This is a genomic window from Vescimonas sp., assembly GCF_057856985.1.
In genome coordinates, this window is sequence record NZ_DBLZXX010000006.1 from 1 (window position 1) to 52,331 (window position 52,331).

Here is a 52,331-nt window from a genome sequence, read left to right on the forward strand (position 1 = left end):
AGTCTACGGAGCGTATGCAGTTTGAAACGCTGTTGGACGAGCTGACGGATGCGGAAATCAAAATCCTTACGGCAACGGCGCAAGCGCTACTGGATGCAAGAGCAGACAGCGAGGGAGAAAATTGAATACGGTGTAAGGAACGCTATGAACAGGTAGTTCATGGCGTTTTTCTTTTGCAAAATCCGCAGATGTGGCCAAAAGGCCCCATTCAGATTGTAGTATGGGTAGCGGAAGGAATACGGGGGTACGAAGTAGTCAGCAAGCACAGCAAGTGTAGCCACACTTGCGGATTTTTCTTCTTTTCAGGTCCCTTGCCCGAAAAGAGAAAACTGCTTGTTGGGATATCCCAAACCCTTATGAGAAACGGAGGTATCCGCTATGGCGAACAGGAAACGGCCCATCGTTCTTCGCTGCCCGGTGACGGCGGAGGAACGGGCTTTGATTGAACAGAAGATGGCTCAGCTCCCCACCCAGCGGATCGGTGCCTATCTCCGCAAGATGGCGATTGACGGGTATATCATCTATACAGATACCGCAGATATCAAGGCGTTCACCAAAGAGCTTTCCGCCATCGACCGGAACATCAATCAGATCGCCAAGCGGATCAACGCCGGAGGTCCTGCGTATCAGGCCGACATGGACGAGATACGGGAAAGGCTGGACGAGATAGGAGCGTATTTCTTTTCCCATTCTCTAAGAAGATGAAAATAATCCGTCAGCACCTTGTAGCAATGATTTTCTCCTTTTTGATACTTCTGTTCCGGTGTCGGCTCACGAATACGAGGGCGGACACTGGGCTTTTGTCGGCTGTCATAGTTAAGACCAAAATCTTCAGCAAGTTTGACAGCAGCTTCCCTCAGCCCGATAATCAGTCATGTGCATAACCTCCTGTGCGTCCATGTATGTGTCATTTACACTTAAAATTATGCACTCCAGCGGGCAGAGCCGTATTCAATACCCTTGCGGTATTTCTTCGCATTCTTGCCCTTGACATACACCGTCAGCCGGACGAGGACTGCGCCGAGGATGCCGACGCAGATATCCAGCGCGTGAAAGCTGGGTGCGGAGCTGGCGAAGGCCGTCTGAAAGCCCTGCCCGATATGCAGCAGCTTTTCCGAGGCGTCAAGCCCCGGCGCCAGCCGCACCGCTTGGCAGAGCTTATCGAAGAGATACACAAAGAACAGATACGGCAGGTTCGGCAGAAGATATTTCCTGAGCTTATCCTTCATCGCTCCACACTCCGTTCTCTGGTTTTGACCTTCTCGCCGCGCTCCTGCTCCCTGTGCTGCGTTTTGGACTGCTTCTGCGCCTTTTCCAGCTTGCGGCGAATGGAAGGGGACTTCTCACGGCTCAGATTTTTAGCGGAGAACTCCCGGAAGGCCGCCGTAATCACATCGGCATCCCGACCCTTGAAGAATACCAGGTACCGGGTATGCTCGCCGGAGGTGTCCTTCTTCAAAGCAAAATCCAGGCCGTACTTCTTCGCCGTGGAAGAAAAGGCCCGGATATTCTGATCCGTGATCTCGATGTTGGATACGCCGGTGTTATGCTTCATAAGCTGCCGGAGCGTCTGCTTGCCGTGCCGGAACTGGGAATTTTTCTTGTGCTTCTCCATATCCGCCAGCACCTTCTTCATGGCCTGCTGCAAGAGCTGGGCGGTCATTTTGCTGGCCTCCACACAAAGCGCGAGGGTTTTCTGCGTGATTTCTTCCTGCAAGGCGTTCACCTCCGATCTCCGCTGCCGTACAGGTCATGGCTGACAAGGGATGTGTAATAGCTGTCCATCGTGACCGGGGCGTTATACAGCGCCGCCAGCAGATATTTCTTGATGTTGCGGACATAGGTGGTGTTCTCCCGCATTCGATCAAGGACATACTCAATGTGCGAGGCGTTCAGCTTCAGGAACCGTGACCGGACGACCTCAGCCGGGTAATCGTCCCCAGCCACACGAATCATCTCCCGGTTGGAGCAGACGGTATCCACCATGAGTTCCACCAGCTCGTCCAGCCTGTCTTTATCCAACTGCACATTCTGCGAGAGAATGTCATACTCGATGTTCTCCAAGATCAATGCCCGATAGCTTTCCCGCTTTCGTATCCCGTCCTGTCCGATCCGCTCCCTGGGGGCTGGGGGACTTGATAGGATAGGACTTGATCCTTCCGTAATTGATAAATCTGTCTTTGATAGATAGTTACTTGATTCTTCTTTATTTAATTGGGCGGGGTTCTCCTGAATTGGAGCGTCCAACATTGGATTTGCCTGTACGGGATTTTCCAGTATAGGTTTTTCCTGTGTGGGTGACGGCGCTTTAGGCTGTTCCAAAATGGTGTATTCGATAGAGCCGAGCTGTCCGTTTGCGCCACGGACACGCGCACGGACGAGGTAGCCGTGCGCCTCCAGCTCCCGGATGCCGCCGCTAATGCTGTCAATGCCATCCTTGCAGATACGGGCAAGCCCTTTCATGGTGTAGTCCCAATTCTCCGGCAGGGACAGCATGAGGGATAAAAGCCCCTTCGCTTTCAGGGACAGCGACATATCCCGCAGGTGGTAGTTGGACATGACTGTGTAATCTCTGGTCTTTTCGATACGGAATACAGCCATCTTCGCACCTCCTTTCTCTGAAAATGAAAAGTGTTGATTTTTGGCGTTTTGTCTGCCTGCACGCCTCCGCCGTCTCCCGCATGGGAAAACACCCGCACCCTGTTCAGAGCGCAAGCCACGGCGAAAGAAAACACAGATTTTCCACCCTAATCACAACACTTGAATTTGGGTATAGAAAAAAGGCGGCTGTCTGAAAAACAGTCGCCCAAAAAGGGGATATATACAAGTTATTTGCTACTCGTCCGCCTTGAAAACCGTTGATATTACTGGCTTTTCAAAAAGTTCTGTATCACCACTCGCACCATATCGAGTGGATGTAACTGAAATCAGTTACATCCACTTCTTTTTTGGTCCCATAGTAAATTAAATGCAGAAAAAAGTTTAACGCTTTTTTCTGCATTATTTTTTTATCTATTTCAGGGCTTGAAATGGGAGAAACGAGGTGACGAATGGTGAAGAAGCTGACGCTTGAGGACCGCAGAAAGATTGAACAGATGTGGAAGGACAACGCTTCCCCCTTAAAGATCGCCGCCGAGCTGGGTATCAGCCAGTGCACCGTGTACACGGAATTGAAGCGCGGGCAGGAGACCGACGAGCGGACCGGCGAGATGGTCCTGGACCATAACTTCCGCCCGGAGTACAAAGCCGAGCGGGGCGAAAAGACCTACCAAAGCAATCTGCGCAAGCGTGGCCGCCGTCCGAAGGCCGCGCCGAGCATGAAAGGAGCCTAAAGGAATGACCAACTTTGAGAAGATCACGCAGTCCCCGGAAGCGCTGGGCGAGTTCCTTGCTTCGCTCCCTGTGTTGGAAGGACCGTGGGACGAGGAGTTCCAGAGAAATTATTGCGCTGGCTGCGGGCGCGTGAATTGTGATGCCGGAAGGGGCTGCCCCTACAAGAAACAGCGGAACAGCCCGGCATGGTGGCTGAGATTGGAGGCGAAGACGGATGCGGGCCAGTAAAGCGGACAAGTTCTATATGGGTATGCTGCTGGCGATCATCTGCTTCTGCTTCGGCCTGCTCCGCATCATGGACGAGGCAGACGCCCGCCGGGCGGCAGAGCGGGAGACGCTGATCATCGCCGAGCCGCCGACTATCGTGGCCCCGGCCTTTCAGCCGGTACAGACGGTCTACTTTGAGCCGGACCCGGAGCCGGAGGAACCGGCGGCGGAGGTGTTCGTGTTCAGAGAGAATGTGCCCTTGAGCGCGGAACTGCAGGAAGTCTTGTGGGACGCCTGCCAAGAACACAAGGTCGAGTACGCGCTGGCCCTGGGCCTCATTGAAACGGAGAGCAGTTTCAACCCGGAGGCGGTCAGCTATGTCGGCTGCTACGGCCTGATGCAGCTCAATCCAGACTACTTCCCCGCCGACCTATCACCGGCGGAGAACATTCAGTACGGCGTGGCTTTCATCGCTGAAAAGCTGGACCAGTACGCCGGGAACGTCGGCGCGGCCCTGACGGCCTACAACGCTGGGCACGACACGGGGAACCGCGAGTATGCCGAGAAGGTCATGGCAGCGGCGGAAAGGTGGAGAACAGAATGAAACTGCTGATCGGCGGAAGCCCGTGCACCCATTGGAGCATCGCACAGACCAAGAACCGCGAGACCGAGGCCAGCGGCATCGGCTGGGAGCTGTTCCTGAATTACCGCATCGCCCGCGATAAGTACCAGCCGGACTACTTCCTCTACGAGAATAACAAATCCATGTCTCCCGCCATCCGGGCGCAGATCACGGCGGAACTGGGCGTGGAACCCGTGCTTATCAATTCCGCGCTGGTGAGCGCGCAGAACCGCCAGCGGCTCTACTGGGCCGGAAAGCGTAACCCCGACGGTACATACAGGCAAGTGCCGGTCGAGCTGCCGGAGGACCGAGGCATCCTGCTCCGGGATATTTTGGAGACCGGCTTCCCGTTGCGCGAGAAAGGCTATGCGCTTCAAACAGGACACGGCGCTACGGCGGAAGACGCTATTGCACGCAGGCAGCGGAACGCCGTGGCGGAGCCTGTTGCCATTAAGCCGCTGACTGAAAAAGAGATGGAATACATGGTGCGCGAGACCAAGGACGGGCGCAATCATTTCGACTTCGATTATTTTCACGACGCCACCAAGGACAAGAGCGCTTGCGTGACGGCGAACACCCACAAGGGCGTCCCATATAATGTGCTGGTCGAGCCGATAATCGTCAATGGAACGAAAAACGGAAAGTCACGAACCGTTGACGCGCACATGGGAAATCTCGAAAACAACCTTGTGCCGAGGATAAACAATCCGAACCCAGCAAAGCAACAATATGACTGCATAGCCGAGCCGGTACGCATCGGCACCATCGAGAATGACGCGAAGAACCCGGACCATGACAGCCAGCAGTACCGCGTCTATTCGCCGGACGGAAAGAGCGTGACGCTCTGCGGCAACGGCGGAGGGCTGGGTGCCAAGACGGGCCTTTATGCAACGCCAATCACTCCTCCCATGCAGGTGAACGAGGCAACAAAGTTGGGATACACAGTCATTCAGCCGGGCGAATGTGTGGACCTTGCCATGCCGCAGATCAAGACGCGGCGGGGGCGGGCCATGAAGGACAAGACCAACTGCCTGACGACCTCGTGCGAGTTCTACGAATACTGCGACACCATCGACGCGCCAATCTATCAGGTGCGTGGTGGAATGATCACAGTCAAAGGACAAGAGTACCCTATCAAGCTGAGGGACGGCTGCTACATCATCCGCAAGCTGACGGTCCGCGAGTGTATGCGTCTCCAAACGGTGCCGGAGACCTATGTTTTCCCCGTAAGCCCCAGTCAAGCCTACAAGATGCTGGGCAACGGCTGGACGGTGGATGTAATCGCGCACATCATGGGCCACTTCGAGGGACTGACGGCGGGGCCGGTGGAAGTCCTGTCTATGTATGATGGCATGAGCTGTGGGCATATCGCCCTGGACAAGCTGGGCGTGGAGATCGCCAGCTACCACGCCACAGAGATCGACAAGTTCGCCATTCAGACAACGCAGGCGAACTTCCCTGATGTGGTGCAGCTCGGAGACGCCTTTCAGGTCCGGGAAGATGGCTGGACCTATGCAGGACTTACCGGCGGGACCCCGGAGGCGGCGGAATGAAGCGGACTGTGAAGGCGGACTACTCCCGCACGTGCGAGGGCTGCCGCTTCCTCATTACGGAGCCGTGGCTGAAAGATGTTCCGTCCTTCCGCTGCGGCGCAGACGGACGATGCAAGGGGTACATCGTCGGTATCGAGCGGCTTTTGCCGTATATTCCGGCCTGGTGTCCTGAGCTAAAGGAGAATTAAAGGATGAAATATGCTGTGATCGTTACCTACACCACCGGCGAGAGGACCGGCGCGACCGTGACGGCGAGCGGATGCGCTGCCGCCTGGGACAAGGTTTTTGAAATGTTCGATAAGGCTGATGTGCGCGGCGTGGAGCTGGCCGCGATCTTGACGCCGGAGAGGAGAAAGTGATGAACGTCGTTTCTTTCGGCGGCGGGACCAACAGCACCGCCATGATCATCGGAATGTACCTGCACAAAATCCCGATAGACCTGATCTTATTCGCCGACACCGGCGGAGAACAGCCGCACACGTATGAGTTCATCGAGACCTTCAACGGATGGCTGGAAAAGCATGGGCTTCCGCAGATCACCTCCGTGCAGTATCACGACAAGGACGGCAACCGCCTGACGCTGGAACAGGAGTGCATCAACAGCGGGACGCTGCCCTCCATCGCCTACGGCTTCAAGCGCTGCTCCATCAAGCACAAGATCGGGACGCAGGAGAAGTTCTGCAACAACTATCAACCGTGCAAAGAGGTGTGGGCCAGCGGCCAGCGCGTCCAAAAATACATCGGCTACGATGCCGGGGAGACGCGGCGCATCCAACACGCCGCACCAATCGACGAAGCGGACAAAAAGTACGAAAAACATTATACGCTCTATGAATGGGGATGGACACGCGAGGAGTGCGTGCGCGTGATCGAGCGGGCCGGGCTGCCGAAGCCGGGAAAAAGCTCGTGTTTCTTCTGCCCTTCCATGAAAAAGAAGGAGATACAAGCCTTGTGGGAGAATTACCCGGACCTGTTTCAGCGCGCAATCGCGCTTGAACACGGCTCGGCTGCGAGGAATGTAAACGTCAAAGGGCTGGGTCGCAACTGGTCCTGGGAGAGCTACTACAACGAGTTCATGGAGAACAAAGCGTTTGAAGACGCGCAGATCACCTTCGATGAATTATTCCCGGACAGTCCCGGCGGATGCCTCTGCGGCGCTCCATGCGGGTGCTACGACGGATAAGGAGGAGCGCATGGCGATCAAGAATTATACCTCCGGGGTGGATGTGTTCACCAGCCTGGGAGAGATACAGGGCGCGCTCGCCGGGCACGGAGCGCGTCAGATCATGGTGGAATACGACGAAAAGGGACGCCCGACGGGCGTGACCTTCTCCATTGATACGCCAACTGGGCGGCGGGGCTTCATGCTCCCGGCCAACATCGACGGCGTTTTGTTCGTATTCAAGCAGCAGAAGCTCAAGGACGACCGCGACCAGGCCGAGCGCACGGGCTGGCGCAACCTGCGGGACTGGGTGCTGGCACAAATGGCGATTATCGAGGCTGGGATGGCGAGCGTGGACGAGGTTTTCCTGCCGTATCTGACCGACGGACACGGGAACACGCTGTACACTCTGTATTCCAGCGGAACGCTGAGACTGGGGGATGGAACATGAAAAAGGCTGTGCTTATCAGCATCAGGCCGCAGTGGTGCGCAAAAATTGCGAGCGGTGAGAAAACGATAGAGTTCCGCAAGAGCAGGCCGGAGCTGAAAAAACCATTCAAATGCTATATCTACTGCACGAAAGCAGATTACTACACTTGGGATTTGCGGGTCTCCAACGTAACGATACCGTTTGCAGAGAAGTGCTGCGGCAAGGTTATTGGAGAGTTTATCTGTTCCGACTTCGTGCTGTTTAACGGTGGTAAGAAATGGCCGGATTTTAGAGAGAACCGGGCACAAGCGGAAGCTGCCACGCCGGAAGTCCTCAAAAAGGCTTGCTTGACGGCAAGGGAGCTGTGGGCCTACGAGCCAAAAGGAAACCCTATCGGCTGGTGCATCTCCGACCTGGTAATCTACGACACGCCGCATGAGCTAAACAGCTTCCGCCGTGTGTGCCCGGAAGAACTGGACTGTGAAAGCTGCGCTATGCACAGCGAAAACACCGGGCGCTGCGGGAACGAGGCGCTATACCTGCGCCGCGCCCCGCAGAGCTGGTGCTATGTGGAGGAACGCCATGACTTATGAACGAGCTGCTGAGATTTTGGACCCGGAGCACCGGGAGACATACGAGAGCCTTGATATCGTGAACAAGGCTTGCCGGATGGGCCGGGCGGCTCTGTTCCGGCGGATGCCGGAGCCGCCGCACCCGGACGGGGATGAAAGCATCCTGGCCTGCCCGACCTGCGGGAGCGGCGAATATCTCTACAACGAGGACGGGAACCGCTGCTGTTTCTGCGGCTGGTGCGGACAGGCCATCGACTGGAACGCGGAGACATTCAAGGCGGCAGGCCAGATGAAGCCCGTGCTGAAATATCCGGGGAGCAAATGGCGGCTGGCGGAATGGATCGTATCCCTCATGCCGCCGCACAAGAGCTATCTGGAACCGTTCTTCGGGAGCGGGGCAGTGTTCTTCAAAAAGCCGCCGAGCCGTATCGAGACCATCAACGACCTGGACGGCGAGATCATCAACCTGTTCCGCTGTATCCGGGAACAGCCGGAGGAGCTGATGCGGGCCGTGGCCTGCACGCCGTACAGCCGGGGCGAGTATGAACAGGCGTGGGACCATTTCAAGGCGGGAGGACAGGTCCGACCGGACGGCATCGAAGCCGCCCGGCTGACGCTGGTACGCTACTGGCAGGCCCACGGGAGCACCGTTGTTTACAAGGGCGGTTGGAAAAATGACCGTGCCGGGCGGGAGTACGCCTACGATGTGCGCTACTGGCGGCAGCTCCCGGAGCGTATCGCCGCCGTGGCGGAACGCCTGAAAGATGCGCAGATCGAGCAGTCCCCAGCGGTCGATGTGATCAGGCGCTTCCGTCACCCGGACGTGCTGATCTACGCGGACCCGCCTTATATGCTGCATACGCGCAAGGGCAAGCAATACATCGTGGAGATGGCGGAGGAGGCCCAGCACATCGAGCTTCTGGACGCATTGAAGGAACATCCGGGGCCGGTCATTTTGTCCGGCTATGACAACGACCTGTACAACGAACACCTGCAGGGGTGGAAAAAGCTGCACCGGCGGGCGCAGGCGGAAGGCGGCGCGGTAAGAACGGAAACGGTGTGGCTGAATTACGTACCGGAAACGGGAGGAAAAGCGTATGAAACTGTGTGATAGGTGCCGGGTATCCGGCTGCCTGCTGACCTACGGCGGGAAAGCCTGCCGGGAGGCCAGAAAGCAGGAGTGCCCGGACGTGGTGTTCACCCGTGCGGACAAGATCAGGGAGATGGACGACGAGGAGCTGGCCGTAGTCATTATGTGCCCGCACGACGGGGACGAGGACAGCTGTAAGGGGTCGCCGGATGCACAGACGTGCATCAAGTGCTGTCTGGAATGGCTCCGGGAACCGGCGGAGGTGCTGTGATGGACGAGAAAGTGATCTATTCATGCGTGGACCAAGAGCACAACACCTGGAACTGCCGGGGATGCGGGTACATCGAGACCTTCGAGGCGGACGGGCCGGTGGAAAACGGCTGGAACTTCTGCCCTGGCTGCGGCCATGAGATCGAGGTGGAAGCGGTCAGCCCGTGTCCCTTCGACAACGGGAACTGTATGTGCCAGTTTTGCGAGGCTCAGTGCAACAACGGTCTGAACTGCTCGGACTGCCGCTGCGAGGGAAAACCTGTGCACGACATCCACCTCTGCACGGGCTTCGTCGGAGACATCACCCAGTACATTCGGAACTGGATGCGCCATCACGGCGGGAAGGCTGATACCTGAGCGCGTGAGCGGCACATACCTATATAAATTGAAGGAGGACAAGCACATGAGCGAATTGACGCTGCGATTTGGGGAGGCCCGGCTGCACGTGGAGGGCGACGCCGATCTGGTGGCGCGCGAGCGAGCGGCGTTCCTGGAACACCTGGGCCGACTGGACCGCCAGAGCGAGAAGGCCGGTGAACTGCTGGCCGTGCTGCTCCGGGCCGGGCGCGCCCCCGAAAAGGCCGAGGAGCCTGTGAGCAAGAAGGCAGAGCCGGAGGAACCGGCGGAGGAAAAGAGTGCGACGCAGGACGACTTATGCAGGCTGCGGAGCATCCACGTCGGCTTCGCCAGCCCGTCCCAGTTGAAGCGGGCGAAGGCCGAGGGCAAGCTGGACCACCTGCTCGCCCAGCGCGACGAGATCGAGGTGCCGCTGGATACCGGCGGGACCGTCGCCGTGGTCTGCTGCTACGTGTCGCCCACTTCGGCCCGCTTCGTCTTCAAAGACTGCTGGGACGAGGGCGTGATGAACGACGAGGCGACCAACAAGACCGGGTATTTCAAGAGCAAGGGCCGCAAGCACGTTTTGGAGGACATCTATCCGCACATCGCGGCGGAATGGCGGGAGATCATCGTACCCAGGACCTTCGTGGAGACCATCGAGGGCGAGCGGGTGGAGTATTCGGACCCGCTGTGGCTGCCTTCGGCGACGGACGTGTTCGGCACGCCGGACGGGGCCTGGTGGAACGACGGAGACGACGACTTCCAGCTCCCGGTTTTCACCCGTGAGCGCGACCGCGTGAAGGAGTGCGGCGACAAAGGAACGTATTTCTGGTGGCTCCGCTCCGTGTATGCGAGCCGCACGAGCTACTTCTGCATTGTGTACACGGACGGGTCTGCGTACGGCAGCAACGCCTACTCTTCGTTTGGCTTCGCGCCGGGCTTTGACATCTGATCGGAAATCGAAAAAATCTCCGGTGCGTAAGCGCCGGAGAACAAAGGAGACAGCCATGGTCACATTCGATATTTGCAAAGGCAATCCGGGCGCGCTGACGTTCGTGATGCTGGCCTATGAGTACAATCCGTATCGCGCCGAAGCAGCGTTTCGGCGTATGCAGAACAACGGAATCGCCGGGGACAAGCTGTATATGCTCTGGAATGACTGCTGCGACCGTGATGTGGAGCAGGCATTGGTCAACATGGAGTGCATGAGCATGGAGGAGATCGTGTCCCACATCAACTACGAAGGCGGACGGGGCATCCCCATTCCGAAGAAAGAAAATCTGTGGTGGCTCCGCTCGCCGTATCCGAGCCAGATGGGCGGCGAGCAGATCGACGAGATCGTCCGCATCACAAGAAATCCATATCTGTTCTAAAAAAACATTCTCCCACGGCGCTCGCTGTGGGAAGCGAAAACCGGGGGAGAAATCTTCAAGATTTTGCTGTGCGTGGGGTCATTTCCTACTACATATTGTACCACAATGCACGGATAAAGTCAAGATAGCGGCCTCGACGCGGGATGCAGAGAGGCACGCCGCAACGCCGCCGGGAGGCGGCGGACGGGCTTGTAATGGGTATTATCCTTCTTGCGAAAAGCATCGAGGAAGGACCAGGAGACGATGCAAAGGGGTACACGGATGATAAACAGGTCTTTCATACGGGAAAAGGTCGTCCACTGTGGTAAGAACTTCCTTTCACCGGAAATCTATCCGTACAGCGGACAACAGCAACAGGCGGTCGGACGGAAGCGCGGGAAGAAAGTCAACGTCTCTGCGCCGAAGCAGAAGAACCTCAATGACCGGAGAGCCAAGCGCTATTTCATTCAGCTCGCCAACAGCAATTTCGGCGTGGGTGATCTGGTGGTCCATCTGACCTACGCCCCGGAGTTTCTGCCGGAGAGTGAGGAGGAGGCCGCGAAGATCGTCGCCAAGTATCTGCGCCGGGTGGCATACCTGCGGAAGAAGCGGGGCATGCCCCCTCTCAAGTATTTGCTTGTGACGCAGATCGGACGGAAGAAGGACGGGACCCACCGCATCCACCATCACGTTCTGATGAACGGCGGGCTGGACCGCGACGAGGTGGAAAACCTGTGGTGGGAGACCAAGGGCACAAAGGACCGGGAGCCGGTCATGTACGGATGGGCAAACGCTGACCGCCTGAGACCGAACGCAAAGGGCATCGCCAGCATGGCCGGGTACATGGTCCAGGACAGTGCCGGGAAAAAGCACTGGACGCAATCGCAAAATCTGGAAAAGCCGTGGCACCGGGCACCGAATGACCGGAAGTACACGCGCCGCCAGTTGGACAAGATCGCCAAGCTGCCGGAGGACAGCGAGGAGTTCGTGCGCTTTTGGGAAAAGCAGTATCGCGGCTGGGAGCTGGTGGAGTGCGAGAAGTCATTCAACGAGCAAACCGGATGGTATTTCTACCTGACCATGCGGCGAGCGCATAGAAAACAGAACGGAGGGCTGAAATGACAGGAGAAGAACAGTTCAAAGAGCTTTACCGGCGGTATATCCACCGGGAGGGCGCAGAGGAGCTTTTGGAATGGATGGAGCGGGAGACGGATTTTTTCACCGCGCCAGCCAGCACAAAGCATCACCTGGCCTACCCCGGCGGACTGGTGGAGCACAGCGTCAACGTGTTCCGGGAGCTGCGGAAGGTCGTGATCGACAACGAGCCGACGATGGAGGCCGTTGCAATCTGTGCGCTGCTCCATGACCTGTGCAAGGCGAATACATACGTGCGGGAGCATCACGCGGGACCGGGTGAGGTCTATTCCTACGTGAAAAAGGACCGCTTCCCCATGGGACACGGGGAAAAGTCTGTCTACCTGATCGCGCGGTTTATGAAGCTGGAAGACGAGGAGGCCCTAGCTATCCGCTGGCACATGGGCGCGTGGGACGACGCTGTGCGCGGCGGGAGCCGTGGTCTGAACGAGGCGATGAAGCTGCACCGCATCGTGTACGAGCTGCACGCGGCGGATATGCGGGCCACGCATATCGTGGAGGCTGGTATGGCATGAAGGGACGACGCGGAGCGCTGGGCCAGTATCACGCCAGCATGAGCAACAACCGGGGCCATGACTTCGAGGAGGCGATACGCCAGGCGTGCCTTCTGTACGCGAACCAGGGCCGGGCGAAGGTGGAGAAGACGCCGGAACCGTTCCGGGTGCTGGAAAAGCGGGAAGGCGGTATTTTCGTGGGCCGCTTCACCGCACACGCCCAGCCGGACTTTCAAGGCACGTTGGACGGCGGGCGCAGTATCATTTTCGAGGCGAAGTACACCACCACAGACGCCATGAAGCGGGACGTGCTGACGGAAACTCAGATGGAGACCTTGGAGCGGCACCACCGCTGCGGAGCGCTGGCGGCGGTGTGCGTGGGTATCCAGGATCGCTTTTTCTTCGTGCCGTGGCCGGTGTGGCGGGACATGAAGGAAGCCTTTGGGCACATGAGCGTTTCGGCGGCGGAGCTGGAAGACTTCCGCGTGCGCTTCACCGGGGCGGTCCTGTTCCTGGACTATGCACACAAGATCGGGGGCCGGTGGATAACCGGGGCCGACTGTGAAATCGAACGATGGAGAAGGAGTAAATAACATGAGCATTTTTGAGATTATCTTTGCGAACTTCTGGACCTGGGCGGGTACGGTCGTCCTGGTGGCGACGCTGCTGGACGGCCTGGCGAACGTGATCGCGGCCATGCGGAAGCCAGAGCGCTCCGTGCGCCGGACCAGCTATTCCGACGGCACCAGCATCGTGCAGATCGACAACGCCACGGCGGCGGATGTGGACCGGGCCGTGCGCGCCATCAACGGAGCGGAGAGCGGGAGGACTGGCCGATGAAGCTGAAAAAAGTCGCGGCGCTGTGCGGAAGCGAAAATGCGTTCTGCCTGTTCGACCGTGTGGACGGCGACGGGGTTGTGACACAGTGGCTTGGGGACGGGTGCTGCGCCTTTCCCCTCCATGGCCTGCCGGTGCTGTCGGAACCGGAGCTTTACCGGATGTTCGACGTGTCGGAGAAGAAGCAAGACAAGATATATTTCAATCACAGTGCGCTGCCGGAGGGGCTGAACGTGGAGGACTGGTGCCGCTCTGAGGTCCGCGCGGAGGATATGGACGTGACGATCTCCTCCGGCGGGAAGGTGCTGATGCCGCTGCGTTTCCCCGGCGGGCTGCTGTTCATCCAGAGCAAATACCTTGGGCCGCTGGAAGACCAGATGGATTTTCTGGAACTCTACGTGCGCCGGTCGGACAGTGGCGGGCGCTATGTGGTGGCAAAGACGGGTATGCTGGTCGCGGGCGTGATCTTCCCGGTGCAGGCCGTGAACGAGGGCTTTTGCGACAAGCTGGAAGAACTGGCGTCGCTGACGCGGCGGGAGCTGGACAGGCATTTGTCCGCGCCGCCGGTGGCTGAGGAGGAAGACAAGGACCAGGAGAACGTCTTCGGAGGCAGCGATGGGGAAACGTAAGCGGCCCATGCCGTCCTTCTACGGAAAGAACATCGCCCAGCACGCCCAGCGGCGATTTTTGGACCGGTGGGAAGCAGAGCACCGGAAGAAAAGCGACCGTATCCTGATCGCGGATGAACTGGATAAAGCGCCGGACCGCACACAGGAGGCCCGGCGGGAGGAATAAGCAACAGAAACGAGGCTGACAGATGCGCGAGAAAAACGTGAAAGAGATCGTCCGGTATTACTACGAGATACCGGAGATGGTGCGCCTGCTCAAGACGGAGCAGCGGGAGCAGGAGAGCTTGTACGACACGCTGAAAGGAACCGGCGGCGACGGGATGCCCGGCGGCGGAGGCCCTGGGAAACCGGTGGAGGCTGCCGTGATACGGCTGGACGAGCGGGGCGTGTATGAGCGCCTGCAGGAGATACACGTGCGGCTGCTGGTTTTGGAGGGCGACGCCGCTGCCGTGCGGGGCTGTTTGGACGGTCTTTCCGGTAAGTACAAAAGCATCCTTCAACTGCGGCACAAATGTCACCATAGCTGGGCGAATATCTCGGTACGCATGGGAGCGCCGGACAGCACCATGCGGAACTGGTACGACAAGGCAGTTTTGTGCCTGGGCGAGGCGCTGGACGAGGTGCCAATGGCGGAGGAGCTTTTGGAGCGTGCTTCACGCGCGCGTACATATTAAGCGCCGAAAAAATCGAGGGCTGGCGGGAGCTGCTTTTTCACCTGGCTTTTGGTGAGGGCGGCGGCCCGGCGGCCATGGGTCGAGCTGTTTCAATTTCCTGTGTTTTTCTGTCAGTGAAATCGCGTGCGCAAAGACTGTTTCCGGCGGGAACGAATGGCCCGTGGGAAAACAATTTGCGAATTGCATAAAAAGCACCCCGGCGGGCTGTTGGTCGCAGCCTGTCGGGGTGGCGTTCGTTTTATGGCGGTTTTTGTGATCAAGACCGCCGATTTTGTGATCATGGGCGGCTTATTTGTTATCAGCGGGAGGGTCAAGCGTGAGCGGCTGGCCCTCGCGGGTCATGCGCTCAGTGCAGGCTTGGAGCACATACGCCTGGATGCTCTGCCCGGTGGCCTTGGCGGCGGCGCGGATGGCATAGCCGACGGCCTTTTGTGGGCGAAGGCTGATGTAGTCGCATTTGGCGTTGTAGGCGTCATTGTTGCGGCGCTTGCTTTCACGTATGGGCACGGTCATTCCTCCTTTTCGTGGTAGTCCGTCAGGTCGATCATGTTGATCGTCGGCGGCGGGGGCGTGAGCTTGTAGAAATGGCCGTTTTCGTAGTGCTGATCGGTCACGCCGTCGTACCAGCAAATATCACCGTGGAGCGCCTGCGCGGCCTCCATGCGGGTTTGTGCCTGCTGATCGGTCAGGCCGTCGAAGGTGAGGCGCTGGCCGTCGGCGAACTGGGCCACGAGACGGTAAGCGGGGAAAATGTCGGCGTTTTGGTCCATGGGAGCCTCCTTTGGATTTGGGTGCATTATAACACGCTTGCGTGTATAAGTCTATGGGTTATTTTGCGTTGGAGCGGGCTTTGATGGCATCGCGGGCCGCGATCAGCAAGGCTAACTCCTGTCGGTTTTCTGTGCGCTGATGGTTTTGGATATAGTGCTCGGCGGTTTTGCACAGGGCCGCAAGGTTCATGCCTGGGCGGTCCGCTGCTTCCCGCAAGCAGGCCGCCAGGTGAAGAATGTGCTTGCGCTCGATCTCCTGCACGGGTTCGCTTTGATCGCCCGCGATATATGCGCGGGCCTGAGCATCGTTCAGTTTGGATTTCATAAGGCCGCTTTCTCCCCGTATGCCCGATAGGACAGGCGCATTTTGTTATCCGGCGTAGGTCAACTGTTCTTTCAGACGCTCGATCTCGTGCTGCCAGGCCGGGGCCATGGGGCTGTCGGGGAAACGGTCGAGCGCTTCGTAAAGTTCGTCGAGGCGGGTGATGATGGCGTTCTCGCTGGGGATGTTCCATTCCATTTTGTGCTCCTTCTGCCCTCGTGACCTCCGGGGCGGGATTTGGTTTGTTATTCGGTAAGGCCCAGGGCACGGCGGGCGGCGGCTTCGGCGTTGGGGGTAAGCTGGCGCTGCCATGCGCTGTACCGGGGGGACCAGCGGAAGCCGTTTTGTTTCAGCGCGGCGCGGGTGTCCTCGTCGGGCTTTTCGTCAAAGAGGATTTGGAGCCGGTCCGCTTCCAGGTTGCGGACGATCTCACCGCCGGGGAACTTTGTGCCGTCGGCGGGCTGCTCGGCCTGCTGGGCGCGCTTGTCCAGCTCGTCGAGGCGGGCCTGCACGCGCTTGATCTTGCCGCGAAGGCTGGTCAATTCGTAGTCAGGGACGGGAGACTTGACCCAGGGGCAGCGTTCCTTCGTGTCGGCAAAGCTGGCGGTGAGCTTGGCGGCGGCCTCGGCGCTCATGCCGGGGAAGCCGTCGAAGGATTTGTGCTTGCGGTAGTAGGCGTTCAGGGCCTTGCTTTCGTCGAGCTTGTTTTGGAGCTTTTGGAGCTGGTCCGCGAGCATTTCGCGGGCGTGAGGGTCGGCCAGATCGACCGGGCCGGAGCCGACGGCCTCGATCTTGTTCAAAATGGCCTTGATCTCGTCGTATTCGTTCCAGAGGGTGCCTTCACGGGACATCTGCTTTTCGTGCTTGCGCATATTGTAGCCACCTGCGCCGGAAATGAACTGGCTGGGGTAGCTGGCCTGGTTGCGGTTGTAGTCGTTCATCCACTGGGCCAGGCGGAGGGCGTAGCGGTCAAGCAGCGCGTCGAGCTTGTCGTGGTAGAAGGGGCTGACGCGGGCCTTTTTTGCCTCCACCAGGGCGGCGGCCTTGTCCACGGCGCGCCGGTATTCCGCCGTGGCGCTGCCGGGCTTGTAGTCGCTCATGTGGACGCAGTAGTGAGCATTGCGGGCCGTCTCCTCGTTGATCTCGTAGTAGCGGGCGGCGGGCGCGGGCGCTTCGGCGGTCTGCAGGCCGATCATGCTTGTTTGTTCGTACATTTTGTGTACCTCCGTTTTGTGTTTTGGGGTTTCGCTTATGGGGTCGGGTCGCTTTGTTGTCCGGTGCGGCCCGCGAAGGTGTCCGGCGGCGGGGTCAGATCGTGCCCCATGGGGCGGCGTTGTAGTCGGCGGTGTTGGAAACGAGGAAATGTGTGTAGACGCGGGAGAAGTCGATCAGGGCCAGGAGCAGCGGGTCTTTTCTGGTGGCGTCCTCGCTGGCCTGGTATATCTCGCAGTCGATCAGCTTGGCGAGCTTGTAGTGCCAGGGCAACAGCTTTTCGTGCTGGTCCTCGCGCTCCCGTTCCTGTACCAGCGGCGGGACGCTGGGCATCTCCGGCGGCGTGGTGTCGGCCTCGGTTTTGTAGCGCCCGGCATAGGCGCGGCTGTTCAGGTCACACAGGCGGCGGAAGATCAGGCCGGAGCAGTAGAAGCCGTAGCGGTCGCGGCAGTCGCTCAGGGCCTTGTAAAGGCTGTCGGGAGCGTCGAAGCCGAAGCGGTTGAAGCCGCTGTTGAGGATGTATTCCAGGGCGTTCGCGGTGGCGGCGTGGGCCTGGTCGGACATGATGAAGCAAGACATTTTGTGTACCTCCGTTTTGTGGTTTTGGGTTTTGGGTCACAGCTTGAGAAGGCGGCGGGCCGCGTCCTCGTCGATGAAGTTTGCCCAGCCGCTTTCGTGCAGCTCCTCGGCTGCCTCGTGAAGCGTGATCTTGCCGGATAAAACATCATCGCGCAGACTGTCAAGAATGTTCTTGATGGGAAGCATGGTATCGGCTCCTTTCGGTTTTGGTTTTGGTGTTACCCATGAGCGCCCGCCCCGGTGGGGGCGGCTGGACTTGCACCAGCGGCGGCGGGGTGCCGTCGGCCTTGCGGGTTTTGGGTCAGGCGACGCGGAAATAATAGGCGTTCTTCTTGCCGCTCCACTTGCCGCCTGCGGCCTCGATCTCTTTTTCGTGGGGCTTTGTGTCTCCGGCGAGCCAGACCACCGGCGCGGCGGTCGTTGCGCCCTTGATGGTGGCGGTCAGGCCGTCCACATCGGCCCAGCGGGCCGCGATGATCTCGGCGGCGGTTTTGGGTTCGGGCTTCTGCTCGGCGGGCTGTTCCGTCTTGGTTTCGTGCAGCTCGGCCAGCTTGTTTTTCAGCTCGTCGATCTCGTTGGCTGCCCGGTACAGATCGCCGCGCAGGGCGGCGGCTTCTTCCTGAGCCTGGGCCAGTTCGGCGCGGAGCTTGTCGGCCTCGCCGGTTTTGGTGTTGTCCTCGGCGGCCTCGGTGAAAAATGCCTTGATGGCGCGGGCCGCGTTCGGCTCGGCCTTAATGGGCATGACCACGGCGAACGGCTCGTCATTGGCATAGGCGACGGCGGCGGAGATCGCGGACGTGGTGCGGAGCTGGGTGGCGGGGTGAAGCGCGTCAATGAACTTTGTGTCATAGATCGCGGCGAAATCGGCGTCGGCGTTGTAGTAGCAGGCGGCGGGGGCCTTCTTCGCCTGGACCGTGAACGGGGCGCGGGCCAGCGGCGCGGCGTCGGCGGTGTCGCGGACGGTATCGGCGAACAGCTTGACCAGATCGAGCTTGTGCGCCTCGTCCTCGTGCTTGCCGTCCTTGTCGAACGTCCACGCGCCCGGCTCGCAGCAGGTCAACGGCTGGACCGTGGCGGCGTACTCCGGCGCGTTCATGGTGCAGAGAAGAAAACCGTTGCAAATGTAGATCGTGCCGTCCTCGGAGACCTGGCACAAGATACGCTCGGAGCCTTTCAGGGCCTTCGCGGTGTTGGTGGTGTAGCGTCCGGTAAACTTTTTCATGGGGTGTTCCTCCTGTTGTGTTGTTTTGGGGTTTGCTGTATGGGGCTGGGTTGCTTTGTGCGGTGCAGCCCTGCTAAAGTGTCCGCTTGTGCTGGGTCAACGCTTGGACTTCTCGACCTGCAAGGCGTGGAAAAGATGGGCCTTCGTCATGTAGAAATGCGGGTCGGTTTCGGGGGCGCCCTTGCCGTCAGCCTCGGCGGCCTCGCGGGCGGCCTTGCCGGGCTTGTCGGTGTACTTCCAAAGCTGGCAGGTCAGCGCGGCGTGCTGGCCCTTCTTCACACTGTACCCCATGCGCTTCCACTCGGCGAAGGTGTGGAACGTGTCAGCGGCCAGCATGGCGGAGAAGATGTTCTCGGCGCTCTCGTCGCTGCCCTCGTCAATGGTGATCGTGACGGCGGCGCGGCGGGCGGCGATCTGCTCGGCGGTGTAGGTGGACTGTACCAGCTCGGCGAGCTGGGCGGGGGTGAAGGTGTTGCGGACGGTCTCGAAGATGATCTCGTTGTTAGTCATGGCGTTTTTCCTTTCCGGCCTGTTCGGCCTGTACACTGTTGCGTGTCGTTTTCTGCTGCAAGCATACACTGTTGCGTGTCGCTTTGTCAAGCACTTTTTTTCGGCGGCTGGGTGTTCCCCCTATGGGGGAAAATTTTTTCAGCGGCCCCGGCGGCGTTGCTTTTTCCGTGCGGGTGTGCTATGCTTTACCCGTGGCCGGGCGGCGGCGAACTCGACGCCCGTGCCGGATTGTCAAGCGTCGGGGGATGTCGTGCGAGGACTGGCCCCCGGCGCTTTACTTGTTCAGCCGCTCGCGGAGCTTTTCGCGGAACTCCTCGATGGTCTTGCACTCGTCAGCGAGTATCAAGAGCCGGAGCCGTTCGGCCTCCTGGGCCTGCTGTACAAGCAATTCGCCTGTGTTCGGCGTGGTCATGTTCACCTCCCCTTTCTGGTCGCCGTTGTCGGCGGTTCGCTGGGCGGTGGCCGCTGGGCCATCCGCTTGCCCCGGATGATAGCGGCGATTTTTTGCGCCGTCAATAGGCCGAAATCCCTTCCCACGGCCCCCCTTTAGGGGGCCTGGGAATTATTTTTGCACAAAAATCCGTGGCGGTTTTCTGTGCAGATTGCACAGGCTGGGGGACTATAGGGGGCATATTAGCATAGCTTACCAGGAGACGAGACCGGGCGCGGTAAATACCCTCGGCGGCGGGCCGTGGCCGTTTTCGGCGGGCCGTCCGGCGATGGCGGAGCCGGGGCGCGGCGGCATGATGGGCAGGCCCTCACCGGAGCCGGGGCCAGCCGTGGCGGCGTGGGCCGTGTGTGCCTGCTGGGATAGCTGACCGGCGGCGGAGCATACCGGCCCGGCGCAGGCCGGAGCCGCCAGCCGATAAACAGCGCCAGCACCAACGCCAGCAAGCCAAGCAAACGCGCCCGCCCACCCATGCGCAAGGCATGAAGCAGACCGCCAGCACCGCCAGCCAGGCATAGGCCAGGCACCGCCCCGCCAGCGCCGCCAGCACCAGCAGAGCGCCAGCCAAGCAAACACGCCCACCCGCGAAGATACCAAACGCGCGAGACTTCTCCTCACCGCCATTGATAGCAATACACCCCCTCCTATACCCTCCCCCGGCACGGCGGCGGGTCCTCCCGGCGCAGACGAGGACCTTTGCGGGTTCGAGAGCGCAAAAATTGATTAGGTGCGATGCATTTTTTTCATTTCCGGCGGGTCCGGGCGAAAAAATGGAGGGGGGTCAAAAAATATGGAACGCGCACGCGGGCGGGGGCGCGCGAGGGAAAAGGAACGCGGGCGGGCGTGAGATCGGGACGGGTATCATTTTCGCGGCGTCACGAAAATGGTGGAAGGAGCTGGCGCGGCGGAAGCTGCTGGGGTGCACGGATGGACCGCACGCGGGCGGGGACGTTACGCCGGGGTGGTGATCTGGTACGCGGAGGGGCGTTTTGTTCCGGCGGGTTGGGCTTTTGGTACGCCTGGGAAAAATATTTTTCGGAGTTAGCAACTTTCGCAGGTTTTCCGTGTTACATTGATATTGTGCAGTAATGGCTCATGGAGAAATCCATGGGCCTTTTTCATTGGCGGGGGCCGCTGTGGTCGTGGAAAACCAGGCGGGTTTCGCATCCTTTACCGCTGAAAGGGTCAGGGTTCAAGTCCCCTCTGGCCGCAGGCGGCACCGAATGGAAAACGTCCTGCTGCCGCCGAAGGTCTGCGCTCATGCGCGGAAGTATCCACTGCGCGGCGGAGGTAGGCGGAGCGGGACACGTTGCATACCGGGACGGGAGGAGCTGCGAGGCAGCCCGCCCCGGTCCCGGAACTATTACAGGGACGCGGAGGCGAAAGGATACCGGATAGACAGGGGTGAGAGCAAATGCCGAAGCGGAGTGAGAAACGGGACGCCGCAAAGGCTGAATACCTCGCCCGGAAAGGCCGGGGCGAACTGGTAGACCTCCGGGAGCTTGCGGAGGGCCTGGGCGTCAACTATCAGACCTTGCGCAACTGGAAGTCGGCGGATGAATGGGAAAAGGCGGAGCAGAAGAAGAAACGCGGCGGCCAGCCTGGGAACCGGAACAGCGCCGGACATAAAAACGCCGCCGGGAGCCACAAGGGCGCACCGGCGGGCAATCACAACGCAGAGAAGGATGGGGCTTACAGCACCATCTTTTTTGATACGCTGAGCGAAGCCGAGCGGGAGCTGGTGATGAATACGCCGGTGGGGAGCCGGGCGGCGCTGGAACACGAGATGCAGATACTCAAGTTCCGAGAGCACCGGATACTCACCAAGATCATCGAATATGAGCAGGCCCCGGAGGACGAGCTGTATTTGAACAGCGTGCTGGATATGCGCCAGCCTGCGGGCCGGGGCGACAAGAAGACAGACGGTGCCAGACAGCAGATGGGAATGTACAGCAAGGACAGCGCCTTTGCACGGGTGCTGAAATTGCAGGATGCCCTCTACAAGGTGCAGGGCCGCATCGCAAAGATCGCGGACAGCCTGCGGGCTTTGGAGGAGAACGAGAAGCGCCTGGAACTGGAAAAGAAGCGGCTGGAAATCCTGCGTATGCGGGCGACGGGCGTGGTGGAGACACCGGACCCGGAGACCGGCGAGGACGCGGCGGAGCTTTGGCCGGATGGAACGGAGGATGCAGATGGACCCGAAACGGTTTGAAAACACATACACCTATCACGCGCCGAAGGGCGACCAGACGGCGCGCTATGAAAAGCTGAGGGCCAAGGCGCGGGAGCTGGCGGAGCTGATCGAGGCGTGCTGCCCGGACAGCCGGGAAAAGAGCCTGGCGCACACGAAGGTGGAGGAAGCGACTATGTGGGCCAACGCCGCCATCGCAAGAAACGAGTGACGCCATGCGCCTGTACACGAGCAAGGTGATCGCCGACTGGCTGGGCCTGACGGAGCGGCGGGTGCGCCAGCTCCGGGACGAGGGCATCATCGAGGAGCAGGCACCGGGCCTCTATGACCTGCGCGCCACTACGCGGCGGTACATCTCCTACCTGCGGAGCGGGAGCCTTGCCGACGAGCGGGCGGGCCTGACCCGCGCCAAGCGGGAGGCGGCGGAGATGGAAAATGCGCTGCGGCGCGGCGAGCTGCACCGGACGGAGGAGATCGAGAGCGGCATCAAGACGATGCTTTTGAATATTCGCGGGCGTTTCCTCTCCCTGCCTGCGAAGCTGTCCCCGGCTCTGGCGGCCATGGGCGGAGACCAGGCCAGCATCTTCGATGAGCTGAAACACGCCATCGACGAGACGCTTGAGGAACTGCGGGACTTCAACGTAGCCTTTGCACAAGAGGAGGACGGGGATGGAGAAAAAGAAGAATAAGGACCCATGCGCGGGCTGCGTATGGAAACTGTGGACGGGCACGAGCGAGAAGGTGCTGTGCTCCCTCCATGTATGCAAGCGCGCCGAGTATGAGCGGATGATGCGGGGTGAGAAGGAGCCGGACCATGAAGAAAAAGCGCCGGACGATTGAGCTTGCCCAGCAGACGGCGGAGATGTTCGCCAGATGTGTGGCGGTGCTGAAACCGCCGCCTGAGCTGACGCTATCCCAGTGGGCGGACACCTACCGGATGCTGAGTGCGGAGAACAGCGCCACGCCGGGCCGGTGGCATACGGACAACGCGCCGTATCAGCGGGAGATCATGGACGCCATCGGCGACCAGCACGTGCGCAAGGTCGTGGTCATGTCCGCCGCGCAGATCGGCAAGACGGCCATGCTGATGAATATGCTCGGCTACTATATGCACTACTATCCCGCGCCGGTGCTGGTGATGCAGCCGACCCTCGAAATGGGCCAGACGTTCAGTAAGGACTTCCTGGCACCCATGATACGGGACACGCCGGTGCTGCGGGTGCTGGTAGACACCAAGAGCCGCTATTCCGGCAACACGATCTTGAAGAAGAACTTTCCGGGCGGACACGTGACGATCATCGGCGCGAACAGTCCGGCGAGCCTTGCCAGCCGACCGATCAAGGTGCTGCTGTGCGACGAGGTGGACCGCTACCCGGCCAGCGCCGGAACAGAGGGCGACCCGCTGCTCCTGGCGCAGAAGCGACAAACGACCTTTTGGGACAAGAAGACCGTTATCGTATCGACACCGACCATCAAGGGAAGCAGCCGCATCGAGACGGAGTTCCAGGAGACGACGCGGGAGGAATGGAACGTACCGTGCCCGAAGTGCGGGCATTATCAGCCCCTTCGTTGGGCCAACATCGTATTCGACCGGCACGACCTGAAAAAGGGCGTGCGCCACAAGTGCGAGCGCTGCGGGCGCGAAAGCAGTGAATACGCCTGGAAGGCCCAGGAGATCAAGGGGCATTTCGTGGCGGAAAATCCGGGCGCGGCGGCGCGGGGCTTCCACCTGAACACGCTGGCCTCCACCTTCTGCGGGTGGCAGGAGGTCGTGGAGAAGTTCCTGCTTGCCAAGGAGATGCTGGACCAGGGCGACCCGGAGAAGATGAAAACGTGGGTGAACACAGAGCTGGGCGAGACCTGGGAGGAGCCGGGCGAGCGGCTGGAAGACACCGAACTGGTGAACCGCCGCGAGGTATACGACGCCCAGGTGCCGGAGGATGTGCTGGTGCTGACGGCAGGCGTGGACGTTCAGGACGACCGCTTCGAGGTGGAAGTCGTGGGCTGGGGCGTCGGCAAGGAGAGCTGGGGCATCCGCTACCAGAAGATATACGGCGATATGCTCAAGGAACAGGTGTGGCGCGATCTGGACGCCTTCCTGACAGCGACGTTCAGCAAGAAGGACGGGACGCAGCTTCCCATCCTGTGCACCTGCATCGACAGCGGCGGCCACCACACCGATCAGGTCTACCGCTTCACCAAGGAGCGCTACGAGCGGCGCATCTTTGCTATCAAGGGCAAGGGCGGCCAGGAGGTGCCATATATCCGCAACCCGTCCACGAACAACCGCGTGAAGACACCGCTGTTTGTTTTGGGCGTAGACGCGGGCAAGGCGCTGGTGTATCAGCGCCTCAAGCACGAGCCGCCGGAGCGGAAGGGGCCGAACTACTGCCACTTCCCGCTGAACGAGGAGGCCGGATACGACGAGCAATACTTCCGGGGCCTGACCAGCGAGAAGGCCGTGGTGCGGTTCCGCAAGGGGCGGAGCGTGACGGTGTGGGAGATCAAGGACGCGAGCTACAAGCGAAACGAGCCGCTTGACCTGCGCAACTACGCCACCGCTGCCTTAGAGATCGCAAACCCGGTACTGAAAGGACCGGAGGAGACGGAGACAGAGCGGCGGCAGAGGGCAACCGGAAGACGCCGCCTGAGTGGAGGTATTTAACATGGCAGTTTTCAGCAAGGAGCTGTGCTCCAAGAAACTGAATACATGGCTGGCGGCGGAGGAAGCCGTGGCGACCGGCCAGAGCTATCAGATCGGGACCCGTATGCTGACGAGAGCCGACCTGAAACAAATCCGGGCGCAAATGGAATACTGGGCGGCGAAGCTGGCAGAGGCCGAAGCCGCTGAGACGACCGGCGGCAGAAACCGCCTGTACCATTTCGTACCCCGTGATGTGTGAGGAGGGCGGCCATGGCAAGGAACTTTATTGACCGCTGCTTCGAGGCCGTGGCCCCGGTCCATGCGGTGCGCAGGAGCGCCGCGCGGACGGCGCTGCAATTTCTGAACAGCGGATACGGCAACTACGGCGCGAACCTGACAAAAAAGAGTATGCGCGGATGGGAATACCACGGCGGCAGCTCCAAGGAGGACATCGAGGACAACATCGACGTGCTGCGCCAGAGGAGCCGCGACGCCTACATGGGCGTGCCGGTGGCGGCCTCGGCCCTGAAAACGCTGCGCACGAACGTGGTGGCGGGCGGCCTGATGCCTGCGCCGCAGATCGACGGCGCATTTTTGGGCCTGTCGGCGGAGCAGACGGAGGAGCTGCAGGAGAAGATCATCCGGGAGTTCTCCTTGTGGGCGGACACGCCGGAGTGCGACATGGACGGGCTGGGCAATTTCTACAAGCTACAACAGCTCGCCTACCTGGGCTACCTGATGAATGGCGACGCATTCGCGGCGTTGCCTATGTGCGAGCAGGTCGGCCAGCCTTATGGCCTGCGGGTGCGCGTGATGGAGGCGGACCGTATTTGCAGCCCGGACGGCTACGACCGGCTGGCTCCGTGCACGGTGCGAGGCTATGAGGTCCACAACATCGTACAGGGCGTGGAGACCAATGCGGAGGGCCGCGTGGTGGCCTACTGGGTGTGCAACCGGCATCCCCTTTCCGACACCTCCATGCTGGGCAGCGGCCTGGAATGGACGCGCGTGGAGGCACGCGGCGAGCTGACCGGACGGCGGAACATCGTCCATGTGATCACACGGGAGCGAGCGGGCCAGCTACGCGGCGTGCCTGTTCTGGCCCCGGTGCTGGAAGCGCTCAAGCAGTTGGGACGGTACACGGAGGCGGAGATCAACGCGGCGGTCATTTCCGCCATGTTCACGGTGTTCGTGCAGCCAGCCACGGCGACGGATGATCGCCCGTTCGGCGAGATGCTGCCGGAGAATATGCTGATCGACGCAGAGGACCAGGGCAGTGTGGAGCTGGGCAACGGCGCTATCGTGGGATTGAACCCTGGCGAAACCGTATCCTTCGCGGACCCGAAGCACCCAAACGCCGGATACGACAAGTTCACGGAGGCCATGATCAAGCAGATCGGCGCGGCGCTGGAAATCCCGCCGGAGGTCATTTCCAAGCAGTTCTCCACCAGCTACAGCGCGGCGCGCGGTGCCCTGAATGAGTTCTGGCGCTCCTGCGATGTGCAGCGCGACGACTTTGTGGACAGTTTTTGTCAGCCAATCTATGAGGAGTGGCTGGCGGAGGCCGTGGCGCGGAACCGCATCAAGGCTCCGGGCTTCTTCCAGGACCCGGCCATCCGCAAGGCTTATAGCGGGTGCGCGTGGCCCGGCCCGGCCAGAACGAGCCTGAACCCTGTGCAGGAGATCAGCGCGGCGACGAAGCGCGTGGAGGCCGGTTTCTCCACCGCGCAGGAGGAGACCGCGCAAATGACCGGCGGAAATTATAACCGCAACATCCGCCAGAGAGTGGCGGAGGCCAAGAGAAAGCGGGAGGTGGACGAGATCATGGACCCGTCCAGCGCCGCGAGCGAAGGAGGAAATGGGAATGTCTAAACCGTTTTGGAAGTTTCAGAATGTGGCCGGAGGCAGAGCGGAGCTGCTGCTGTACGGCGACATTTCAGACAGTACATGGTGGGGCGACGAGGTAACGCCCAAGCAGTTCGCGGAGGACCTGGACAAGCTGGGAGCCGTGAGCGAGATCACGGTGCGCATCAACAGCGGCGGCGGAGACGTTTTTGCCGCGCAGACCATCGGCAATCTGCTCGAACAGCACCCTGCGAACGTGGTGGCCCGCATCGACGGGCTGTGCGCCAGTTCCGCGACCATCGTGGCCTGCCACTGTGACCGCGTTGTGGCGGCCAACGACAGCACCTACATGGTCCACCCGGTCCGGCTGGGCCTGCTGGGCTACTACGACGCCACGACCATGCAGCAGTATTTGAACGCGCTGGACACCATCAAGGAGAACATCATCAGCCTGTACGCGAAGAAGACAGGCCGGGACAAGGAAGAAGTGACCGGCTGGATGGACGCGACGAGCTGGTGGACAGGCCAGGAGGCCAAGGACAACGGCTTTGTGGACGAGCTTGTGGAGGATGTGGAAACGCCGGTGGTGGAAAACCGCGACGGCGTTTTGTTCGTGAACAGCGTGAATATGCACCTGCCTTTCGACAAGGCACCCACCTTCATGCAGAACAGTTTGGCAGCACCCACCACCGCCGGACGTTTTGTAAATAAACCCGGAGCCATGAAACCGGGAGTACAACACGAGGAGGTACAGAACATGGAAATCAAGACTGCGGACGACCTGCGCCAGGCTTATCCTGCGCTGGTTGACCAAATCGAGCAGGCGGCGGCTGATCGTGCGACCAACGAGGAGCGCGAGCGCATCCGCGACATCGAGGAGATGGCCCTGCCGGGCAGCGAGGAGATCACCGCCGAGGCGAAGTTCACCAAGCCCGTCAGCGCCAGCGACTACGCCAAGGCCGCCATGAAGCGCGCCAAGGAGCAGGGCAACGAGTATCTGAACAACGCGAAGACCGACGCCAAGAACAGCGGCGCGGGCACTGTGGAGAACACGCCCCCTGCCGGTAAGACGGACGAGTTCCTGGACGCCATCAAGAGCGTGGGCCAGAACGCGCAGAAGAAGTAAGGGAGGGCAAAAGCATGAGCATGGATTTGGCAAGAAAGACTTTTTCCTGCGAGCCTGAGTATTTCATCGCAGGCACCAACATCCGCATCGCCACGGCGGTGAAGGAAGCGGGCGCTGATCTGAGCGCCCATACCCCCGTCCTTCTGGCGGAGGGCAAGGTCACTCCCGTGGCTGAGGCTGCGAAGCTGACCGGCCTGTACGGCGTGACCGCCGAAGCCGCCAAGAGCGGCGAGGACGCCATCATCTACCTTTCCGGCGAGTTCTTCGCTGATGCGCTGGTCCTGCCTGCGGGCATGACTGCCGCTGATGTGGAGGTCCCGCTGCGCAACCTCGGCATCTACTTGAAGTAAGGAGGAAACAGAGATATGCCTAACGAAGTGAATATCTATACCCCCCGCTATCTGGCGGAGGTCGTGAGACAGGCACCGCCTATCCACACTTATTTCCGCGACACCTTTTTCACCAACATCAAGACCTTCTCCACCGAGCGCGTGGACATTGACCTGGTGAAGGGCGACCGCCGCATGGCCGCCTTCGTACATCCCCGCGTCGGCGGGCAGGTGCTCAAGGCCAACGGCTTTAGCACCGAGAGCTACAAGCCGCCCCTGATCAACCCCTACGACGTGACCACGGCAGACCAGCACATGACCCGCCTGCCCGGCGAGGACCTGTACAGCGGCATGACCCCGGCCCAGCGCGCGGCCCGCAAGCTGATGGACGAGTACAACCGCCTGAACGACGCAACCACGCGCCGCGAGGAGTGGATGTGCGTGCAGGCCATCGTCACCGGACAAATCCCCATCGTCGGCCCCGGCGTGAACGAGGTGATCGACTTCGGCTTCACCAACAAGATCAAGCTGGACGGCACGAAGCAGTGGGGCAAGACTGCTGCCAAGCCCATCGAGGACATGGAAGACTGGACCGAGAAGGTGCTGACCGGAGGCTTCACCAACGTGGACCGCGTAATCATGGGCAAGGCTGCTCTGCGCGCCTTCATCAACGACGAGAAGGTGCAGAAGCTCCTTGACAACCGCCGCATCAACATCGGCGGCTACGACCCCCGCGACCTGCCTAACGGCGTGAAGTATTACGGCCATCTGACCAGCCCGAACATCGACCTGTATACCTACGGCGAGGTGTATCTGGACGACTGGACCGACCCTGAGACCCCGGCTGTGAAGCCTCTGGTCCCGGAGAACGTGGTCATTCTGATCTCCGGCCAGTCGAACTTCATGCTGGCCTACGGCGCGTGCACCTACATCGAGGACAGCACGCAGCAGTGGGTGACGGCGGAGACCAGCCGCCTGCTGCGCAGCTATGTGGAGCATCACCCCGACCGCCGCATGGTGGAGCTGCAGGCCCATCCGCTGCCTATCCCCGACAAGGTGGATAGCTGGCTGGTGGCCGAAGTGTGCTGAGATGGCACTGTTCGAGCTGAAACAGGACTATGGGAATGAGGCGGAGGGGCTGCCCCCTCCGCCTACGTTCAAGGACTGCGCGGCGGCGGACATCGACACCGTGTTCTTCAACGGCAACGAGCACGCCGACCGGCACATCATCGACGGCAAGGACGTTCTTGTGGTGATCGTGGAAGGCGGCACGCGGGAGCATAATTCACACTGGGAGGCGGGAGCCAAGCAGAACTTCGACACCGGACTGTACAAGGCGCACACCATCCTGTACATCCGCACGGAGGACTACGGGCCGAAGCCGAAGGTGGGAAAGCCGCTGGTGATGGACGCCGGGACGGACCATAAGCGCACCTTCGACATTATGAAGTGCGAGGAGGAGTGCGGGGTCTTCCGCATGACGCTACAGAGGACGAGACAATGAGCAACGTGCGATATAACGCGGGGACCATGACCATCGAGGTCGATGGCCTGGACGATGTGAGCGCGGTGCTGGGCGACCTGCGGAAGAAGACCCCAGCGGTGGCGAAGGTAGCCATCAACGCCACGGCCCGGCAGGCCCGCAAACTGATGATCGCGGAGGCGAAGGCCAGATACGCGGTGAACAGCGCGGGCAAGCGGCACCTGAGCGACCTGGTGCAGCGTAAGAAGGCCAGCAACAGCAGCCTGAGCGCGGAGCTGCGCATCGCAAGCTACCGCAACGACCTGGGCTATTTCCAGACCAGGCCGAACCGCCCCTTCATGGGGCATGACGTGGCGCAGGCCCCGGAGTATTTCACGGCCCGCGTGCTGAAAACCTCCCCAATGAAGCCGCTGACCGGCAAGGGCCGGTTAAGCAAGGGCTTCCTGGTGGAGTTCAAGAGCGGGCACGTGGGCATGGTGCAGCGCATCGTGGGCACGGGGCGCTTCCACTACACCGTGCGCAGCGGCGCACCGAGCACCAGCGACAAGATGCAGACCATGGGCAGCCCCAGTGCGGCGGCGATGCACTCGACCATCTGGCCGGAAGTGGAGCCGGAGGTGGAGCTGTTCCTGGCGGCAAAGCTGACCGAGCGGGCCGAGCAGGTCTTAGCACGGGCAAAGAGAAAGGCGTGAGGGTATGAAAGAAACGATGAAAGTGGGCATCGGCCAAACGCCGCAGCTCTGCCAGGATGCATTGATCGAGATGCTGCGCGAGCTGTTCGCCGGAAAGAAGTACAACGGCCAAGAGGGGCGGAAGCCGCTTGAAATCTTCAAGCAGGACCTTCCCATCCCGGAGGAGAACGATGTGGACGCCGACACCGACGTGGCGCACGCGCCCTATATCGTGGTACGCATGACCGGCGGAGAGATCGCGGACGATAAAAGCCCGCAGACGGTGGAGTTCAGCCTGATCATCTGCGCCTATGACACCGGCATCGAGCGGGCGGGCTTTCAGGATGTCGCCAACATCAAGGAGGACATCGTGCAGAGAGCGTGCACCGCGCCGTACTTCGGCGGGGCTTTCACCATCCTAAAGCCTATCGCCTGGGCCTTGCAGCAGGACGACACAGCCCCGTATTACTACGGAGCTGTGACCATGAACTGTACAGCTCCGGCCATGACCCAAGACACCGAATTGGAGGAACTGCTATGAGCAAGAAAACAGAACCCCGCGCGGCGGATATGGCCGCGCCTATGAGCGAAGCCGCTGCGGCGGCGGAGGTCAAGACTGCCGTTCCTATGGAGCGGGAAGCAAAGACCGGCCCCGTAGTCTACTGCGGCCCCAGCGTGCGCGGCGTCGCCAGACAGTACACCGTGTACGCGGGCACCATTCCTACCGCGCTGGCAGACTTCATTCAGGCCCACCCGGCGGCCAAGGGGCTGCTGGTGAGCGTGGGCCGTTTCGCTCAGGTGAGAAGCAACCTGGGCCGGAGCGGGACGGCGGAGGCTATCCTGTTCCAGAAAATCAAATCCGAATTGTAAGAAGGAGGAAAGAACGTATGTATCGACATGGCATTTACGTCAGCGAGCAGGAAACCAGCATGATCGCTCCGCTGAACGGAACAGCCGGTTTGCAGGTCGTGATCGGGACTGCCCCGGTGCACCTGCTGGCGGACCCGGCTGCGGCCATCAATAAGCCTCTGCTGGTATACAGCAAGGCGGAAGCCATCGCTGCCGTTGGGTACAGCGACGACTTTGCGAGTTTCACCCTCTGCGAAGCGATCTCCGCTTCGTTCGCGGTGGTGAACGTGGCCCCCCTGGTGCTGATCAATGTGCTGGACCCGGCCAAGCACTCCGCCGAGATGGAGGAGAAGACCGTGCAGATCAACAGCGGCGTGGCCGTTGTGGAGGAGACGGGCGTGCTCCTGAGCACTCTGGTGGTGAAAAACGGCGAGGAGACGCTGACCGCCGAGGAGGATTACACCGCCGTTTATAACGCCGACGGCACCGTGAGCATCGTCCTGATCGAGGGAGGAAAGGCCGACGGCGCGACCAACCTGACCGTTTCCGGCAAGAAGGTGGACGCCAGCAAAGTGACCTCTGCCGACATCGTGGGCGGCGTGGATGCGGCCACCGGCGCGGAGACCGGCCTGGAAGTCGTGCGCCAGGTCTACCCCAAGCTGGGCATGACCCCCGGCATCCTGACGGCTCCCCGTTTCAGCACCAACGCCGCTGTGAGCGCGGCCCTGCAGGCGAAGACGAAGGAGATCAACGGCGTATTCAAGTGCGTGTGCATCGCGGACGTGGACAGCGGCGCGGACGGCGCGCGCAAGTACGCGGACGTGAAGGAGCAGAAGGAGCGCCAGGCTTTGACCGACCCGAACGCTTACGGCGTGTGGGGCTACGGCAAGGTGGGCGACGTGATGTACAGCGGCTCCGCCCTGGCCTCTGCCCTGACCGCCTACACCGACGCGGCCAGCGACGACATCCCCAGCAACCCCGGCAACAAGACCATCGCCATCAGCGCTATGTGCCTTGCCGACGGCACCGAGGTCCTGCTGGACCAGGACCAGGCCAACGTAGTCAACAGCTACGGCGTGGCGACCTGGCTGAACATGAACGGCTTCCGCCTGTGGGGCAACCGCACCTGCGCCTACCCCGGAAACACGGACCCGAAGGACAGCTTTTTCTCCTGCCGCCGCTACATGAGCTGGCGCGCCAACAGCTTTATTCTGACGTATTTCCAGAAGGTGGACAGCCCTCTGAACAAGCGCCTGATCGAAGCCATCGTAGACAGCGAGAACGTGCGCGGCAACGGGTATGTCGCCATGGGCGTCGCCGCAAGGGACGAGATCGTGTACAACGAGGACGAGAACCCCGTCACCGACCTGATGAACGGCAAGATCACCTTTCACCAGTACATGACCCCGTACACCCCGGCGGAGGACATCGAGGACATCATCGAGTTCGACCCCGACGCGCTGGTAAGCGCACTGAGCTGATAAGGGAGGTACGAAAACATGAGCATCAGCAACAACTACATCCCTGAGAAGATCAACGACTTCAACACCTATCTGGACGGTAACAAGATGATCGGCGTAGCTGCGTCTGTTACGCTGCCGGAGGTGAAGATGAAGACCAGCACCGTGTCCGGCGCTGGCATCAACGGCGAGATCGACAGCCCCACCATCGGCCAGTTCGAGAGCATGGAGCAGGAGATCGACTTCAATGTGCTGTACAGCAGCGCCATGGATATGCTTTCTCCCCTGTCCGTGGTGAACCTGACGCTGCGCGCCGCCCAGCAGGTCTACGATAAGACCGGCGGCTACGCCTTCAAGGGCCTGCGCGTGGTGGAGATGGGCCGCGTGAAGACCTTCAACCCCGGCAAGGTGGAGAAGGGCGAAGGCATGGAGGCCAAGGTGACGCTTGAGCTGACCTATCTGCTGGTGGAGAACGACGGTTCCCCACTGCTGGAAGTGGACAAGCTGAACGGCGTCTACAAGGTCAACGGTGTGGATATGCTGGCGGGCATCTCCGAGCTGACCTGATAAGGCCGGAAAGTCAAAAGCGAAACGAGCAGGCTCTACTCTCTGCACCGGCGGAGGGTAGGGCCTGCGCCATATTCAAAAATCGAAAGGAGCAGCACTATGAGCGAAGAAAAGAACATGATGGCGGAGGCCAATGAGGAAACCGCGCAGATCACGCAGAACGAGCGCGTGATCGACCTGGGCAAGCCCTACAAGTTCGAGGGCACGGAATACACTTCCATCGACCTGAGCGGACTGGATAAGCTGACGGTGAAGGACGCCATCGACGCCCAGCGCCAGCTTTTCAACGAGCGGGAGGTGGCCGCCGCTATGCTGTGCGAGACCACGACCGCGTTTGCAAGGGCCATCGCCGCGAAGGCGGCGGAGCTGCCCATCGAGTTTTTCAAGCTGATGCCGCGCGGGGCCAGCCGCAAGGTGGCCGGTGTCGTGCGCAACTACATGAACGTGGATGCCGCGACGGAGAACCACGTGATGCAGCTTGAGGAGCCGTATCACTTCAAGGGCCAGACCTACACGGAGGTGGACTTGAACGGCATCGCGGACCTGAACAGCATGAACGAGAGCGAGGCAGAGAACCGGCTGGCACGCGCTGGCTTTATGGTGACGGAGACCTCCTTCAACTACCTGTTCGCCTGCATCCTTGCGAGCATGGCGACGGGACTGCCGGAGGAGTTCTTCACGGGACTGCCGCTGTGCGAGGTGCTGAAACTGAAAAACGCGGTGAACGACAGCGGTTTTTTCGAGTAAAGGGCGGGGCGAAAGCCTTACGCCAAGCGGCCATCCGCCTGTCAGCGGTCACGAGAACGGGCGTGGACTTCTACCTGAAACTGCCAGTCGAGGAGTTTATCGCGCTGAATAACGAGGTGGCGGAGGAATGGCACAGAACAAAACATTAGAGTTAAGCATCAAGATCGCCGGTAAGGTAGACAAAAGCCTGACGACGGCGATCAACCAGACAAATACCCTGATGGGGAGCCTGACCACCACCATGAGCAAGGTGGGCACGGCGGGGCTTGCGGCCATGGGGGCGCTGGCAACGGCGACCGCAGTCGGACTTGCCAAGTGCACCTCCGAGGCCGCGAAGCTGGAAAACAATATGTCTGCGATGGTGCGCTACGTGGACGGACTGACGGAAAGCGCGACCACCAGCACCGAGCAGGCACAAAGCAACCTGAAAGCCATGAGGACCTATATCCAGGACCTCAGCACGCAGATACCACGGACCACCGAACAAATCTCCAAGATGTCGGCGGCCCTGGGCCAGTCCGGCATCGGTGCGGACCGGCAAATGAGCACGGGCATCCTGCGTGATACCGCCGTCGCCGCGACCGCTATGGACCTTGAAGACGACACGGCGGGCAACTACATGGCGAAGTGGGAGGCCGCCTTCAACTTCAACCATGACCAAGTAATGACGCTGATGGACCAGATCAACTACCTGGGCGCGAACAACGCCACGACGGCGGCGGAGATCGCGCAGAGCGTGAACCAGGCGGCATCCATGGGCCAGATCGCGGGCGTTGACCCGTCGGCTACGGCGGCCATCGCCACGGCCATGCAGGCGACCGGCGTTGCGACGGACCGCGTGGGAACCAGCATTTCGCGTATCTACACGAACATCAGCAAAGGGTCCAACGCCACAAAGGCACAGAAAGCCATGTGGGAGGAGCTGGGCTTCACCGCTGAGGGCATCGCGAGGTCCATGCAGAGCGACGGCATCGGGACGCTGAAATCGGTGTTCCAGGCCATCAACAATATGCCGGACGAGCGCAAGGTGGCGGCGCTGAACACCTTGTTTGGACAGTGGGCCATCGAAGGCGGCGCGAAGATCACGCAGAACCTCGCGCTGCTTGAGAAGACGCTGGGCGAGGTCAACGACCCCGGCCTCTATACGGGCAGTATGGAGCGTGAGTTCCTGATCGAAGCGAGCACGCCGGAAGCGGTCGATCTAATGCTGTCGAACGCGAAGGCGGCGCTGATGCAGGACATCGGCCAAGCGTTCCTTCCGGCAAAGAAGGAGTTCAGCCTGTCGATGATCGACTTCCTGAACCAGATCAGGAAGAATATGCCGGAGCTGACGACGCTGGCGAACTCACTGGGAAAGATCGCAAGCGACGGCGTGGAGCGCCTGGGCGACGCTATGGAGCGGGCGCTGCCCTACATCCAGAGAGGGCTTGACTACCTGGCGAACAACGGGCCGCAGGTGGCCTCGACGCTGGGCAAGCTGGCGGCGGTGTTCGTGGGCATGAAGTTCGCGCCGGGCATCGAAAGCCTTTTGAGCGGCGCGGGGAACCTGCTGCTGGGCGGCTCTGTCGGCGGCAGCGGAAAACGCACCGGCGGTCTGCTGGGCGGCATCAAGAGCCTGTTCCAGGGCGGACAGAAGGCGGCGGGCACGGCTGGCGGCTTCCTCTCCACCTTCGGCGGCGCGGCCAGCGGAAACGGCTTTTTCCAAACGCTGGGGAGCGTGGCATCCAGCCTGATCTCCGGCAACGGCATCAAGGGCACGGCGGGGCTGCTGGAAGCGGCAGCGGGAACGCCGGGCCTCTTATCCGGTTACCAGGGCGCGGGAAGCGCACTGAAAAACAGAATTGCAGGAAGCGGCATCGGGCAGTATTTCGGCAGCGTGTTCTCCTCCCTGGGGAACTTCGGGAGCACGCTGGGGAACACGAAGACCGGCGGCTTCCTTTCGGGTCTGCTGGGCAAGGCGGGCGGCGCGCTGGGCAACCTGACCATGCCGCTGCGCCAGGGTATCGCAGGTATCGGTGCTGCGGCGACCATTCAAGGCAGCATCATCCAACAGAACCTATCCGGCCTGCTGGGTAAGGCGGGCGGCTTTGTGAGCGGCATCGCCAACTCCGGCGCGGGAAAAGCCATCGGCGGCGTGCTGGGGAGCCTGGGCACCGTGGCGAAGTCGGGAGCCGGTGTGCTGGGGACCGTGTGGGGTCCCATCGCCTCCGGCTTCGGAAGCATCTTCGCGGGAGCCGCGCCGGTGATCGGCGTGATCTCCTCCATCATCGCCGTAGTGAGCATCCTGGGCGACCACCTGGAAGACATCCGGGGCATCATCCAGAACGTATTCGGCGATACCGGCGTGGCCGTGTTCGACAAGTTCATGGGCGTGCTGCAAAACGTGGGCAGCTTCATCACGGGACTGTTTGCGGACGGCGGCGTGGCAAATGCGCTGGCCCCGCTGCGGGAGACCATCACGAACCTGTTCGGAGAGGATGCGGGCGCGGCCTTCGACGGGCTGACGACCATCCTGCAATCGGTGATGGGCGTGGTCGGGCAGATCGTGAGCTTTGCACAGACGACCGTGAAGCCGATCATCCAGGACATTTTCAGTTTCCTGACGGGAACCGTGGTGCCCATCATCCTGCAAACCTTCACAGCGGCGGCTCCGTCTATCGCTGGCATCATCAGCGGCCTCGGCTCCGCCATTATGACGGCTATGCAGATCATCGGCTCGGCCATCCAGGCAGTCATGCCTATCGTGCAGAGCATCATCACCGTCATTATGAGCATCGCTTCCGTCGTGGTGCCCGCTGTGCTGGCGGGTATCTCGGCACTGGCGCAGGGCATCGGCCCCATCCTGGAAGGTATCAAGACCGTATTCGACGGGCTGATCGCTTTCATCACGGGCGTATTCACCGGGAACTGGTCCCAGGCATGGGAAGGCGTAAAGCAGATATTCGGCGGCGCGTTCGACGCGCTGGTGGGCCTGCTGAAAACGCCGGTGAACGCGGTGATCGCGCTGATCAACAAGGCCATCTCCGGCATCAATGGACTGGGCCTGGACATCCCGGACTGGGTGCCCATCATCGGCGGCAAGAGCTTCCACATCAGCATCCCGGAGATACCGATGCTGGCAAAGGGCGGCTTCACCGACGGCGTGAGCATCGCGGGCGAAGCCGGGCGCGAGGCTGTGATCAGCTTCCAGCGCGGCGTGCGGGCACAGAACATCGCCACCTGGGCACAGGCGGGCCGGATGCTGGGCGTGAGCGCCGAGCAGGCGTTGAGCGCGGCGGACGGCGCAGAGCTGAAACCAATCGACCCCGGCGAGGGCGGCGGAGGCGGAGACGGCTTCACCTTCGCGCCGAACATCGTCATTCAGGGCAACGCCGACGCGGACGTGCTTGAGGAAGCGCTGCGGCGGGCCAAGGAGGAGTTCGAGGCATGGTACGAGCAGATGATGCGCAAGCGTGCCCGGACGGCCTATTGATAGGAGGAAGCTATGTACACGACAAAGAGCGGCGACACCTGGGACGTGATCGCCAAGGAAGTCTATGGCAGCGAATACCACGCGGACGCGCTGATGGCGGCCAACCCGGAGCACATCGACACCTTCCGCTTTTCCGCCGGGGTCGTTTTGAAGACGCCGACGGTGGAGGACGCGCGAGCGGGCACGCTGCCGCCATGGAAATACGAGGCGCAGTATGAATAAGGCAAGAAGCATCGGACTTGCGGTGCAGTACCGCAGCACCCCGTATTCCGCACAGGTGCAGGCGAGCGCCCAGGTGGACGCGGCGGAGGGCGGCGGGAGCGCTGCTTCCTCCGCCAGCTCCGGCTCCGGCGCGGCGGCGGGACAGGCGGTAACGCTGAACAACACGCCCCTCTACGTGAGCAGCGTGGCGAAGAACCCAGCGACCCACAAGACGGGCGTGTATTACTTCTACGACGGTATCTTGATACGCGGGCGCTACCGCATCACCAACACCCCGTCGAGAGTGGGCAAGACACCGGTGGGACAGAACGTGACCGGCTGGGCGGACGCGGCGGACTGCGGCGCGGTGAGCACCACCAAGGCCACGCCTAAGAAGGAGACCTCCGGCCAGGAGGACGCGACGCTGGGTGCGGGCACGGGAACGGACATCGGCCTTTCCATCGAGAGCCTGACCTATGTGGACAACGCGGCGGACGACAGCGACAGCATCGACCTGACGCTGGACGCCCAGGACAGCAAGTGGCTGTGGGGCTGGATGCCGCAGAAGGGCGCGACGCTCTACCCCCGCCTGCTGGGCCACGACTGGGAACGGCCAGGCGACGAGCGGGCCATGGACTGCGGCCTTTTCGTGGTGGACGACGTGAACTACTCGGACACGCCGACCACCTTGCAGCTCGGCGGCGTGAGCAAACCGAGCGACAGCAATTTCAGCGAGACAGATCGGAAGGTGACGTGGAAGAACACCTCCATCAAGCGCATCGGCCAGACCATCGCGGCGCGCTACGGCCTGGGCTTCACCTATGACGCTGAGGACTACGACATCGAGTGCGACGAACAGGACGGAGCGGACAGCAGCTACTACAATACGCTGTGCCAGAACTACGGCCTGGTGCTCAAGGTGTACGCCCGGCGGCTGTGGGTCTACGACCGGGAGGCATACAAGGCAAAGCGGGCGGTGCGGACCTTCGACCGCACGGACATCATCCGTGGGAGCCTGAGCTGGACCACTACCCTTTCCGGGACCTACACCGGCGGGACCTTCGACTACACCGACGCGGACAAGGACTGCGACATCTCCTGCAAGGTGGGCGGCGGAACGCACATCAAGAGCGTGAACCGCAGGGCCACCAGCGTGCAGGATGCGGCGGTCCAGCTCTGCGCGGAGCTGAACCGGGCCAACCATGGCACGATCAAGCTGCGCTTCACCGTTCCGGGAGACTGGACCGTGAGTGCGGGCAACACGATCAACATTACCGGCTACGGCGGCGGCCCCTCCGGCGGAGAGGGCGGCATCAACGGAAAGTATTTCGTGGACAAGGTGACGCACAAATACACCAAGAGCGGCGGATTTACAACGGCCTTCGAGTGCAGCGGCGTCCGGGAGGGCTTCCATCCCTACGAGGTGGGCGGCTCCATCCAGTACAACACGGAGGGGTCCGACACCAGCGACACGAATTACAGCAGCTCCTACGAGACGAGCGCGGCGGCCAGCGCCGCCAGCGCGGCGGCGGGAGCTGAGGCCGGGGCGGCGGTGACGCTGACCAACGCCCCCTTCTACTACACCAGCGTGGCCCCAAATCCGAGCTGCTATAAAAGCGGCGTGTTCTATTTCTACGACGGCATCCTGGTCAACGGGCGCTACCGCATCACCAACGCGGCTTCCCGCTGCGGGAAGCTGCCGGTGGGACAGAACGTGACGGGCTGGGTGCCCGCGAGCTACTGCGGCGTGGACACGAGCACCGGCGGCGGAGGCGGCACGAAGGCGACCATGGAGGTGAAGTAGCGATGGCAGGCACGAACCGGGTCGGACGGGTCAGCTCCATCGACTATGAGAGCGGGACCTATGAAGTGACGTATGCGGACCAGGGCCGGAGGGTCACGGCCCGCATCAACGCCATGAGCAACGGCGAATACAAAATGCCGAGAGTGGGCCAGATCGTGAGCGTGACGCACACGAGCAATGGCACGGCGGCGGCCACCACCAGCGGCACCGTATGGAACCGGAGCAACCGCCCAGCGGAGGGCTTCGCCGGGCTTTACCGCAAGGAATACGGTGAGAAGGCCGGGCAGGCTTTTGAGCGCTACGACGCCAACACCGGCATCTACACCCAGTACACCGACGTGCGGACCGGGCGCAACTGCAACGGCGACATCTTCGACGAGGCCAAGGGCACCATCAGCTTGATCGCGGAGAAGCTGGTGCAGATCACGAGCAAGATCAAAAGCGTGAGCATCCACGGCAAGGAAGGCGTGGGCATCGGCGCGGAGAAAAGCGTGACCATCGACGCCGGGGAGAACATCAATCTGGAAGCCGAGGGCGACCTGGACGAGGGCGCAGGCGGCGACCGGGCATTGACCGTGGGCGGCAAGAACACCGAGCTATACAAGGGCGAGGTGGAGCGGGAGTTTCAGGGAGGCATCCGCGACACCGTGACCGGCGAGGTGACGCTGACGATCAACGGCGTGACCATCACCATCAGCGAGGGCGGCGACGTCTCCATCCAGACCGCCGGGAAGATCAGCATGAAGGCACAGCAAATCGACCTGCAGGGCGGGTCCTCCCTGGTGCTGTAAAAAACGAACAGCGAGGAGGAAGCGGAAAATGGTGGGCAGCTACATGGGCCGGGTGTTCACGGTGAGCAGCCAGAGGATATTGACACCGAGCAATCTGAAAGGCAGCGCCGGGAGCGACTGGGCAAACCATGAGATCATCGGTAAAAAGGCGCGGAGCCAGTGGGTAGGCCCGAAGCTGAAAAGCTACACCATGGACATCCTCCTGCGAGCGCAGGACGGCGTAAGCCCCCGGTCCACGTTGGACTACTTCCAGCGGGCGGCGGAAAGCCAGATGGTCGATTGGTTCATCATCGGCGGGCGACCGATCTCTGACAACCCCTTCAAGCTGGTGAGCGTCAGCGACGAGTGGGACACGGTACTCAACGGCGGCGCGCTGATCGAGTGCCGGGTGAGCCTGAACATCGAGGAATACACATAAGGGAGGGCAAGCCGTGATCTACATTGAGGATACCATCGTCGAGATCGAGGCCGGGAGCGTGGACGACCAGACGGCACAGGAAGTCTACCGAAATCTACAGGTGCTCTACGGCACGGAGACGGGGGAACAGGCTCTCGACCGCGAGTTCGGCATCGACATCAACATTCTGGACAACCCGCAGGAGGCGGCGAAGGCGTTGCTGACGGCGGAGTTCGTGCGGAAAACAAAACAGTATGAGCCACGGGTCCGGGTCATGCGTGTGGAATGGACCCAAAATCATGCCAGGGACGGCGGCATCGTCCCGAAGGTGGTGGTGAGCTTTGTCTAATATCAAAGAGCTGGCAAACGTGCCGGAGATCAGCTTCATCGAAAACATGAGCCTGCAGGAGACGGAGGAGCTTGTGCGGGCAAACTACACGCGCATCTTCAAGGAGCTTACCGGGCAGGACGCGGAGCTGGGCGAGGCGGACGCGAAGAACCTGATCATCAAGTCGTTCAGCCTTGTGCTCTACCAGGTGATGCAGTATGTGGAGGCCAAGGGCCGGGCGGAGCTTTTGAAGACCTCGACCGGCGACGCGCTGGACGCACTGGCGGCCCTGTTCGGCATTACGCGGCAGGAGGCCAGGCGGGCAACGTGCATCGTGCGCTTCACGCTGTCCGGCCAGCGGAGCGAGCCGACGGCCATTCCGGCGGGCACACGGGTGAAGACCCAGGACGGGAAATACTTCAACACCGTGGACTACGCGGAAGTCACGGCGGGCGAGCTGACCGTGGACGTGGACGTGCAGGCGGAGGAGGCCGGAGCAGAGAGCAGCGGCATCGCCGCCGGAGAGATCGACACGCTGGTGGACCCCATCCCCTACGTTGCGAGCGTGGAGAGCATCGAGGCGAGCACGGGCGGACTGGACATCGAGGACGACGACGGTCTGACGGAACGGGTGTGGCTGGCCCCCAGCAAATACTCCTGCGCCGGACCGCGAGACGCCTATGCCTACTATGTGAAGGAATGGCGGACGGACGTGGACGACGTGCAGATCGTCAGCCCGGAGCCGTGCGTGGTGCACGTTTATGTGGTGCTGGACGGCGGCGTGCTGCCTACGGAGACGGAGCGGGAGGAGCTGGCCGCCTACCTCAACGGCGACACCATCCGCCCGCTGACGGACATCGTGAGCTGCCCGGCGGCGGAGGAGGTCCCCTACGACATCAGCCTGACCTACTGGATCGCCAGCAACGACCAAAAGAGCGCGGGCACCATTCAGGCCCAGGTGGAGGCGGCGGTGGACGCCTACGAGAGCTGGCAGCGCAAGATGGGACGGGACATCAACCCGACCGAGCTTGTGTACCGGGTCCGCGCAGCGGGAGCCAAGCGCGTGAAGCTGGCGGCCCCGGCGGACATCGTGATCGAGAAAACGCAGCTCCCGAAGCGGAACACGCGCACCGTGACCTACGGAGGGCTTGAGGATGATTAAAAGTCTGCGTCAAGCCCGCATTACAGACGGCCTTCCGAGGGTGTTGGCGAGACAGGAATGGGTGATCGCCCTGTCCGAGGCCCTGGGGCTGGCCCTGGGGAAGACGCTGGACTACACCGACGAGAGCCAAATCTACACACGGCTGGACACTGCGCCGGAGACGGTGCTGGATGTACTGGCCGTGGACTGGAAGATCGACTGGTACGACACCGAACTGACGGTGGAGCAGAAGCGCCGCATCGTGAAGACGGCGCTGACGGTCCGGCGGCTGATGGGCACAGCGGCGGCGGTGAAGCTGCAGGTGCACGCCATCTACCCGGAGGCCACCGTGACGGAGTGGTTCCAGTACGACGGGAGGCCGGGCTGCTTCCGGGTGAGCCTGCCGCTGCCGAAGGAAGGCATCACGGCGGCGGAATACCGGCGGCTCAAGACCGGCATCCTGACCACGAAGAACGAGCGCAGCCACCTGGACATGATCGACATTCAGCATGAGTGCGAAGCCGTGGTGATCACGGGCGGGTGCTGCTCCATGAGCCAGATCATCGAGGTATGGCCGGAGCTTGTGAGCGAGCTGGAAGTGACCGGCGAGCGCTTGACTGGCGGCGCGGCCAGCATGAGCCAAACGGCGGAGGTCTGGCCGGAGCTGACGGAGGCGCTGGAAATCCTGACATACCGGCACACCGGCGGAGCCGCGAGCACCGCGCAGGCCGTGGAGGTATGGCCGGAGCTGGCGGCGGTGGTGGAGATCACCGTGACGCGGAACACCGGCGGCGCGGCGCACACGGACCAGGCGCTTGAGGTCTGGCCGGAGCTGACCGAGCAAATCGAAGCAACGACAGAGCTGGACCGGGGCGGCGGGACCGCTGCGAGCCAGGTCGTTGAAATATACCCGGAAGGGGGAGGATGAAATGGACACTGAAAACGTAGTTGTCACCAAACAGGACAGAAAGTACAAGACCCTCGTGACCGACATCGGCAAAGAGAAAATGACCAACGCTATTCTGAACGGCAAGAAGGTCAACGTCGTCATGGCGGCGGTGGGCGACGGCGGCGGAAGCTACTACCTGCCAACGGCGGATATGACCGCGCTGGTGCATGAGGTGTGGCGCGGGGCCATCGCCAGCAAAGAGATCAACAGCAAATCCTCTAACATGGTAGACGTGAAGTTCGTGCTGCCGGGGACCGTGGGAGGCTTCACCGCGCGTGAAGCTGCCCTGATCGACGACGAGGGCGACATGATCGCCGTGTGCAACCTGCCGGACACGGAGAAGGCAGCCATCGAGGACGGCATCGCCGCTGCGCTGACCATTCTCATGCACATCGTTATGACCAACAGCGACGCGCTGACCTTCACACTGGACCCCACCACCGACACGGCGAGCGCCGTGTGCGTGGCCTTTACCATCCCGCACGAGGCATGGCAGAGCGCGGGCGGCGCGGAGGACGACGAGGGCGGCGGCACCTACCCGTGCCGGGCTGATGTGGTGTGCGACGAGGCGACCGCCATGCACACGCCCATCGCAACGCTGGACAAGGCGTGCCTGGCGGCGGCCAAGGCGTGCGAGCTGTGCCCCACGGTGGAGACCGCGAGCGGCGTGCTGCGCTTTTGGGCGATGAAGGTGCCGGACGGCGAGCTGACCGGAAGCGTGCTGCTGGTCGGCCAGGGCGGCGGAGGCAAGAGCGGCGACGGGAGCTACACCCTGCCGACGGCAACCCCCTTCCGCCTGGGCGGCGTGAAGGTGGGAGACGGCCTGACCGTGGACAACGAGGGCAAGCTGTCGGTCGATGCGGCCAACACCGAGGAGACCACCGGCGCGCTGAACGAAGTGTTCGGCGCAGAGGACGGCAAATAAGCCGCCCCACAATCCCGTAGCACCGTCGCTTGAAGCGGCGGTATTTTTATCGACAATTCCGGGGGCATCCCCGAAATTGAATATTTTTTAAGGAGGACAAAAATATGTCCAAATTCGTAAATCTCGAACAGATCAAGGTGCTTGCCAACAAGGTCAAGTCCGAAGACGCCGCCCTGGGTACTAAGCTGGAAACGGTCACCACCAAGGTCGATAACCTGGTCGCCGCCGGCGGCGAGGCCAACATCCTCGAAGGCGTCAAGGTCAACGGCGCTGCCCTGGCTATCTCCGACAAGATGGTTGACATCCTGATCGCCTCCGGCGAGGAGAATGGCACCATCTCCGTCAACGGCGCTGCTGTTGCCATCAAGGGACTGGCCGCTCTGGCCTACAAGTCCGAGATCACCGAGGACGAGCTGGGCGAGGCTCTGAAAGCCTCTATCGCCGCGAAGGCCACCAAGGCCGATCTGGACGCCCTGACCGTCCGCGTGGGCGACATCGAGAAGGCCGGTTATCAGACCGCCGAGCAGGTCCAGGCCGCTATCGCTGCCTCCGGCCACGCTCATTTCGAGGTCGCTGAGACCGACCCCACCGCTGAGGGCTTCGAGGCTCAGACCAACGTCATGTACCTGTACATGAACAGCAAGACCAAGCACTATGACATCTACGCCAAGGTCGGCGAGAGCGTCGTCCTGCTGGATGATACCACCGTCGATCTGAGCGAGTATGCCAAGACCGCCGACGTGACCTCCGCCATCAGCACCGCCATCGCCGCGCTGAACATCGACCAGTACGCCACCGACGAGGACCTGACCGCCGCCGTTGGGCGCGTGACCGCCCTTGAGACCGCCATCGCCAACGTCTACACCAAGAAGGAAGTGGACGACAAACTGGCGACCAAGATGAATAAGGCCGACATGGACACCTACGCCACCGACGAGGAGGCCCAGCAGGCCGCCGCCAACGCTGTTGCCGGTGCTCAGGCCAGCGACACCGAGTTCAACGCCGCCATGAATGAGGTCTGGACCCCCACCGAGGGCTAAGGCACCTCCTCGCGTCAGAAACGAATACCAGGGCCGGGACGAAATGCCCCGGCCCGCTTATCAGGAGGTGAAACCCAGTTGGCTGACGAGAAGAACGTAACTCTGGAACAGTTCAAAGGCTTTATGACCAAGGCCGACGAGCGGCTGGACAAGTTGGAAGTCGGCAAGGAAAACAAGGTTTCGCCCGTCAGTATCACTATTCCGACGGAGGGGTGGGCCTCCGAGGAGATCGGGGAGACCGACGAGGAAGGAACCGAGGCATCCTATCCCTTCTACTACGACATCGCGGCGGCGGACGTGACCGCAAAGCACCGGGCGGACGTGACGATCAGCCGCGAAAGCCTGGATGCGGCGACGGTGTGCGGCCTGTGCCCGACCAGCGAGACGACAGAGGGGAAGATCAGGCTGCGCGCTATGAAGGCACCGACGGAGGCCATTACGGCGGAATACTGGCTGCGCAGCGGGAAGGAGTAATACATGGCATTAGGACAAGTGAATGTTCCCGGCGCTGCCGGGATGGACGCCGTAGAGGCGAAGCAGGCCGCTCAGGCGGCCAAGGAAGCGGCTGAGGCCGCCCAGCGCACCGCAGAGAGCGCCGGGAAAACGGCGGACGCCGCCATGCAGAAGGCTGCTGACGCCGAGACGGCGGCGGGCAACGCGGACAGCAAGGCGGACGAGGCCCTGGATGCGGCCAACACCGCCGCCGGTGCCGCGACGGCTGCCGCCAGTGCCGCCAGTGCCGCCGAGAAGAGCGCGAACAGCGCCAACACGGCGGCCAACGAGGCCAAGACTGCGGCGAGCAACGCGCAGAAGGCGGCGAACGACGCGCTGGAAGCCGTGACCAAGCTGACCAGCGTGATCAACAGCGTACCCACCCAGGCGGGCGTCTTGACGTACACGGGCGCGGCACAGTCCCCCTCGTGGAACGGGTACGACACGGAGAAGCTGACCATCGGCGGAACGACCAGCGGCACCAACGCAGGCAGCTACGTTGCGACCTTCACGCCCAAGGAGGGCTACGAGTGGGCCGACGGCACCAAGACCGCCAAGAGCGTGACCTGGACGATCAGCAAGGCCAGCCTGTCCGTACCCGCGCAGAGCGGGACGCTGACCTACACGGGAAGCGCACAGTCTCCCCAGTGGAGCAACTACGACAGCAATAAGCTGACCATCGGCGGGACGAGCACCGCCACCAACGCGGGAAGCTATGCCGCGACCTTCACGCCGAAGGCCAACTACCAGTGGTCCGACGGCAGCACCAGCGCCAAGAGCGTGACCTGGGCCATCGGCAAGGCGGCGGGCAGTTTGACGCTGGCGAAGAGCAGCGTGACGCTGAACATCTCCTCGCTGACGGAGAGCGTGGCCGTGACCCGCGCGGGCGACGGCGTGATCAGCGCCACGTCCAGCAACACCGCCACGGCAAGGGTGGAGGTGAACGGCACCAGCGTGAAGATCACCGGCCTCAAGGCGGGCACCGCCAAGATCACCGTGAAGGTGGCGGCGGGCACCAACCACACCGCGCCCAGCGACAAGACCATCAATGTGACGGTCAGCCTGCCCGACACGAGCCTGGCGAACAACACGCCGGACATCATCGCGGCGGCGGCCAAGTCCGGCCAGGCGGCGAACTATTGGAGCGTGGGCGACAAGGTGGGTATCGCGGTCAATGGCTCTTTCGGAGGACTGAGCTATAACAACACCGTGTACGCCTTCATCCTGGGCTTCAACCACAACAGCAGCGTGGAGGGCGGAAACAGCATCCACTTCCAGTTCGGCAAGACGGCGGCTGGTGTGGACATCGCGTTCGTGAACAGCTACGGCTCGACCAGCACGGGCTTCTGCATGAACACCAGCAACACCAACTCCGGCGGATGGAACAACAGCTATATGCGCAAGACCATCTGCCCGGCGTTCCTGGCGGCCCTGCCGACGGCCTGGCAGAACATCATCGCGGCCTGCACGAAGTACAGCGACAACACGGGCGGCGGCTCCAATACCGCGAGCTACGTGACCGCGACCTCGGACAAAATCTGGCTGCTGAGTGAGATGGAGGTCCAGGGCACGAGAAGCTACGCGAACAGCGCCGAGGCGAACTACCAGAAGCAGTACGACTATTACAGGAACGGTAATAGCAAGGTCAAGTACCAGCACACGGCGACGACGAGCGCCTGCCGCTGGTGGCTCCGCTCCGTGCATGCGAGCTCCGCGAACTTCTTCTGCTATGTGCTCACGGACGGGTCTGCGAACCCCGGCATCGCCTACTATTCGTATGGCTTCGCGCCGGGCTTTAAGGTGGCCTAATCCCAAATCAGGCATCGAAAGTGGAGCGGTGGGGGCGCAAGCCCCTACCAGCGAAACGCCAAGCACCGAGTACCCAAATCAGCACAGGCCCCATCCGGCGGGAGCGGCAACGCTCCTGCCGGTGACGGGGGCACCAAACCGGAAGGGAGAACACCGAAATGGCAGTATACAAATCGCGGCGCAAGGACGCGGCGGCGCAATTCGTGGCAGACGCACGAGAACTGCGGAAGGCCACGGTGCGCATCGCACGGAAGTTTCCGGCCAGCTACAAGTACGTGACCACGGGGCCGCTGCTGCAACTGGCGAGCGAGGTCTACATGAACGCGCTCAAGGGAAACAGCATCTACGTCCACAAGGACATGAGCGAGCGGGACTACGAGCTGCGGCACCGCTATCTGGCGGCGGCCACGGCCAGCGCCGACGCGCTGCTGGGCGAGATCACCTTCTGCTATGAGCTGGTGGACGACGGCAACAACTTCTTCCGCAACAAGGAGGAGTACGAGCGGACGTTCCAGACCTGGATGACACTGGCAAACAATGCGCTGTCGCGCCTGCGGGGTGTGATGGACAGCGACAAACGCCGGTGGAATGGGTACATGAGAGACCGGAAAGCAAAAACACCATAAATCCCCGTAGGGCAAGTTCTGACGGCCACGCCTGCAACTGGTGGCTCCGCTCCGTGAATGCGAGCAACACGAACAACTTCTGCAATGTGAACACGGACGGGTCTGCGAACAACAACAACGCCTACAATTCGAATGGCTTCGCGCCGGGATTTAAGAACAACCTGGGGCCTGAACAAGTAGCGAACTGCGAAGCTGTGCCCCAAACCTTAAAGGAGAACTTGACCCTTGGAGACTGGCCCGCCATGCGCGGGCTTCATTCCTTAAATCACCACTCGATACGGAGGCCCGGACGCTTCTTGCATGGCCGGGGATTTACGGCGGCGTTGCCCCGGCTCCATGAGCAACCGTTATGCAGCTACTTCAAACCGCTGCGGCAGACGACGCAGGTGCGGGAGGTCATGCGACCCGCAAACCGCACGCCAGACCGAACGCTGTACGGGTGGGATACTGCATTGGAGGCAACATGATTGAATAGCCAAGAGAGGCACGAGGCCAGATACCAGCGGCGAAAGGCCCGGCGCGAGCAGAGGGCGCGGGAGGCCGGTGGAGCGAGCTTCGAGGAGGTCATGTCATTCGGGAACATCTGCAAGGCCGGAAAGAGCTGCTGTGACGGAGCGCGGTGGAAGACCTCCACCATCAACTTCGAGACGAACCTGCTGGGCGAAGCACAGGCGACCTATGACACGCTGCACTACGGAAAGCGCGTGTTCAAGGGCTTCCACAGCTTTGCGACGGTGGAGCACGGGAAGGTGCGGAACATCGACGCGCTGCCCATCCAGGAGCGGGCCATCCAAAAATGCCTGTGCAAGAACCTCCTGACGGAGGTTTATTCCAGGAGCTTCATCTACGACAACAGCGCGAGCCTGAAAGACCGGGGCATGGACTTCCAGCTCCGGCGGCTCAGGAAGCACCTGCAGGACCATTACCGGCGGTATGGGACTGAGGGCGGTATCTACCAGTTCGACTTCAAGAATTATTTCGGGAGCCTGCCGCACGAGGAAATCAAGCGGCGGGCGCGGAAGAAGATCATGGACGACCGGTTATACACATTGTTCTGCGACTTTGTGGATGATTTCCGGCTGATGAAGACCGCCGACAAGGAAGCACACCGGGGCGTGGGCCTGGGCAGCGAGGTATCGCAGATCATCGCCCTTGACTACGCCAGCCCCATCGACCATTACGTGAAGGACGTGCGTGGCATCCACGGGTACGGGCGGTATATGGACGACGGGTATGTGATCAGCAATTCCTTGGAGGAACTGGAAGACATCAAGCGCAACCTGTACCGCCTGGCTGAGGCGCTGGGCATCGCCATGAGCGACAAGAAGAACATCATCACGCCGTTCCGGCACCACAGCTTCACCTTCCTGAAAATGCGGGTGACGCTGACGGAGACGGGCAAGGTGGTGATGAAGCTCAGTCGCAAGAGCATCCGTGCCATGCGGCGGAAGATGGATATTTTCCGGCGGTGGATGGACGAGGGCCGAATGGGACCGGAGGACGTGTTCCAGTCCTATCAATCGTGGAGAGCGCACGCGAAGCGGTGCAACAGCTACGACACGCTGCGCGCCATGGACGAGCGCTTCACGCGGATGTTCGCTGAGGAACTGGCCGGGCGGCGGAAGCCGTTCCCGTGCACGATGAAAGCCACACGGACCGGGTGCGGCTGGATATACCGGCGGCACGGAGCCGTCATTGAGGAGGAAATGTGCGCATGAAGTACATCACACACAACAGGTTCAAGAAGCTGGCCGCCTGCGGCGAGGCCGTGAACATCCCGTATGGCACGGAGATGGAGACGGCGGGCGACTTCATCATCACCACGGAGGGAAAACCGATCTGCTACGCGACCAGCGAGGCCGCGAAGATGCACTTCGCCCGCAACGACGACGGGCAAGGGCTGGAACGCGGGAAGCTGACCTGGGCCATCGCGTACTCCCAGCGGGTGCGGACCGGCCAGAACGGACGGCAGCAGCGCTTCACCGAGGAGGAGATCGAGCTGCTGGAACGGAAGTGGGCACATTTCCTGCGGCAGGATGTGGAGGTCATTCTGTTCAACGAAGACTTTTTCGCGGCGGCGGTGCCGGAGCTGAAAGAGCTTGCGGACGCGTTGCACATCAAAGTGAGGAGGTAAGACCCATGTATGCAATTATCAGCAAAGGCGAGCTGCTGGCCCTGTGTGAGCGTCCCCGCTATGTGAAGCGGAACGAGGAGACCGGGGCCTATGTGGAGGCGGCGGAGGCTGAGGCCATCGGCATCGCCGTGGGCGGCGAGGTGTACAACCTGCCCGGCGGCACCGCCATCCCCGACGCGCCGGAGGCGCTGGCACAGGAGGGCGAGGCTGAGGAGTATGTGTTCCGTAACCACGCCCGCATCATCGAGAACGAGGAAACGACCAACGCCGCCTTCGTCGCCATGGAGGAAGCCATGTGCGATATGGACAGCTCCTTGGAGGAGCGGCTGACGGCGGTGGAAGAAGCTCTTTGCGAGCTGGACAGCGCTGCAAACGGAGGAGGTGAAAACTGATGAACGCTATTTGGGCTAATCGACTGGTGGCCGGTACGCGCAAGTGGGCCGAGGTGCCTGCTTCCCGCAAGGCTGGCGTCAAGGCGGAGCTGGCGAGCCGCGTGGAGAACGGCAAAATCAGCGCCGAGCAGTACGAGGAGATCACCGGCGAGGTCTATGCCGGTGAGTAATCTCCAAATCATCGAGGAGCTGTGCGGCATCTGTACCGACCTTGCGAAGATCGTCACGGAGCAGCAGAAGCTCCTCGCGCAGCACGACGCCATTGCGCTGGCGGAGGACATCGACCGGGTGAAGGTGCGGTATACCGCGCTGATCGGAAGCGGAGAATGGCCGGACGAGGCGCTGGGCGAAGAACTATGATCGGCGGGGGCCGGGTGGGATAGCTGCCCGGCCCTCCCCTGTATCGTCAACAACCAGGAAAGGAGGGTGCCGATATGGACGACCCCTATATCTCACGGGCAGAGCACGAGGAGTTCAGCCGCCGGCTGGCGGAGGAGAACAAGAGGCAGGACAAGCGTATCGAAATGCTTGAGGAGAACGTGCGCGAAATGCGGGCGCTGACGAGCTCGGTGGAGCGGTTGGCGACCAGCGTGGAGGACATGGTCAAGGAGCAGGAGAAGCAGGGCAAGCGCCTGGAAGTGCTGGAAGGACGGGACGGTGAAATGTGGCGCAAGGTCGTGGGCTACATCATCACCGCCGTTATCGGCATCGTGATCGGCTTCGTGTTCCATCAAGTCGGTATGTGAGGAGGGCGGGCCATGAAGTACGTGTGGGTAGTCATGGCCGCCTTTTTCTTTGGCCTGGGAGCGGGCCTTCTCCTCTGCAACAGCACGATCAGCCATCTGCGCCGCAGGCTGCGCGCCCTCCGGCTGAATGGCGATCAGGGGAAGAAGACCGAGACCATGAAAAAGGTGGTCTGGATATGCCTGGGAAACGGGTTTGCGTGGATATGGTGCAGCTATGTCCTCGCCTACCTGGGACGGGAGCAGATCGCGGAAACGCTGTCGTCGGTGGCCGTGAAGGAGATCATCGGCGTGGTGCTGGCATACGCCATCAAATCCGTCCTGGAAAACCTGAGCAAGAACAATCACTGGCCGGATAAGCCGGACCCCATCGCCCCGGCGGCGGAGGAGGAAACGGCGGACCAGCCAAGCAACGACCTGTAAGGAGGGCAAAAACGGAATGACTGAAAACCAGTTACGCCAGAAGGTCGTCAAGATCGCGGTGAGCTATCTCGGCTGCAAGGAAGCGGACGGGAGCCACCGGAAGATCATCGACCTGTACAACAGCCACAAGCCCCTTGCCAGGGGCTACGCCGTGAAGTATACGGACGCATGGTGCAGCACCTTTGCTTCCGCCGTCGCCATCGCCGCCGGGCTGACCGACATCATCCCGACGGAGTGCGGGTGTGAGAAGCACATCGCCCTGTTCAAGAAGCTGGGCGCGTGGGTGGAGAACGACGCCTATGTGCCGAAGCCCGGCGACTACATCTTCTACGACTGGCAGGACGGTGTGAACTATGCCACGACGGACGACACCGGGGCGGCGGACCATGTGGGCATCGTGACCGAGGTGAACGGCAGCACCATCACCGTGATCGAGGGCAACATGAGCGACGCCGTGGGGTATCGCCATATCGCCGTCAATGGCCGGTATATCCGGGGCTACGGCGTGCCGAAGTACGCCAGCAAGGCCACAGGGGCCGACGCCGGGACGACCGGCGGAGAGAGCGGCGGGACCAGCGATGCCGGAGCGGGCACCTGCAAGGTGGGAGACATCGTGAACTTCACCGGCGGGAAGCACTACACCAACGCAAACGCGGCCACCGGAACGGCCTGTAAGCCGGGCAAGGCCAAGGTCACGCAGGTGTACCAGCCGGGCAAGGCGAAGCATCCGTATCACCTCGTCGCCGTGAGCGGCGGCGGAAGCACCGTGTACGGCTGGGTGGACGCGGCGGACATCGGCGGCTCTGCCTCCGGCGGGACGCGCACGCACACCGTCGTTCGCGGGGATACGCTGTGGGCGCTGGCAAGTACCTATCTTGGAAGCGGGAGCCGCTACAAGGAGATCATGCGCCTGAACGGCCTGACTTCCGAGATCATCCATGTTGGGCAGGTGTTGAAGATGCCTGCCAAA

At 61.5% G+C, this 52,331-nt stretch carries 74 protein-coding genes and 1 pseudogene (1 of these 75 running past the window's edge); 62 read left to right on the top strand and 13 right to left on the bottom strand.

Annotation, left to right across the window (positions count from 1 at the left end):
• The first annotated feature begins 14 nt into the window (after nucleotides 1-14).
• Nucleotides 15-125: a hypothetical protein gene (locus ACZM22_RS06010; RefSeq protein ID WP_489543493.1), complete on the top strand. Its 111-nt coding sequence runs from the start codon at nucleotides 15-17 to the stop codon at nucleotides 123-125.
• A 253-nt stretch (nucleotides 126-378) separates the two neighbouring features.
• Nucleotides 379-705 (top strand): plasmid mobilization protein, encoded by a 327-nt coding sequence (locus ACZM22_RS06015; RefSeq protein ID WP_489543427.1) that lies wholly within the window; start codon nucleotides 379-381, stop codon nucleotides 703-705.
• Between the two features lie 227 nt (nucleotides 706-932).
• Here ACZM22_RS06015 and ACZM22_RS06020 read toward each other — a convergent pair.
• The 3 genes and pseudogenes from ACZM22_RS06020 to ACZM22_RS06030 all read right to left on the bottom strand — a co-directional run.
• A pseudogene (locus tag ACZM22_RS06020) lies at nucleotides 933-1,229 on the bottom strand (recombinase); the annotation flags it as partial.
• A complete protein-coding gene (locus tag ACZM22_RS06025; protein ID WP_418485576.1) occupies nucleotides 1,226-1,717 on the bottom strand; it encodes a PcfB family protein in 492 nt (163 codons plus the stop codon). The pseudogene ACZM22_RS06020 and the gene ACZM22_RS06025, both read right to left, overlap by 4 nt.
• Nucleotides 1,718-1,722: 5 nt before the next feature.
• Nucleotides 1,723-2,601 (bottom strand): DUF6017 domain-containing protein, encoded by an 879-nt coding sequence (locus ACZM22_RS06030; RefSeq protein WP_489543428.1) that lies wholly within the window; start codon nucleotides 2,599-2,601, stop codon nucleotides 1,723-1,725.
• 449 nt (nucleotides 2,602-3,050) lie between these two features.
• Here ACZM22_RS06030 and ACZM22_RS06035 point away from each other — a divergent pair, with 449 nt between their 5' ends.
• The 21 genes from ACZM22_RS06035 (at nucleotide 3,051) to ACZM22_RS06135 (ending at nucleotide 14,719) form a co-directional block, all read left to right on the top strand.
• Entirely contained in the window at nucleotides 3,051-3,332 is a 282-nt protein-coding gene (locus ACZM22_RS06035; RefSeq protein ID WP_208319753.1) for a helix-turn-helix domain-containing protein, read from the top strand.
• Nucleotides 3,333-3,336: 4 nt separating this feature from the next.
• Nucleotides 3,337-3,561 carry a hypothetical protein gene (locus ACZM22_RS06040; protein WP_489543429.1) on the top strand — a complete coding sequence of 75 codons (225 nt, stop codon included), beginning with the start codon at nucleotides 3,337-3,339 and terminating at the stop codon, nucleotides 3,559-3,561.
• The gene (locus tag ACZM22_RS06045) at nucleotides 3,548-4,144 is read left to right on the top strand and encodes a transglycosylase SLT domain-containing protein (RefSeq protein ID WP_489543430.1); all 597 of its coding nucleotides are present in this window, start codon (nucleotides 3,548-3,550) and stop codon (nucleotides 4,142-4,144) included. The genes ACZM22_RS06040 and ACZM22_RS06045 overlap by 14 nt, the downstream gene beginning before the upstream one ends.
• On the top strand, nucleotides 4,141-5,715 hold the full coding sequence (locus ACZM22_RS06050; RefSeq protein WP_489543431.1) for a DNA cytosine methyltransferase: 1,575 nt from the start codon (nucleotides 4,141-4,143) through the stop codon (nucleotides 5,713-5,715). The genes ACZM22_RS06045 and ACZM22_RS06050 overlap by 4 nt, the downstream gene beginning before the upstream one ends.
• On the top strand, nucleotides 5,712-5,903 hold the full coding sequence (locus ACZM22_RS06055) for a hypothetical protein (RefSeq protein WP_253098520.1): 192 nt from the start codon (nucleotides 5,712-5,714) through the stop codon (nucleotides 5,901-5,903). The genes ACZM22_RS06050 and ACZM22_RS06055 overlap by 4 nt, the downstream gene beginning before the upstream one ends.
• A 3-nt stretch (nucleotides 5,904-5,906) precedes the next feature.
• Entirely contained in the window at nucleotides 5,907-6,074 is a 168-nt protein-coding gene (locus ACZM22_RS06060; RefSeq protein ID WP_215688290.1) for a hypothetical protein, read from the top strand.
• Entirely contained in the window at nucleotides 6,074-6,898 is an 825-nt protein-coding gene (locus tag ACZM22_RS06065) for an adenine nucleotide alpha hydrolase family protein (RefSeq protein ID WP_489543432.1), read from the top strand. Before ACZM22_RS06060 ends, ACZM22_RS06065 begins: the two co-directional genes overlap by 1 nt.
• Before the next feature lie 10 nt (nucleotides 6,899-6,908).
• Entirely contained in the window at nucleotides 6,909-7,328 is a 420-nt protein-coding gene (locus ACZM22_RS06070) for a hypothetical protein (protein ID WP_417050621.1), read from the top strand.
• Nucleotides 7,325-7,900 (top strand): hypothetical protein, encoded by a 576-nt coding sequence (locus tag ACZM22_RS06075; RefSeq protein ID WP_489543433.1) that lies wholly within the window; start codon nucleotides 7,325-7,327, stop codon nucleotides 7,898-7,900. The genes ACZM22_RS06070 and ACZM22_RS06075 overlap by 4 nt, the downstream gene beginning before the upstream one ends.
• Nucleotides 7,890-8,990, top strand: coding sequence for a DNA adenine methylase (locus ACZM22_RS06080; protein WP_489543434.1), 1,101 nt, complete (start codon nucleotides 7,890-7,892; stop codon nucleotides 8,988-8,990). The genes ACZM22_RS06075 and ACZM22_RS06080 overlap by 11 nt, the downstream gene beginning before the upstream one ends.
• Nucleotides 8,977-9,240, top strand: a complete 264-nt coding sequence (locus ACZM22_RS06085) for a hypothetical protein (RefSeq protein ID WP_215688286.1) — start codon at nucleotides 8,977-8,979, stop codon at nucleotides 9,238-9,240. Before ACZM22_RS06080 ends, ACZM22_RS06085 begins: the two co-directional genes overlap by 14 nt.
• Nucleotides 9,240-9,596 (top strand): hypothetical protein, encoded by a 357-nt coding sequence (locus tag ACZM22_RS06090; protein ID WP_215688285.1) that lies wholly within the window; start codon nucleotides 9,240-9,242, stop codon nucleotides 9,594-9,596. The genes ACZM22_RS06085 and ACZM22_RS06090 overlap by 1 nt, the downstream gene beginning before the upstream one ends.
• A gap of 46 nt (nucleotides 9,597-9,642) precedes the next feature.
• Entirely contained in the window at nucleotides 9,643-10,530 is an 888-nt protein-coding gene (locus ACZM22_RS06095; RefSeq protein ID WP_489543435.1) for a DUF6273 domain-containing protein, read from the top strand.
• A gap of 55 nt (nucleotides 10,531-10,585) precedes the next feature.
• The gene (locus ACZM22_RS06100) at nucleotides 10,586-10,951 is read left to right on the top strand and encodes a hypothetical protein (RefSeq protein ID WP_489543436.1); all 366 of its coding nucleotides are present in this window, start codon (nucleotides 10,586-10,588) and stop codon (nucleotides 10,949-10,951) included.
• A 261-nt stretch (nucleotides 10,952-11,212) separates the two neighbouring features.
• Complete coding sequence (locus tag ACZM22_RS06105; RefSeq protein WP_489543437.1) at nucleotides 11,213-12,052, top strand: rolling circle replication-associated protein; 840 nt, start codon at nucleotides 11,213-11,215, stop codon at nucleotides 12,050-12,052.
• Nucleotides 12,049-12,600, top strand: a complete 552-nt coding sequence (locus ACZM22_RS06110; protein ID WP_208319764.1) for an HD domain-containing protein — start codon at nucleotides 12,049-12,051, stop codon at nucleotides 12,598-12,600. The genes ACZM22_RS06105 and ACZM22_RS06110 overlap by 4 nt, the downstream gene beginning before the upstream one ends.
• Complete coding sequence (locus ACZM22_RS06115) at nucleotides 12,597-13,172, top strand: Holliday junction resolvase RecU (protein WP_484424862.1); 576 nt, start codon at nucleotides 12,597-12,599, stop codon at nucleotides 13,170-13,172. Before ACZM22_RS06110 ends, ACZM22_RS06115 begins: the two co-directional genes overlap by 4 nt.
• 1 nt (nucleotide 13,173) lies before the next feature.
• The gene (locus ACZM22_RS06120) at nucleotides 13,174-13,419 is read left to right on the top strand and encodes a hypothetical protein (protein WP_208319765.1); all 246 of its coding nucleotides are present in this window, start codon (nucleotides 13,174-13,176) and stop codon (nucleotides 13,417-13,419) included.
• The gene (locus tag ACZM22_RS06125) at nucleotides 13,416-14,045 is read left to right on the top strand and encodes a hypothetical protein (RefSeq protein ID WP_489543438.1); all 630 of its coding nucleotides are present in this window, start codon (nucleotides 13,416-13,418) and stop codon (nucleotides 14,043-14,045) included. Before ACZM22_RS06120 ends, ACZM22_RS06125 begins: the two co-directional genes overlap by 4 nt.
• The gene (locus ACZM22_RS06130) at nucleotides 14,032-14,211 is read left to right on the top strand and encodes a hypothetical protein (protein WP_484424864.1); all 180 of its coding nucleotides are present in this window, start codon (nucleotides 14,032-14,034) and stop codon (nucleotides 14,209-14,211) included. Before ACZM22_RS06125 ends, ACZM22_RS06130 begins: the two co-directional genes overlap by 14 nt.
• Nucleotides 14,212-14,233: 22 nt before the next feature.
• A complete protein-coding gene (locus tag ACZM22_RS06135) occupies nucleotides 14,234-14,719 on the top strand; it encodes a hypothetical protein (protein ID WP_489543439.1) in 486 nt (161 codons plus the stop codon).
• 288 nt (nucleotides 14,720-15,007) lie between these two features.
• On the opposite strand, the gene ACZM22_RS06140 is transcribed toward ACZM22_RS06135, so the two are convergent.
• From ACZM22_RS06140 to ACZM22_RS06185, 10 genes are all read right to left on the bottom strand, one after another.
• Entirely contained in the window at nucleotides 15,008-15,226 is a 219-nt protein-coding gene (locus ACZM22_RS06140; RefSeq protein WP_208319769.1) for a hypothetical protein, read from the bottom strand.
• Between the two features lie 2 nt (nucleotides 15,227-15,228).
• Entirely contained in the window at nucleotides 15,229-15,489 is a 261-nt protein-coding gene (locus tag ACZM22_RS06145; RefSeq protein WP_208319770.1) for a hypothetical protein, read from the bottom strand.
• A 58-nt stretch (nucleotides 15,490-15,547) separates the two neighbouring features.
• Nucleotides 15,548-15,814 (bottom strand): hypothetical protein, encoded by a 267-nt coding sequence (locus ACZM22_RS06150; protein ID WP_489543440.1) that lies wholly within the window; start codon nucleotides 15,812-15,814, stop codon nucleotides 15,548-15,550.
• 45 nt (nucleotides 15,815-15,859) lie between these two features.
• Nucleotides 15,860-16,009 (bottom strand): hypothetical protein, encoded by a 150-nt coding sequence (locus ACZM22_RS06155; RefSeq protein WP_208319772.1) that lies wholly within the window; start codon nucleotides 16,007-16,009, stop codon nucleotides 15,860-15,862.
• A 47-nt stretch (nucleotides 16,010-16,056) separates the two neighbouring features.
• On the bottom strand, nucleotides 16,057-17,025 hold the full coding sequence (locus ACZM22_RS06160; RefSeq protein WP_489543441.1) for a hypothetical protein: 969 nt from the start codon (nucleotides 17,023-17,025) through the stop codon (nucleotides 16,057-16,059).
• A 94-nt stretch (nucleotides 17,026-17,119) separates the two neighbouring features.
• Entirely contained in the window at nucleotides 17,120-17,602 is a 483-nt protein-coding gene (locus tag ACZM22_RS06165; protein WP_489543442.1) for a hypothetical protein, read from the bottom strand.
• 36 nt (nucleotides 17,603-17,638) lie between these two features.
• The gene (locus tag ACZM22_RS06170) at nucleotides 17,639-17,788 is read right to left on the bottom strand and encodes a hypothetical protein (RefSeq protein ID WP_489543443.1); all 150 of its coding nucleotides are present in this window, start codon (nucleotides 17,786-17,788) and stop codon (nucleotides 17,639-17,641) included.
• A 115-nt stretch (nucleotides 17,789-17,903) separates the two neighbouring features.
• On the bottom strand, nucleotides 17,904-18,824 hold the full coding sequence (locus tag ACZM22_RS06175) for a hypothetical protein (RefSeq protein ID WP_489543444.1): 921 nt from the start codon (nucleotides 18,822-18,824) through the stop codon (nucleotides 17,904-17,906).
• Between the two features lie 96 nt (nucleotides 18,825-18,920).
• Nucleotides 18,921-19,334 (bottom strand): hypothetical protein, encoded by a 414-nt coding sequence (locus tag ACZM22_RS06180; RefSeq protein ID WP_489543445.1) that lies wholly within the window; start codon nucleotides 19,332-19,334, stop codon nucleotides 18,921-18,923.
• Between the two features lie 274 nt (nucleotides 19,335-19,608).
• Nucleotides 19,609-19,746 carry a protein phosphatase gene (locus tag ACZM22_RS06185; RefSeq protein ID WP_208319777.1) on the bottom strand — a complete coding sequence of 46 codons (138 nt, stop codon included), beginning with the start codon at nucleotides 19,744-19,746 and terminating at the stop codon, nucleotides 19,609-19,611.
• A gap of 1,450 nt (nucleotides 19,747-21,196) precedes the next feature.
• Between ACZM22_RS06185 and terS the strand changes: the two genes are divergently transcribed.
• The 39 genes from terS to ACZM22_RS06380 all read left to right on the top strand — a co-directional run.
• Complete coding sequence (gene terS / locus ACZM22_RS06190; RefSeq protein WP_489543446.1) at nucleotides 21,197-21,994, top strand: phage terminase small subunit; 798 nt, start codon at nucleotides 21,197-21,199, stop codon at nucleotides 21,992-21,994.
• Nucleotides 21,975-22,184 (top strand): Acb2/Tad1 domain-containing protein, encoded by a 210-nt coding sequence (locus ACZM22_RS06195; protein WP_208319779.1) that lies wholly within the window; start codon nucleotides 21,975-21,977, stop codon nucleotides 22,182-22,184. Before terS ends, ACZM22_RS06195 begins: the two co-directional genes overlap by 20 nt.
• A 4-nt stretch (nucleotides 22,185-22,188) precedes the next feature.
• Nucleotides 22,189-22,662 (top strand): hypothetical protein, encoded by a 474-nt coding sequence (locus tag ACZM22_RS06200; protein WP_215688269.1) that lies wholly within the window; start codon nucleotides 22,189-22,191, stop codon nucleotides 22,660-22,662.
• Entirely contained in the window at nucleotides 22,643-22,813 is a 171-nt protein-coding gene (locus tag ACZM22_RS06205; protein ID WP_489543447.1) for a hypothetical protein, read from the top strand. The genes ACZM22_RS06200 and ACZM22_RS06205 overlap by 20 nt, the downstream gene beginning before the upstream one ends.
• Entirely contained in the window at nucleotides 22,788-24,638 is a 1,851-nt protein-coding gene (locus tag ACZM22_RS06210) for a phage terminase large subunit family protein (protein WP_489543448.1), read from the top strand. Before ACZM22_RS06205 ends, ACZM22_RS06210 begins: the two co-directional genes overlap by 26 nt.
• Before the next feature lies 1 nt (nucleotide 24,639).
• Nucleotides 24,640-24,876 (top strand): DUF6148 family protein, encoded by a 237-nt coding sequence (locus ACZM22_RS06215; protein ID WP_208319783.1) that lies wholly within the window; start codon nucleotides 24,640-24,642, stop codon nucleotides 24,874-24,876.
• An 11-nt stretch (nucleotides 24,877-24,887) separates the two neighbouring features.
• Entirely contained in the window at nucleotides 24,888-26,489 is a 1,602-nt protein-coding gene (locus ACZM22_RS06220; RefSeq protein ID WP_443849858.1) for a phage portal protein, read from the top strand.
• Entirely contained in the window at nucleotides 26,482-27,588 is a 1,107-nt protein-coding gene (locus ACZM22_RS06225; protein WP_489543449.1) for a head maturation protease, ClpP-related, read from the top strand. The genes ACZM22_RS06220 and ACZM22_RS06225 overlap by 8 nt, the downstream gene beginning before the upstream one ends.
• A 14-nt stretch (nucleotides 27,589-27,602) precedes the next feature.
• Nucleotides 27,603-27,938: a hypothetical protein gene (locus ACZM22_RS06230; protein WP_208319786.1), complete on the top strand. Its 336-nt coding sequence runs from the start codon at nucleotides 27,603-27,605 to the stop codon at nucleotides 27,936-27,938.
• A 15-nt stretch (nucleotides 27,939-27,953) separates the two neighbouring features.
• Nucleotides 27,954-29,006, top strand: a complete 1,053-nt coding sequence (locus tag ACZM22_RS06235) for a major capsid protein (protein ID WP_489543450.1) — start codon at nucleotides 27,954-27,956, stop codon at nucleotides 29,004-29,006.
• A 1-nt stretch (nucleotide 29,007) separates the two neighbouring features.
• On the top strand, nucleotides 29,008-29,421 hold the full coding sequence (locus ACZM22_RS06240; RefSeq protein ID WP_252267352.1) for a hypothetical protein: 414 nt from the start codon (nucleotides 29,008-29,010) through the stop codon (nucleotides 29,419-29,421).
• Nucleotides 29,418-30,092: a hypothetical protein gene (locus ACZM22_RS06245; RefSeq protein WP_215688405.1), complete on the top strand. Its 675-nt coding sequence runs from the start codon at nucleotides 29,418-29,420 to the stop codon at nucleotides 30,090-30,092. Before ACZM22_RS06240 ends, ACZM22_RS06245 begins: the two co-directional genes overlap by 4 nt.
• Nucleotides 30,093-30,096: 4 nt before the next feature.
• Complete coding sequence (locus ACZM22_RS06250) at nucleotides 30,097-30,612, top strand: hypothetical protein (protein WP_489543451.1); 516 nt, start codon at nucleotides 30,097-30,099, stop codon at nucleotides 30,610-30,612.
• Nucleotides 30,609-30,941, top strand: coding sequence for a hypothetical protein (locus ACZM22_RS06255; protein ID WP_489543452.1), 333 nt, complete (start codon nucleotides 30,609-30,611; stop codon nucleotides 30,939-30,941). The genes ACZM22_RS06250 and ACZM22_RS06255 overlap by 4 nt, the downstream gene beginning before the upstream one ends.
• 17 nt (nucleotides 30,942-30,958) lie before the next feature.
• Nucleotides 30,959-32,401, top strand: coding sequence for a phage tail sheath family protein (locus ACZM22_RS06260; protein WP_489543453.1), 1,443 nt, complete (start codon nucleotides 30,959-30,961; stop codon nucleotides 32,399-32,401).
• Between the two features lie 18 nt (nucleotides 32,402-32,419).
• On the top strand, nucleotides 32,420-32,947 hold the full coding sequence (locus ACZM22_RS06265; protein ID WP_208319792.1) for a phage major tail tube protein: 528 nt from the start codon (nucleotides 32,420-32,422) through the stop codon (nucleotides 32,945-32,947).
• A gap of 99 nt (nucleotides 32,948-33,046) precedes the next feature.
• Complete coding sequence (locus ACZM22_RS06270; protein WP_489543454.1) at nucleotides 33,047-33,694, top strand: phage tail assembly protein; 648 nt, start codon at nucleotides 33,047-33,049, stop codon at nucleotides 33,692-33,694.
• A gap of 127 nt (nucleotides 33,695-33,821) precedes the next feature.
• On the top strand, nucleotides 33,822-37,166 hold the full coding sequence (locus ACZM22_RS06275; RefSeq protein ID WP_489543455.1) for a phage tail tape measure protein: 3,345 nt from the start codon (nucleotides 33,822-33,824) through the stop codon (nucleotides 37,164-37,166).
• 12 nt (nucleotides 37,167-37,178) lie between these two features.
• Nucleotides 37,179-37,388, top strand: a complete 210-nt coding sequence (locus ACZM22_RS06280; RefSeq protein ID WP_208319795.1) for a tail protein X — start codon at nucleotides 37,179-37,181, stop codon at nucleotides 37,386-37,388.
• Nucleotides 37,381-39,171, top strand: a complete 1,791-nt coding sequence (locus tag ACZM22_RS06285; RefSeq protein WP_489543456.1) for a phage late control D family protein — start codon at nucleotides 37,381-37,383, stop codon at nucleotides 39,169-39,171. Before ACZM22_RS06280 ends, ACZM22_RS06285 begins: the two co-directional genes overlap by 8 nt.
• A 2-nt stretch (nucleotides 39,172-39,173) precedes the next feature.
• Nucleotides 39,174-39,962, top strand: coding sequence for a hypothetical protein (locus ACZM22_RS06290; RefSeq protein ID WP_208319797.1), 789 nt, complete (start codon nucleotides 39,174-39,176; stop codon nucleotides 39,960-39,962).
• 28 nt (nucleotides 39,963-39,990) lie between these two features.
• Nucleotides 39,991-40,380 carry a phage tail protein gene (locus tag ACZM22_RS06295; protein WP_443849851.1) on the top strand — a complete coding sequence of 130 codons (390 nt, stop codon included), beginning with the start codon at nucleotides 39,991-39,993 and terminating at the stop codon, nucleotides 40,378-40,380.
• A 13-nt stretch (nucleotides 40,381-40,393) separates the two neighbouring features.
• Nucleotides 40,394-40,708, top strand: a complete 315-nt coding sequence (locus ACZM22_RS06300; protein WP_208319799.1) for a GPW/gp25 family protein — start codon at nucleotides 40,394-40,396, stop codon at nucleotides 40,706-40,708.
• A complete protein-coding gene (locus ACZM22_RS06305; RefSeq protein ID WP_208319800.1) occupies nucleotides 40,701-41,849 on the top strand; it encodes a baseplate assembly protein in 1,149 nt (382 codons plus the stop codon). Before ACZM22_RS06300 ends, ACZM22_RS06305 begins: the two co-directional genes overlap by 8 nt.
• Nucleotides 41,842-42,756, top strand: coding sequence for a phage tail protein I (locus ACZM22_RS06310; protein ID WP_208319801.1), 915 nt, complete (start codon nucleotides 41,842-41,844; stop codon nucleotides 42,754-42,756). The genes ACZM22_RS06305 and ACZM22_RS06310 overlap by 8 nt, the downstream gene beginning before the upstream one ends.
• A gap of 1 nt (nucleotide 42,757) precedes the next feature.
• Complete coding sequence (locus tag ACZM22_RS06315; RefSeq protein WP_208319802.1) at nucleotides 42,758-43,702, top strand: phage tail protein; 945 nt, start codon at nucleotides 42,758-42,760, stop codon at nucleotides 43,700-43,702.
• Nucleotides 43,703-43,806: 104 nt separating this feature from the next.
• Nucleotides 43,807-44,742: a hypothetical protein gene (locus tag ACZM22_RS06320; RefSeq protein ID WP_489543457.1), complete on the top strand. Its 936-nt coding sequence runs from the start codon at nucleotides 43,807-43,809 to the stop codon at nucleotides 44,740-44,742.
• A 78-nt stretch (nucleotides 44,743-44,820) separates the two neighbouring features.
• Nucleotides 44,821-45,216, top strand: a complete 396-nt coding sequence (locus tag ACZM22_RS06325; RefSeq protein ID WP_253100832.1) for a hypothetical protein — start codon at nucleotides 44,821-44,823, stop codon at nucleotides 45,214-45,216.
• A gap of 3 nt (nucleotides 45,217-45,219) precedes the next feature.
• Nucleotides 45,220-47,043, top strand: coding sequence for a DUF6273 domain-containing protein (locus ACZM22_RS06330; protein ID WP_489543458.1), 1,824 nt, complete (start codon nucleotides 45,220-45,222; stop codon nucleotides 47,041-47,043).
• Between the two features lie 158 nt (nucleotides 47,044-47,201).
• On the top strand, nucleotides 47,202-47,669 hold the full coding sequence (locus tag ACZM22_RS06335; RefSeq protein ID WP_489543459.1) for a hypothetical protein: 468 nt from the start codon (nucleotides 47,202-47,204) through the stop codon (nucleotides 47,667-47,669).
• Nucleotides 47,627-48,136 (top strand): DUF6273 domain-containing protein, encoded by a 510-nt coding sequence (locus ACZM22_RS06340; RefSeq protein WP_489543460.1) that lies wholly within the window; start codon nucleotides 47,627-47,629, stop codon nucleotides 48,134-48,136. The genes ACZM22_RS06335 and ACZM22_RS06340 overlap by 43 nt, the downstream gene beginning before the upstream one ends.
• Nucleotides 48,137-48,235: 99 nt before the next feature.
• Nucleotides 48,236-49,387, top strand: coding sequence for an RNA-directed DNA polymerase (locus ACZM22_RS06345; protein WP_484424539.1), 1,152 nt, complete (start codon nucleotides 48,236-48,238; stop codon nucleotides 49,385-49,387).
• Nucleotides 49,384-49,803, top strand: coding sequence for a hypothetical protein (locus ACZM22_RS06350; RefSeq protein ID WP_489543461.1), 420 nt, complete (start codon nucleotides 49,384-49,386; stop codon nucleotides 49,801-49,803). The genes ACZM22_RS06345 and ACZM22_RS06350 overlap by 4 nt, the downstream gene beginning before the upstream one ends.
• A gap of 5 nt (nucleotides 49,804-49,808) precedes the next feature.
• A complete protein-coding gene (locus tag ACZM22_RS06355) occupies nucleotides 49,809-50,195 on the top strand; it encodes a hypothetical protein (protein ID WP_489543462.1) in 387 nt (128 codons plus the stop codon).
• Nucleotides 50,195-50,365: an XkdX family protein gene (locus ACZM22_RS06360; RefSeq protein WP_208319810.1), complete on the top strand. Its 171-nt coding sequence runs from the start codon at nucleotides 50,195-50,197 to the stop codon at nucleotides 50,363-50,365. Before ACZM22_RS06355 ends, ACZM22_RS06360 begins: the two co-directional genes overlap by 1 nt.
• Nucleotides 50,358-50,555, top strand: a complete 198-nt coding sequence (locus tag ACZM22_RS06365) for a hypothetical protein (RefSeq protein ID WP_343120863.1) — start codon at nucleotides 50,358-50,360, stop codon at nucleotides 50,553-50,555. Before ACZM22_RS06360 ends, ACZM22_RS06365 begins: the two co-directional genes overlap by 8 nt.
• Nucleotides 50,556-50,629: 74 nt before the next feature.
• A complete protein-coding gene (locus tag ACZM22_RS06370; protein ID WP_489543463.1) occupies nucleotides 50,630-50,941 on the top strand; it encodes a hypothetical protein in 312 nt (103 codons plus the stop codon).
• A 12-nt stretch (nucleotides 50,942-50,953) separates the two neighbouring features.
• Nucleotides 50,954-51,361: a hypothetical protein gene (locus ACZM22_RS06375; RefSeq protein ID WP_208319813.1), complete on the top strand. Its 408-nt coding sequence runs from the start codon at nucleotides 50,954-50,956 to the stop codon at nucleotides 51,359-51,361.
• Between the two features lie 16 nt (nucleotides 51,362-51,377).
• Nucleotides 51,378-52,331, top strand: the 5' portion of a protein-coding gene (locus ACZM22_RS06380) for a CHAP and LysM peptidoglycan-binding domain-containing protein (protein WP_489543464.1). Its footprint extends 3 nt past the window's final position; the window shows 954 of its 957 coding nt (coding positions 1-954); the start codon lies at nucleotides 51,378-51,380; its stop codon lies beyond the right edge, outside the window.

Excerpts from the sequence above, each read along its gene's own strand:
- ACZM22_RS06010 (WP_489543493.1), top strand. The coding sequence starts at position 15 with ATGCAGTTTGAAACGCTGTTGGACGAGCTGACGGATGCGGAAATCAAA.
- ACZM22_RS06015 (WP_489543427.1), top strand. The coding sequence starts at position 379 with ATGGCGAACAGGAAACGGCCCATCGTTCTTCGCTGCCCGGTGACGGCG.
- ACZM22_RS06030 (WP_489543428.1), bottom strand. The coding sequence starts at position 2,601 with ATGGCTGTATTCCGTATCGAAAAGACCAGAGATTACACAGTCATGTCC.
- ACZM22_RS06035 (WP_208319753.1), top strand. The coding sequence starts at position 3,051 with ATGGTGAAGAAGCTGACGCTTGAGGACCGCAGAAAGATTGAACAGATG.
- ACZM22_RS06040 (WP_489543429.1), top strand. The coding sequence starts at position 3,337 with ATGACCAACTTTGAGAAGATCACGCAGTCCCCGGAAGCGCTGGGCGAG.
- ACZM22_RS06045 (WP_489543430.1), top strand. The coding sequence starts at position 3,548 with ATGCGGGCCAGTAAAGCGGACAAGTTCTATATGGGTATGCTGCTGGCG.
- ACZM22_RS06050 (WP_489543431.1), top strand. The coding sequence starts at position 4,141 with ATGAAACTGCTGATCGGCGGAAGCCCGTGCACCCATTGGAGCATCGCA.
- ACZM22_RS06055 (WP_253098520.1), top strand. The coding sequence starts at position 5,712 with ATGAAGCGGACTGTGAAGGCGGACTACTCCCGCACGTGCGAGGGCTGC.
- ACZM22_RS06060 (WP_215688290.1), top strand. The coding sequence starts at position 5,907 with ATGAAATATGCTGTGATCGTTACCTACACCACCGGCGAGAGGACCGGC.
- ACZM22_RS06065 (WP_489543432.1), top strand. The coding sequence starts at position 6,074 with ATGAACGTCGTTTCTTTCGGCGGCGGGACCAACAGCACCGCCATGATC.
- ACZM22_RS06070 (WP_417050621.1), top strand. The coding sequence starts at position 6,909 with ATGGCGATCAAGAATTATACCTCCGGGGTGGATGTGTTCACCAGCCTG.
- ACZM22_RS06075 (WP_489543433.1), top strand. The coding sequence starts at position 7,325 with ATGAAAAAGGCTGTGCTTATCAGCATCAGGCCGCAGTGGTGCGCAAAA.
- ACZM22_RS06080 (WP_489543434.1), top strand. The coding sequence starts at position 7,890 with ATGACTTATGAACGAGCTGCTGAGATTTTGGACCCGGAGCACCGGGAG.
- ACZM22_RS06085 (WP_215688286.1), top strand. The coding sequence starts at position 8,977 with ATGAAACTGTGTGATAGGTGCCGGGTATCCGGCTGCCTGCTGACCTAC.
- ACZM22_RS06090 (WP_215688285.1), top strand. The coding sequence starts at position 9,240 with ATGGACGAGAAAGTGATCTATTCATGCGTGGACCAAGAGCACAACACC.
- ACZM22_RS06095 (WP_489543435.1), top strand. The coding sequence starts at position 9,643 with ATGAGCGAATTGACGCTGCGATTTGGGGAGGCCCGGCTGCACGTGGAG.
- ACZM22_RS06100 (WP_489543436.1), top strand. The coding sequence starts at position 10,586 with ATGGTCACATTCGATATTTGCAAAGGCAATCCGGGCGCGCTGACGTTC.
- ACZM22_RS06105 (WP_489543437.1), top strand. The coding sequence starts at position 11,213 with ATGATAAACAGGTCTTTCATACGGGAAAAGGTCGTCCACTGTGGTAAG.
- ACZM22_RS06110 (WP_208319764.1), top strand. The coding sequence starts at position 12,049 with ATGACAGGAGAAGAACAGTTCAAAGAGCTTTACCGGCGGTATATCCAC.
- ACZM22_RS06115 (WP_484424862.1), top strand. The coding sequence starts at position 12,597 with ATGAAGGGACGACGCGGAGCGCTGGGCCAGTATCACGCCAGCATGAGC.
- ACZM22_RS06120 (WP_208319765.1), top strand. The coding sequence starts at position 13,174 with ATGAGCATTTTTGAGATTATCTTTGCGAACTTCTGGACCTGGGCGGGT.
- ACZM22_RS06125 (WP_489543438.1), top strand. The coding sequence starts at position 13,416 with ATGAAGCTGAAAAAAGTCGCGGCGCTGTGCGGAAGCGAAAATGCGTTC.
- ACZM22_RS06130 (WP_484424864.1), top strand. The coding sequence starts at position 14,032 with ATGGGGAAACGTAAGCGGCCCATGCCGTCCTTCTACGGAAAGAACATC.
- ACZM22_RS06135 (WP_489543439.1), top strand. The coding sequence starts at position 14,234 with ATGCGCGAGAAAAACGTGAAAGAGATCGTCCGGTATTACTACGAGATA.
- ACZM22_RS06145 (WP_208319770.1), bottom strand. The coding sequence starts at position 15,489 with ATGGACCAAAACGCCGACATTTTCCCCGCTTACCGTCTCGTGGCCCAG.
- ACZM22_RS06150 (WP_489543440.1), bottom strand. The coding sequence starts at position 15,814 with ATGAAATCCAAACTGAACGATGCTCAGGCCCGCGCATATATCGCGGGC.
- ACZM22_RS06155 (WP_208319772.1), bottom strand. The coding sequence starts at position 16,009 with ATGGAATGGAACATCCCCAGCGAGAACGCCATCATCACCCGCCTCGAC.
- ACZM22_RS06160 (WP_489543441.1), bottom strand. The coding sequence starts at position 17,025 with ATGTACGAACAAACAAGCATGATCGGCCTGCAGACCGCCGAAGCGCCC.
- ACZM22_RS06165 (WP_489543442.1), bottom strand. The coding sequence starts at position 17,602 with ATGTCTTGCTTCATCATGTCCGACCAGGCCCACGCCGCCACCGCGAAC.
- ACZM22_RS06170 (WP_489543443.1), bottom strand. The coding sequence starts at position 17,788 with ATGCTTCCCATCAAGAACATTCTTGACAGTCTGCGCGATGATGTTTTA.
- ACZM22_RS06175 (WP_489543444.1), bottom strand. The coding sequence starts at position 18,824 with ATGAAAAAGTTTACCGGACGCTACACCACCAACACCGCGAAGGCCCTG.
- ACZM22_RS06180 (WP_489543445.1), bottom strand. The coding sequence starts at position 19,334 with ATGACTAACAACGAGATCATCTTCGAGACCGTCCGCAACACCTTCACC.
- ACZM22_RS06185 (WP_208319777.1), bottom strand. The coding sequence starts at position 19,746 with ATGACCACGCCGAACACAGGCGAATTGCTTGTACAGCAGGCCCAGGAG.
- terS (WP_489543446.1), top strand. The coding sequence starts at position 21,197 with ATGCCGAAGCGGAGTGAGAAACGGGACGCCGCAAAGGCTGAATACCTC.
- ACZM22_RS06195 (WP_208319779.1), top strand. The coding sequence starts at position 21,975 with ATGGACCCGAAACGGTTTGAAAACACATACACCTATCACGCGCCGAAG.
- ACZM22_RS06200 (WP_215688269.1), top strand. The coding sequence starts at position 22,189 with ATGCGCCTGTACACGAGCAAGGTGATCGCCGACTGGCTGGGCCTGACG.
- ACZM22_RS06205 (WP_489543447.1), top strand. The coding sequence starts at position 22,643 with ATGGAGAAAAAGAAGAATAAGGACCCATGCGCGGGCTGCGTATGGAAA.
- ACZM22_RS06210 (WP_489543448.1), top strand. The coding sequence starts at position 22,788 with ATGAAGAAAAAGCGCCGGACGATTGAGCTTGCCCAGCAGACGGCGGAG.
- ACZM22_RS06215 (WP_208319783.1), top strand. The coding sequence starts at position 24,640 with ATGGCAGTTTTCAGCAAGGAGCTGTGCTCCAAGAAACTGAATACATGG.
- ACZM22_RS06220 (WP_443849858.1), top strand. The coding sequence starts at position 24,888 with ATGGCAAGGAACTTTATTGACCGCTGCTTCGAGGCCGTGGCCCCGGTC.
- ACZM22_RS06225 (WP_489543449.1), top strand. The coding sequence starts at position 26,482 with ATGTCTAAACCGTTTTGGAAGTTTCAGAATGTGGCCGGAGGCAGAGCG.
- ACZM22_RS06230 (WP_208319786.1), top strand. The coding sequence starts at position 27,603 with ATGAGCATGGATTTGGCAAGAAAGACTTTTTCCTGCGAGCCTGAGTAT.
- ACZM22_RS06235 (WP_489543450.1), top strand. The coding sequence starts at position 27,954 with ATGCCTAACGAAGTGAATATCTATACCCCCCGCTATCTGGCGGAGGTC.
- ACZM22_RS06240 (WP_252267352.1), top strand. The coding sequence starts at position 29,008 with ATGGCACTGTTCGAGCTGAAACAGGACTATGGGAATGAGGCGGAGGGG.
- ACZM22_RS06245 (WP_215688405.1), top strand. The coding sequence starts at position 29,418 with ATGAGCAACGTGCGATATAACGCGGGGACCATGACCATCGAGGTCGAT.
- ACZM22_RS06250 (WP_489543451.1), top strand. The coding sequence starts at position 30,097 with ATGAAAGAAACGATGAAAGTGGGCATCGGCCAAACGCCGCAGCTCTGC.
- ACZM22_RS06255 (WP_489543452.1), top strand. The coding sequence starts at position 30,609 with ATGAGCAAGAAAACAGAACCCCGCGCGGCGGATATGGCCGCGCCTATG.
- ACZM22_RS06260 (WP_489543453.1), top strand. The coding sequence starts at position 30,959 with ATGTATCGACATGGCATTTACGTCAGCGAGCAGGAAACCAGCATGATC.
- ACZM22_RS06265 (WP_208319792.1), top strand. The coding sequence starts at position 32,420 with ATGAGCATCAGCAACAACTACATCCCTGAGAAGATCAACGACTTCAAC.
- ACZM22_RS06270 (WP_489543454.1), top strand. The coding sequence starts at position 33,047 with ATGAGCGAAGAAAAGAACATGATGGCGGAGGCCAATGAGGAAACCGCG.
- ACZM22_RS06275 (WP_489543455.1), top strand. The coding sequence starts at position 33,822 with ATGGCACAGAACAAAACATTAGAGTTAAGCATCAAGATCGCCGGTAAG.
- ACZM22_RS06280 (WP_208319795.1), top strand. The coding sequence starts at position 37,179 with ATGTACACGACAAAGAGCGGCGACACCTGGGACGTGATCGCCAAGGAA.
- ACZM22_RS06285 (WP_489543456.1), top strand. The coding sequence starts at position 37,381 with ATGAATAAGGCAAGAAGCATCGGACTTGCGGTGCAGTACCGCAGCACC.
- ACZM22_RS06290 (WP_208319797.1), top strand. The coding sequence starts at position 39,174 with ATGGCAGGCACGAACCGGGTCGGACGGGTCAGCTCCATCGACTATGAG.
- ACZM22_RS06295 (WP_443849851.1), top strand. The coding sequence starts at position 39,991 with ATGGTGGGCAGCTACATGGGCCGGGTGTTCACGGTGAGCAGCCAGAGG.
- ACZM22_RS06310 (WP_208319801.1), top strand. The coding sequence starts at position 41,842 with ATGATTAAAAGTCTGCGTCAAGCCCGCATTACAGACGGCCTTCCGAGG.
- ACZM22_RS06315 (WP_208319802.1), top strand. The coding sequence starts at position 42,758 with ATGGACACTGAAAACGTAGTTGTCACCAAACAGGACAGAAAGTACAAG.
- ACZM22_RS06320 (WP_489543457.1), top strand. The coding sequence starts at position 43,807 with ATGTCCAAATTCGTAAATCTCGAACAGATCAAGGTGCTTGCCAACAAG.
- ACZM22_RS06330 (WP_489543458.1), top strand. The coding sequence starts at position 45,220 with ATGGCATTAGGACAAGTGAATGTTCCCGGCGCTGCCGGGATGGACGCC.
- ACZM22_RS06335 (WP_489543459.1), top strand. The coding sequence starts at position 47,202 with ATGGCAGTATACAAATCGCGGCGCAAGGACGCGGCGGCGCAATTCGTG.
- ACZM22_RS06345 (WP_484424539.1), top strand. The coding sequence starts at position 48,236 with ATGTCATTCGGGAACATCTGCAAGGCCGGAAAGAGCTGCTGTGACGGA.
- ACZM22_RS06350 (WP_489543461.1), top strand. The coding sequence starts at position 49,384 with ATGAAGTACATCACACACAACAGGTTCAAGAAGCTGGCCGCCTGCGGC.
- ACZM22_RS06355 (WP_489543462.1), top strand. The coding sequence starts at position 49,809 with ATGTATGCAATTATCAGCAAAGGCGAGCTGCTGGCCCTGTGTGAGCGT.
- ACZM22_RS06360 (WP_208319810.1), top strand. The coding sequence starts at position 50,195 with ATGAACGCTATTTGGGCTAATCGACTGGTGGCCGGTACGCGCAAGTGG.
- ACZM22_RS06370 (WP_489543463.1), top strand. The coding sequence starts at position 50,630 with ATGGACGACCCCTATATCTCACGGGCAGAGCACGAGGAGTTCAGCCGC.
- ACZM22_RS06375 (WP_208319813.1), top strand. The coding sequence starts at position 50,954 with ATGAAGTACGTGTGGGTAGTCATGGCCGCCTTTTTCTTTGGCCTGGGA.